Below are 55,553 nucleotides of genomic sequence, written 5' to 3'. Positions count from 1 at the left end.
CCTTGCTGGCCGAGTACGCCGCCGTCACGGCGTTGGAGGCAAGCGCCAGGATGGAGCCGATATTGATGATCTTGCCCTTGCCGCGCGCCCGCATGGTCGCGTGCACGGCCTGGCACATGTTGAAGCTGCCCTTCAGGTTGATGTCGATGATGCGGTCCCAGACGTCTTCCGCGTACAGCTCCGGCCGCATGCGGGTGTTGACCCCGGCGCAATTCACCAGCACGTCCACCCTGCCATAGGCGGCGACCGCGTCGGCCACCACGGCCTCGCAGGCGGCGCGGTCTTCCACTTGCAGCGCGTAGCTTCCGGTCTTGGCGCCGGATCCGCGCAGCTCGGACGCCAGCGCGTCCAGCCTTTCCCCCGCCAGGTCGGTCAGTACCAGCGTCGCGCCCGCGCGGGCATAGGCCCGGCTGAGCGCGGCGCCGATGCCGCCTGCTGCACCGGTGATCAAAACGACCTTGTCTCGGATATCGAAGTGTTCTTGTTGGGCCATGCTGCGTCCGTCGATGCTATTTTTGATATGTGATCACAAATTTGATTCTAGGAAGCGGATCGGCCAACGTCAACGACGACAGCATCGGGGTCTACCCGTAGACGGGGGAAATCCCCCACGCTGCGCAGGGCTTCGCCTGCTTGCTGCTCCCAGGCGCCGACGGCCCCGCGACAAAAAAAGGCGGGACGGGAACTCCCGTCCCACCATGGCGGATCGCGGCGGGCCGCCCGAGGCGGCCGGGGCCATCAGTACGTCATCCGCACGCCCAGCAGCACGCTGCGTCCGGGCAGCGGCGCCACCGAGGAAATGAAGGAAGCGTGGTTGTAGGCCAGCTTGTTCAACAGGTTGGTGCCGCGCAGGTAGACCTCGTAACCCGTGGCGCCGTACTGGCCCCGGTAGGCCACCACGGCATTCACCATGTTGTAGCCCGGCGTGGTGTCCTCATAATCGGCGATGTCCTTCTGCGCGAACACGCGCGCGTATTCCACGCCGCCCGACCACTGCTCCCACTTGAAATTGCCGCGCACGCCTGCCCGGGCGGCCGGGATGCGCGGCAGGTTGCCGTCGCCGCCGGTCAGCTTGCCCCGCACGTAGTCGCCGAACACGGCGGCCGAGAACACCGGCGTGAACTGGTGGCGCAACTCCCCTTCCACCCCGGTGAACTCCGCGTCGCGCTGCGCGTATTCGATCAGGCGGAAGTCTTCGTAGCGGTCCAGCGTATCGGCGTAGATGTAGTTCTTCACGCGGTTGTGGAACACGCTGGCCGAGAACGTGGTGTCGCCCGAGTGCTTGCGCAGCGTCAGGTCGATGTTGTGCGAGGTCTCGCGGCCCAGGTCCGCGTTGCCCAGCTCGTAGGTGTTGGTGGCCAGGTGCACCCCATCGGCGTAGAGCTCCTGCGCCGTCGGCAGGCGCTGCGACCGCGACAGCGACAGCGCCACGGAATACTGCGGCGCGAAGTCCCAGATGGCGGCGGCCGAGAACGACGTGCCCGACAGGCTGCTGCGCGGCGCCCCGCCGGACGGCGAGATGCGCTGCCAGTCCTGCCGCGCGCCCAGTTCGAACCGCCAGTCGTTCAGCTGGTATTCCTCCAGCACGAACAGGCCGTTGGAGCGCGTCTTGCTGCGCGGCAGGAAGGCTTCCTCGCCGTCGGCGCGGAAATCGCTGTAGGCGTTCTGCAGCCCCACCACGCCGCGCCAGCCCGCGATCGGCTTGTGCTGCAGCTCCAGGCGCAGGTCATAGCCCTTGTTCTTGAACCGGGTGCCGACCTCGCCGCCCTCGATCTCGTCGTGCTGGTAGTCGGTCAGGCCGCCGCGCAGCCGGATCTTCTCGAAACCCGCGAACGGATCCTGGTATTCGGCGCGCAGGTCCACCCGGTTGCTGCGCAGCTTCACGTAGGGCACGCCGCCATGTTCGTGCTCGTGGTCGTGCCCGGCTTCCTCGTCGCCATGGTCGTGATCGTGGCCGCCGCAGTGCAGGTGCGTGCCGTGGGGATGGCAGCCTTCGTATTCGTGGTTGTGTCCCGGCAGGCCGTACTCGCTTTCCAGATGGGTGAAAGCCAGGCCGACATAGCCGCGCGGCGTGATCCACGACATGCCCACGGAACCCTGCGTGGACTCGCTGTACGAGCCTTCCAGCTTGCCGCCCGGCCAGTCGGGCACGTCGTAGTCGCTGCTGCGGCGCTTCATGCCCTCCACGCGCACGGCGAACTGGCCTTCGCCGGCGGTGACGCCCACGGCGCCCGAGCGTTCCTTGGTGCCCGTCGCCCCGCGCAGTTCGGCCTCCGCCTCGACGCCCTTCTCCGGCACCGCGGTCGGCACCTTCTTGTCCACCACGTTGACCACCCCGCCGATCGCGCCGCCGCCGTACAGCAGCGTGGCCGGGCCGCGCAGCACCTCGATGCGCTCGGCCAGCAAGGGTTCCACCGTCACGGCGTGATCGGGAGAAATGCCGGAGGCATCCATGACTTCGGAGCCGTCGGACAGAACCTTCACCCGCGGCGCCGTCTGCCCCCGGATGACCGGGCGGCTGGCGCCGGCGCCGAAGGTATCGCTATTGACGCCGGGCAGGTTCTTCAGCGTCTCGCCCAGCGTTCCGGTGCGCTGCTCGATCAGCGCATCGCCTTCCAGCACCGACGCCGGCAGCGTGGTGCTGTTCAGGTCCAGCCCCAACGGATTGGCCGACACCGTGATGGGCGCCAGCACGCGGCCGCCGGCCGGCTCGGTTGCCGTCTGGGCCTGGACGGCCGGCGCCGCCAGCGCCAAGGCGCAAGCCCAGGGTTTCAATCCCCGCTTGCGCGATATCCGCCTGCCGCCCCTCGCGCCGCTTTCCCGCGACTGCCCCTGCTTCTTGCCACTCATCATCGCCCTCTTGAATGTTATATCATTACAGCCAAGTAGCAAATGATATAACATTTCAATTGCAGCGCAAGACCTCCCTGGGAAAATGCGCGGGCTCGCGGCCTGCCGGCAGTCCACGCTGCCGGCCAGGCAGCCGCGGGGCGGCCGCGAGCGCCGCCCCCCGGGCTCAACCCGCCTTGAATTCCTTGTTCCAGAATTCGAGGATGTCGGCCTTCTTCTCCGTCAGGCTCTTCAAGTCGTAGGCATGCAGGAGCTTGACCTCGGCTTCGGAGAAGCCCACCAACGGGGAAGGTTCAGGCCTCCAGCCCGCACAGCGCTTGCAGCACCGCGACGCGGCTTTGCCCCAGCACCATGCCCTGCCAGTCCTCCTGGCCGCAATAGAACGCGTCCAGCGTGGCTTGCAGGATTTCGCGCCGCTGCGCCGGGCCGGCCTCGGGATGGGCGCGCAGCCAATTGCGGCCGCGCAGCGCGAGGACCACGTCTTCCCACGGCAAGGTGCCGAACTCCAGCGCCATCAGCGTGGGCTCGGAATCGGGACAAGCCTCGTAGATCAGGCCGGCGAGATGGCCAGTGATGTCCACCGATGCCGAGCTTCCCTGGTATGGCACGGCGATGTCGCTGCCCCACCAGTTGCGCGCCCGCGCCACTTCGGCCTCGTTACGGCGACCGGCGTAGATCTTCTCGCCGTGGCCGCGCGGGCCCAGGCCGGTATGCACGTCGATCCAGCCGATGCGCGCATGGCGGCTGGCGTGGGCCTGCAGGATGCCGCGCAGGTTGACGAGCGAGGCGGCCGGACGGTCGCCGCCATAGAACAGGCCGTCGGCGTGCGTGTACTGCCCGCGCGACACGGCCTGCGTCACGGCGGGCAGGCCATGCTGCTCGATGTGGCGGGCGAGATCCTGCTGGTTCCGCGGCGTGGGCGGCCATTCCCGAGGCAGCAGCAGCTCATGCACCAGGCCGTAGCCGGGATTGGACGGCAGCGGGCGACCGTCGAACGGCTGCGCATTGCGGTTCAGGTCCACATTGCCTTCGTCCGTGCGCGCGATCCACGAAAAGCCGTAGGGATTCACGGCATGCACTAGCAACAGGGCTATGCCGGCGCGGCGCGCGCGCTCCAGCATCGGCGCATCGTCCAGCAAGGCCAGCTGGCAGCCCGATCCGCAGAAGCCTTCGACCCCGTGCGTGGCGGAGGTCATGATGAGCAGCCGCTCGGCGTTCGCGTCGCCGATCAGGGCCACGTCGGTGGCCAGCGGCTCGCCTTCGCTGCCCCGGGGTTCGATGGCGTAGGACTGCACGTGGGTGGCGACGGGGGACGCCGCCGCCAGGAAGCGGTCGCGCGCCTGCGCGTAGCTGGAGGAAAAATAGCGGGGGGTGGATTGCATCTCATGCCTCGCGAATATCGATTTCATGGCCGGTGCGGTCCTGGATCCAGAACAGCACCACGGTGGAAAGCGTCACGGTCACCATCAAGTACCAGGCGGGCGCCATCGGATTGCCGGTGACGTGCAGCAGCCAGGTCACGAAGAACTGCGCAAATCCGCCGAAAACGGAAATGCCCAATCCATATACCACCGACATGCCGGTCGTGCGCACCGACTTCGGAAACAGTTCCGGCAACATCGTGATCACCGGCGCGGTCTGCAAGGCCAGCAGCACCGCGAGCAAGGCGATCACCGTCATCAGGCGAGCGGTGCTGGGCGCCGACACGAGCCACTGGAAGCACGGCAGCAAGGCGGCCACGGTGGCCGCGCGTGACCAGAAGATCACCCGCTTGCGCCCCGCCCGGTCGGCCAGCGTGCCGACCAGCGGCGCGATCAGGAAGCCGATGGCGCCCAGCACGACGCTGGCGGACAGGGTCGACGTAGCCGGCAGGCCCAGTTTCTTGTTGGCGTAGGCCGGCATGTAGAAGCCGATGATCTGGGCGCACACCATGCCGCCGATCACCAGCAGGATGCCCTTGACGACCGGGACCTTGTGCTCGGCGAAGACCCGGCGCAGCGGCTGGTGGCCGGCGGACGCCTGCGGGTGCGACGCGGCGACGCGGGGCGGCTGCTCCAGCGTTTCCTCAAGATTGCGGCGGATGTAGGCGCCCACCGGCACGGTCAGGATGCCGATCACGAACGGCACGCGCCAACCCCAGGCCTGCATCTGCTCTTTGCTCAGCGCGGCCGTCAGCAACGCGACCGTGAGCGCGCCCAGCATCACCCCCAGCGACTGGCTGCCGAACTGCCAGCTCGAATAGAAGCCGCGCTTGCCCGGCGGCGCGTGCTCCACCAGCAAGGTGGTCGAGGCGCCCACCTCGCCGCCCGCCGCGAAACCCTGGATCAGGCGCGCCAGCACCATCAGCACCGGCCCCCACGCGCCCATCTGCGCGTAGGTCGGCGCGACGGCGATCAGCGCACAGCCCAGGCCCATCAGCCACAGCGTCAGCGTCATGGCCGCGCGCCGCCCATGGCGGTCGGCGTAGGACCCGATCAGCATGCCGCCCACCGGGCGCATCAGGAAGCCGACGCCGAAGGTCGCCGTGGTCAGCAGCAATTGCCCATAGCCCGAGGCGGCCGGAAAGAACAGCGGCCCGATGACCAGCATCAGGAACGTGAAGACGGTGAAGTCGAAGAACTCCAGCGCGTTGCCGATCGTGGTGCCGGCGATGACCCGGCGGCGCATCGCGGGCGTGTGGAGTTCCTGCCGGCCGGGCGCGGCAACGATGGCGATAGACATTTTTTCCCCTTGATGTCCGTTCCGGTGGCCGGACGCTATGCCTGCCCCGTGGCCATGAATATACGGATGGCAAACGATAAGGAAAAGACAGTATTTTTGTTCCAGTGAGTACTTTTTCTTATATGCTGCCGATGAGTCCTCCCTCGACCCGGACCGCGTCCATGAACCTGCGCCAACTGCGCGCCTTCGTATTGATCGCCGAGCACCGCAGCATCCGCGCCGCGGCGCGCGCGCTGTTCGTCACCCAGCCCGCGGCCACGCGCAGCCTGCGCGAGCTGGAGCTGAGCGTGGGCGCCGAACTGGTGCGGCGCAGCGCCCGAGGCGTGGAGCTGACCTCCTACGGCGAAGCCCTGTACAAGCGCGCCGTGCTGATCCTTCAGGAGGCGCGCAAGGCACAGGAGGAAATCGGGCAGATGCGAGACGGCGAAGGCGGCACGCTGAGCCTGGCGATCAGTTCGGCCGCGCTGACGGTGCTGCCTCCGGCGCTGGCGGCTTTCCGCGCGCGCATGCCGCGCGTGGCCGTGTCCTTCAACGAGGTGGCCCCGCCCTACAGCCATGAGCAGCTGGAATCGGGCCGCTACGATTTCCTGGTGCAGACGGAGTACGACGGCGACATCGACGACGGCTTCGCCCGCACCATGCTGTTCACGCTGCCGCTGGCGGTCGGCGCGCGCGCCGGCCACCCCTTGCGCCACGCCCGCAGCCTGGCCGAACTGCACGATGCCCTGTGGCTGCTGCCCGGCAATATCCAGGCGCCCGCCAACCTGTTGCGGCTGGCGTTCGACGCCCACAAGCTGCCCGCGCCCCGCGACGTGATTCCCTGCCAATCGATCGCCGTGGCGCTGGCCCTGATCGCCGAAAGCGACGCCCTGGGCATATTCGTGCGCAATCTGTTCGACCACAGTCTGCTGCCGCGCGGCCTGCGCATGCTGCCGCTGGCGCACGCGCTGCCGGCCGCGCGCGTCTCCATCCTGACCCGCGCCGACTCGCCGCCCACGCCGGCCGCGCAGTGCTTCATCGATTGCCTGCTGGAAGCGCGCGGGCCGACGGGCGCGCAGCCTTGAACCCGCGCGAATCCGGACGCCCGCGGGAACCGGGCGAGCGGGTACCGGTTATCATCGACGCTGCTTCCGCTGGCCGCCGCCCCGTCCTCTTTCATCCCTCATCCATGGCGTTTCCCCGACTTCCCTCTCCGCCCACGCTGACCGATACGGTCGCCAAGCGCCTGCGCGCCGAAATCGACGAAGGCCGCGTGCCGCCCGGCGCCAAGCTGCCGACCGAGACCGCGCTGGCGGAGCAATTCGGCGTCAGCCGCACCGTCATTCGCGAAGCCGTCTCCCGGCTGCGCCAGGACGGCGTGGTGGAAGCGCGGCAAGGCAGCGGCGTCTACGTCACCGACGCCACCGGCAACCGCGCCCTGCGCATCGACGCCGCCGAGCTTTCCTCGCTGGACGCGGTGCTGCACGTCGTGGACCTGCGCCGCGCGCTGGAAACCGAGATCGCCGCCCAGGCGGCGGCCGTGCGCAAGAAGCAGGACATGAGCGACATCGACGCGGCGCTGGCCGCCATTTCGCAGGCGGTGGAGAACGGCGGGGACGGCGTGAAGGAAGACGTGGCCTTCCATCGCAGCATCGCGCGCGCCACCGGGAACCCCTATTTCATGACGACGCTGGCCTTCGTCAGCCAGTTCCTGGAAGCCGCCACGCGCGTGACGCGCGGCAACGAGGCGCGCCACGCCAGCCTGATGCGCGACGTGCTGCAGGAACACATCGCCATCGTCGAGGCCATCCGCAGGAAAGACGTGGACGGCGCCCGGGAAGCCGCGCGCGTCCACATGGTCAACGCGGCCAAGCGCCTGCGGCAGGCGCACCGCTAGCCGCGCCCGCCGCGGACCGGGAAACCTCAGTCGGGGCGGAAGGCCTTGGTGAAGAAGTCCCGGGCACCGAAATTCCCCGACTTCAGCGCGATGCTGACCTCGCCCCCCGCCGCCGGCGCATGGCCGGCGCACCAGGGCACGCCCGGGTCGATCTGCTCGCCGATCTCGATCTGCTCCAACCCCAGCGCCTGCACGACCGCGCCCGAGGTCTCGCCGCCCGCCACGATCAGCTGGCGCACGCCGCGCTCGACCAGGCCGACCGAAATGCGCGCGATCGCGGCCTCGATCAGCGCGCCCGCGCGTTCCGCGCCCAGCGCGCCCTGGGCCTGCTTGACCTGGTCGGGCTGCGCGGTGGAATAGATCAGCACGGGGCCGTCCCGCAGGCGAGGCTCGGCCCAGGCCAGCGCTTCGCCCGCGACGTCCTCGCCGGCGGCCAGCCGCAGCGGATCCAGCGCCAGCGCCGGCCGCCCGCTTTCGATGAAGGCCGCCACCTGGCCGTTGGTGGCCGAAGAGCAGCTACCCGCCACCACCGCCTGCAGGCCGGGCACGCGCGGCAGGCGCGTCCTGTCGGCGGGCGACAGCCCCCAGTTGGCCGGCAGGCCGATGGCGACGCCCGAGCCCGCCGTCACCAGCGGCATGTCCTTCAGGGCCGGCCCCAGCGCGAGCAGGTCGTCGTTGGAAACCGCGTCCACGATGGCCACTCCGATGCCCTGCGAGGCCAGTTCCCGGATGCGGACGCGGATTGCGTCGCTGCCGCGCGCCACTACCGCGTAGTCGATCAGGCCGACCTTGCGCGAGGTCTGCGCGGACAGCACGCGGACGAGGTTGGGATCGGTCATGGGCGTGAGCGGATGATGCTGCATGCCCGATTCGTTCAGCAGGACGTCGCCGGCGAACAGGTAGCCCTTGAACACCGTGCGCTTGTTGTCCGGGAACGCCGGCGTGGCGATGGTGAAATCGGTGCCCAGCCGCGCCATCAGCGCGTCGGTGACGGGGCCGATATTGCCTTGCGGCGTGCTGTCGAACGTGGAGCAGTATTTGAAGTAGATCTGCTCGGCGCCCTGCGCCCGCAGCCAATCCAGCGCCGCCAGCGACTGCGCCACGGCCTCCTCGGCCGGCAGGGTGCGGGTCTTCAGCGCCACGACCACCGCGTCCGCGTCGCCGCGCAAGGGCGTCCCGGGCACGCCGATGGTCTGCACCGCGCGCATGCCCGCGCGCACCAGGTTGTTGGCCAGGTCGGTGGCGCCCGTGAAATCGTCGGCGATACAGCCCAGTTTGATGCTCATTTCTGCTCCGGCAGGGTAATCCCCGGAAAAATCTTGATCACGGCGCTGTCGTCCTCGCGCCCATGTCCGGCCGTGGAGGCCTGCATGAACATCTGGTGCGCGGTGGACGCCAGCGGCAAGGGGAATTTGCTGTGCCGGGCCGTATCCAGCACCAGGCCCAGGTCTTTCACGAAGATGTCCACCGCCGACAGCGGCGTGTAGTCGCCCGCCAGCACGTGGGCCATGCGGTTCTCGAACATCCAGCTGTTGCCCGCGCTGTGCGTGATCACCTCGTACAGCGCGTCGGCATCCACGCCTTCGCGCAGTCCCAGCGCCATGGCTTCCGCCGCGGCCGCGATATGCACGCCCGCCAGCAGCTGGTTGATGATCTTGACCTTGCTGCCCGCCCCTGCCCGGTCTCCCAGGCGGTAGACCTTGCCGGCCATCGATTCCAGCACGCCGCCACAGGCTTCGTAGGCGGCCGGACGGCCGGCGGTCATCATGGTCATCTGGCCAGCGGCGGCCTTGGCCGCGCCGCCGGATATCGGCGCGTCCACATAGAGGATGCCCTGTTCGGCCAACCGCGCCTCCAGCGCGATCGACCAGTTGGGGTCCACCGTCGAACACATCACGAAGACCGCCCCGGCGCGCAGCGCGGCGGCGATGCCGCCTGCGCCGTACAGGACGGCCTCGGTCTGTTCCGCGTTGACCACCACGCTGATCACGATGTCGCAGGCGGCCGCCATGTCGGCCAAGGCGGCGCATGCCACCCCACCCTCGGCCGCGAAAGCCGCGGCCACGCCCGGCCGGATGTCATAGGCATGCACCTCGTGGCCGGCGCGGCGCAGGCTTTGCGCGATGCCGGCGCCCATGGCGCCCAGGCCGATGACGCCGACGCGGCGGGAAAGGGTTTGCGGATGGCTCATGGTTTCAAGATCCTGAAAATCGAGTGGGCGGACTGCCGCAAGCTCAGCGCGGCAGGTCGTCGGCCATGTAGGCGCGGATGATGGCGGCGAAATCGCGGTCGCCTTCCAGGCCCAGCGCGCCGGCCCGCGCGGTGTCCCAGCGGCCCGGCCAGCTGCCCACGATGCGCTCGACGCGCTCATCGGCCCGCCACGTGATGCGGTTTGCGACCTCGTCGCCCGCCACCTCGCGCAGCGCCTGCTCCATCTCCGCCACCGTGACCGATACGCCCGGCAGGTTGATCGGCCGGCGGTCGGCCAGGGCCTGCGCGGGCAGCTCGCAACCGGCGATCAGCGCCTGGATGGCGCCGCGCGGCGACAGCAGCCACAGGCGCGTGTCCGCGCCGACCGGGCACACGGCGGCTTCGCCGTTGAGCGGCTCGCGGATGATGCCGCTGGCGAACGACGAGGCCGCCGCGTTGGGGCGGCCGGGGCGCACGCTGATGGTGGGCAGGCGCAGCACGCGGCCGTCGACGAAGCCGCGCCGCGTGTAATCCGCCAGCAGCAGTTCCGCGATCGCCTTCTGGGTGCCGTAGGAAGACTGAGGGTTGAGCGCGGTGTCGTCGCGCACGGTCTCGGGCAAGGCGCCGCCGTAGACCGCCACCGAGCTGGTGAAGATCACGCGCGGCTGATGGCCCAGGGCGCGGCAGGTTTCCAGCAGCGCGCGCGACGCATCGAGGTTGATGCGCATGCCCAGGTCGAAATCCGCCTCGGCCTGCCCGCTGACGATGGCGGCCAGGTGGAACACGACGCGGGTGTCCGTATCGATGGCCTGCCGCAGCACGGCGGGGTCGGCGATGTCGCCCACCAGCGAGCGCACGCGCGGATCCGTCAGCGCATCGGCGGAGACGACGTCCAGCAGGTCGATCTGCGTGATGGCTTGCGGCGCGCCGCCGTCCAGGGCCAGCGAACCTTGTTCGAGCAGTTTGCGGGCCAGCCTCTGGCCCAGGAATCCGGCGCCGCCGGTGATCAGAATTTTCATGATGGAGTGCTCAGGGTTTGGCGAGATAGGGGCGGGCCCAGCCCAGGCCCGCGGAAGTGCCGGCCTTGGGGCGGTACTCGCAGCCGATCCAGCCCGCATAGCCGAGCGCGTCGATGCGCTCGAACAGGTAGGGATAATTCAGTTCGCCCAGGTCGGGTTCGTGCCGGTCGGGCACGCCCGCGATCTGGATGTGGCCGATGCCGGCCATGTCGCGCTGCAGCTTCACGGCGATATCGCCCTCGACGATCTGGCAGTGGTAGATATCGAACTGCACCTTCAGGTTTGCGGCGCCGACCTCGGCGCAGACGGCCTGGGCTTCGTCCTGGCGATTAAGGAAGAAGCCGGGGATGTCGCGCGTGTTGATGGGCTCGATCACCACGGTGATGCCGGCCGAGGCGGCCGCGCGCGCCGCCGCGGCCAGGTTCTTCAGGTAGGCCTCGCGATGCGCGGCGCGGTCCTGCTCCGGCCGTATCAGCCCGGCCATCACATGCAGCGAGCGGTTGCCGAGCGCGGCGGCGTATTCCAGCGCCTGATCGAAGCCGCGCTCGAATTCGCCCTCGCGGCCCGGCAGGGACGCGATGCCGCGCTCGCCCGCCGCCCAATCTCCGGGCGGCGCGTTGAATAGGGCCTGCGTCAGCCCGTGCTCTTCCAGCCTCGACTTGAGCTCGGCGGCCGCGAACTCGTAGGGAAACAGGAACTCGACACCCGAGAATCCGTCCCGCGCCGCCGCCGCGTAGCGGTCCAGGAAGGGATGCTCGGTATACATCATGGTGAGGTTGGCGGCCAGGCGTGGCATTGCAATTCCTTCTTTAACGAAACGGCATCAACGGTTGACGAGCTTGGCCGGCGTGAACCAGACGGCGATGGCGCCCACCACCAGCACGCCCGCCAGCACGTACATGCCGGACGCGGTGGAGTTGGTGAGGTCTTTCAGGTAGCCGATCATGTAGGGGCTGGCGAAGCCCGCCAGGTTGCCCACCGAATTGACGATGGCGATGCCGGCCGCCGCCGCCGTGCCCGACAGGAACGCGGTCGGCAGCGACCAGAACAGGGGCGCGCAGGTCAGCACGCCGGCGGCCGCCATCGACAGGAAGACCAGGGACACGACGGTATTGTCGGCATACGAAGCCGCGACCGAGAACCCCACGGCGCCCAGCAATGCCGGCACGATCAGGTGCCAGCGGCGCTCGCGGCGCCGGTCGGCCGAATGGCCCAGCAGGTTCATCACGACGATGGCGCAAAGGAATGGGATGGCGCTGAGCAGGCCGATATTGAAGGCGCCCGTGACGCCGGTGGACTTGATCAGCGTCGGCATCCAGAACGTGAGGCCGTACTGGCCGGCGACGAACGCGAAATAGATCAGGCACATCCACCAGACGCGCTTGTCGGCGAACACGGCGCGCAACGAGTGCTTCTGCGAGCCGGTCTGTTTCTGGTCGAGCTCGATTTCGCGGGTCAGCAATTGCTTTTCATCGTCGCTCAGCCATTTCGCGCTGGCGATGCCGTTGTCCAGGTACATGATGGTCACGACGCCGATGACCAGGGCGGGAATGGCCTCGATCAGGAACATCCATTGCCAGCCCTGCAGACCGTGCGTGCCGTGGAATGCGTCCATGATCCAGCCGGACAGCGGATTGCCGAAGATGCCCGCCACGGGAATGGCGGACATGAACAGCGCGATGATCTTGGCGCGGCGGTGGGCCGGATACCAGTAGGTCAGGTACAGGATCACGCCGGGGTAGAAGCCGGCTTCGGCCAGGCCCAGCAGGAAGCGCAGGATGTAGAAGCCGGTGGGCGTCTCGACGAACATGAACATGCCGGACAGGATGCCCCACGTGATCATGATGCGGGCGATCCAGATGCGCGCGCCCAGCCGGTGCATGAGCAGGTTGCTGGGTACCTCGAAGAGGAAATAGCCGATGAAGAACACGCCCGCGCCCAGGCCGAACACCGTTTCGCTGAACCCCAGGTCCTGCGACATCTGCAGCTTGGCGAAGCCCACATTGACGCGGTCGAGATAGGCGATCACGTAGCAAAGCATCAGGAACGGCACGAGCCGCCAGAATACTTTGGCATAGGCGCGCGCGGTTTCGCGCGAATCTGCCGGCTTTGCCGCATCGGGCTGCGCGCCGAGCGTCGTTTCCATCGGGGGCATGCAAGTCTCCAGGAGGGGATGCGCCTTCCCGATCCGCGCGCCGGCGGCCGGGCGGCTTTCTAAAGGGATCAGTAGCGCGCGCCGAAGGTGGCGCGCAATTCTTCAATGGCCTCGGCGCCCAGCGGCTCCGGACGAGGGTTGCTCATCAGCCAGAGCCGGGCGGTTTCTTCCAGCTCTTCCAGCGCGTAGGACGCATGCGATACCGAGCGTTCCCACACCACGGGCCCCAACCGCTCGAACAGGGCGCCGCGGACCTGCGCCGCCACGGCGGCGACCTCGGCGGCCGCTTGCGCGTCGCCGGGGCGACGGTAGCCGATCAGCGGAATCCGCCCCACCTTCATGACCTGGTACGGGGTGATGGGCGGCAAGACTTCGTCGGGCCGCCAGACGCCTGCCAGCGTCAGCGCCACCAGGTGGGTGGAATGGGTATGGACCACGCCGCGCGACTCGGGGCTGGCGCGGTAGATGCCCTGGTGCAGCACCAGGGTCTTGGAAGGCTTGGCGCCCGACACCCAGTTGCCGGCCAGGTCGACCTTGGCCAGTTCCGCGGGATCCAGGCGGCCCAGGCAGGCGTCGGTGGGGGTGATCAGCCAGCCGTCGTCGAGGCGGGCGCTGATATTGCCTGCGGCGCCGACCGTGTAGCCGCGCTGGTAAAGGCTGGCGCCGACGATGCAGATTTCTTCGCGGATGCGGGATTCATCAGCCATGGAAAGCCCCCGGGGAGCAGGGGCGGACTAGCGGAAAAGAAGGCTGCGGGGCCTGCATGATGACGTGTCTCTCGCCTTAAGTTATCGGGTCATCATACAAATTTGGTGAAAACAAAAATACCGGGTAAACCCGGTATTCGTGTAACAAGGGGCGAACCGCTCAGGCCGTTTCGCCCCCTCCCCGCCCCGTCGCGGCCGAGCGCAGCCAGACCGTCATGGCCATCGCCAGCACACCCAGCAGCGTGGGGTACAGCATGCTCAGGTTGCGCGCCTCGCCCGCCGCGGCGAACAGCACGAAGAGCGGCACATTGATGGCAAGCGCCGCCCACGCGTGATGGCGGAAGGCGGCCGGCAAATGCTTCCAGCCGATGGCCGACACGCCGGCAATCATCAGCATCATGAAGGCGCTCAAGCCTTTGGGCAGCGTCACGCCGTAGGTGCCTTCAGTACGGAACCAATTCCCCGGATCGAGGAAATAGAACAGGTTCGCGCCGGGTTGGAAGCTGACGGTGCCGCCGGGGTTGCCCGCGAATCGCATCCTCAGGGCGAGGTAGACGCAGCCGCAGACGAACACCAGCACGCCCACCACGGCCGCGGCTCGCCAGCGCGGCAGGCCGGCTCGCAACAAGGGATACAGCGTCGCGACGAAGAAAAAGAACGCCTCCTTGTTCCAGGTCGCGGCCGCCGAGACCAGCGCCAGCAGGCCCAGCCGCGCCGCCGCGCGCGCAGGCGATTCCGGCGCGGCGCGCCAGGCCAGCAGAATGGCGCAGGCCATGAACAGGAGTTCGAAGAAGTCGTAGAAGAAGCCGCCCTCGGTGAGAAAGAACGGCATGAGCAGCGCGAGGGCCAGGGGCGCGATCGCCGCGGCTGGCGCGCTGGCGCCCAGGCGCAGGCAAAGCGCGCGCATCGCGAACAGCGCGCCCAGCAGGGCCAGATAGGTGAGGTAATACACGATGTGATAGCGCAGCGTGACCGCGGGCAGCATCGCCTCGGAGCTCGGATTGCGCATGGCCAGCCCCGAACGGCTGTTCACGCGGCGCGGCTCGGTCAAGCGTTCGGACAGGCGCTCCACCGTGTGGGCCGGCAGCAGCGCCTGGATGCCATTGGCGGCGGCGGGCACCAGCTGACGATAGACGTAGGGCCGATAGGCCGTGCCGTCCACCATCGACGCGAGCGACAACGGCGTGTGGCCGTCGTTGAGCCGCCATTTCGCGTAGAAGCCATTGAACGCGGCCGCGGCCACGATCACGTAGAGCAGGACCATCAGGAACCGGCGGTAGGCCGGCGCATGGAAAAAGCGCCTCATCGGGCGCGCTCCACGGCGGGCCGCCCCGCCTCGGGCTGGGGCTTCAGCCACAGGCCGAGCGCAAGCGCCGTCAGGCCCAGCAGCGTCGGATAGAGCATGCTCAGGTTGCGCATTTCTCCCGGCGAGCAGAACAGCACGAACAGCGGCAGGTTGATGGCCAGGGCCAGCTGCGCATGCTGGCGCCAGGCTTGCGGCAGGCGCGCCCACCCACAGACGGCGATCCCCGCGAAGGCCAGCATGCTGACCACGCCGAAGCCGCGCGGCAGCAGCACGCCATAGGTGCTTTCCGTGCGCAGCCAATTGCCCGGATCGACGTAGAAGCGCAGGTTATCCCACAGCTGGTAGTCCACCGTCGTGCCCGGATTCCCCGCATAGCGCATGCGCAGCGCCAGATATACGCAACCGCAGACGAAAAGCAGGGCCGCGGCCACCGCGGCCGCCTGTGCGCGCGGCAGGTTCCGTCGCAGCAGCGGATACAGGGCGGGCGTGAAAAAGAAGAAGGCTTCCTTGTTCCAGGTCGCGAAACCCGCCAGCGCCAGCAAGGCGATCAGGCGCAGCGGCTTGCCCGGCGACGCGCCCATCGCCAGCAGCGCGGCGCTCATCATGAAGAGCAATTCAAAGAAATCGTAGAAGTAGCCGCCCTCGGTCAGGAAGAAAGGCAGCAATAGCGCGAGGACCGCCGGCGCCATCGTCGCGGCCGCCGGATCCGCGCCCACCGCCAGGCCTACCCGCCGCATGACGAACAGCGCGGCCAGCAGCGCGAAGAACGTCAGGTAGAAGACGAGGTGATAACGCAAGGTGACGGCCGGCACCAGCGCCTCGGAACCCGGATAGCGCATCGCCAGCCCCGAGCGGCTGTTCAGCCTGCGAGGCTCCGCGAGACGTTCGGAAAGGCGCGCCACGGTCGCCTCGGGCAACAGGCCCTGGATACCGTTGACGACGGCCGGCACGAACTGCCGGTAGACGTAGGGACGATGGGCCGTTCCTTCCACCATCTGCGACAGGCCCAGCGCCGGGTGCCCGTCGTTCAGCCGCCACTTCGTGTAGAAGCCATTGATGACGGCCGCCGCAATCACGACATAGGCGCAGCACAGCAAGAACCAGCGGTAGGCCGGGCTATCGAAAAAACGTCTCATGGAATTCTTGTGCCTATTTCGACATCAGGAAGACGCCGACCGCGATGAAGGCGGCGCCCGCCATCCGCATGCCGGAAATGGACTCGGCGCCGGACAGCAGGCCATAGCCGAACACGCCCGCGATGGCGAAGGCGACCATCAGCGGATAGGCCAGCGTCAGGTCCAGCTGCCGCAGCGCCAGCGCGTAAAAACCAAAGCCCAGCCCATAGGCCCCGACAGCCGCCAGATAGGGCAGCGCCTGCGCCAGGAGCGGCGCCGGCGACGCCGTCGACGAGCCCGCCGCCTTGAGCGCCACGCTGGCGGCCACGCTGCAGGCCCCGCTGAGTATCAACCACAGGTATGCCATCGTCAGGTTCCCACGAGCAAGACCACCACCGCCACCCAGGCCAGCACCGCGATGCGTATCTGGTTGTCGGCCAGCAGGTCGCGGCCCGGCTCTTCGCCCGAGCCGCCCTTGTACAGCAGGTGCAGGTAGCGGAAGACGCCGAAGGTCACGATGGGAAGGGTCAGGACGAGATGTTCGGTGCCGTGCAAGGCCGCGGTCTCGGCATCCACCGTGTACAGGCCGTAGGTCAGCAGACTGGCGCTGGCCGTGATGGCCACCAGATTGTCCAGCAGCTGCGGGCTGTAGTGGCGCAGCACGACGCGCGTGCTGCCCTGCAGGGCGAGCGCCCCTTCCGGGATCGCCACGATTTCCGCGCGCCGCTTGGCGAAGCCCAGGAACAGGGTCAGCATGAAGCTGCACAACAGCATCCAGCGCGACGGCAAGATGCCCACCGCATAGGTGCCGCAAGCCAGCCGCAGCATGAAGCCGGCGGCGATGCAGAACACGTCGACCAGCACCTTGTGCTTCAGGCGCAGCGTATAGGCGATGTTCAGGAGCAGGTAGGCCGCCACCGCGAGCGCCACCGGCCATAGCCCGCTGGCCAGCGGCAAGCCCAGGGCGCCCCCGGCCAGCACCACGATCAGCGCGCGCGCCGTCGGCAGGCCGACCCGGCCGCTGGCGATGGGGCGATAGCGCTTCTTGGGATGGGCGGCGTCGGCGGCGCGGTCGTGATAGTCGTTCAGCACGTAGACCGCGCTGGATGCCAGGCAGAACGCCACGAACCCCACGGCCACGCCGAACACCAGCGCGGAATTCGTCCAGCCGTGGCTGAAGATCAGCCCGATCAGCACGAAGCCGTTCTTCAGCCATTGCTGCGGGCGCAGCAGCGCAATGATGGCGTTCATGGCTTGACCGCCTGGCCGCGATACCAGGCGTGCCGGGCGGCGGCGATCATCCATTGGTCGCCGCGGCTGTCGCCATATGCATACAGCTCGTACTGCTGCGGGGAGCCGAAACGCTCGGTCAGGCGCCGCATTTTTTCGGGCCCCCAGCAATTCGGCCCATCGAAATCGCCGGTGAGCCTGCCGCCGCCGTCCACCGCCATCCGGGTGCAGAGCAGGTCGTCGAATCCCAGGTGGCGCGCCACGGCGTCCAGGTAGATATCCGGCGATGCGCTCACCAGCACGCAGTGGTCGCCGCGCTGCTGGTGCCAGCGCAGCCGTTCCAGCAGCGCCGGCCGCAAGGGGATGGAAGGCACCCAGGCGCTCGCGATGCGGGCCAGGTCGGCGCGCGGGCGGCCTTTGAGCGCCGCCCGGCAGAGCGCCGCCTTGGCCTCTTCGTTGCTGAGCACGCGCAGGGCGAACCCGGCCAGCGAGGGAGCGGCGCGCAGCAACGCCCCAAGCAGCCTGGCCCATGAAAGATGGGCCAGGAAGGGAATGAATGTGTCACGGTGGGTCAGGGTGCCGTCGAAGTCGAAGGCCGCGATCACACGTGCGGGGACGGGGAACTGCGATTGTGAGGGCATACTGCTTTCGCTACGGAATCCGGTCCCGCTGGATTGAGCAGACAGACTATGCCAGGAATGAACCGGCATCCGGGACGTTGGTGCGCGTTATCAGACGCATGCTCATCCGGATGAGCCGCCGGGCCCGAACGTTATCCAATGCGTCAATTATTGCCGACTTGTAACATATATTACGAAGATGGGCAAATATGGCAGCAACCCTTTCCGCAGACGGGCTCATCCACCGATGCCGGCCCCGCCGCCATGGTTTGCGCCGGGCACGGTCGGCCCTGCGCCTCGCCATGGCGGCGCTGGCAACAAAAGGGGGAGGGAAAGCCGGCGCGGCCCCGCCGCGCCGGAAGCGGGGTCAGTCTTTGCGCTTGCCGAGTTCCACGCCGGCCAACTGCTCCGACAGGCGGGCGACGGCGGTGTGGTCCTGGCCCTGGCCGAGCGTCTTGCCGGCCGAGGCCCACAGTTCGCGACACAGCGAGGCGAACGGCGTGGGCGTGCCGGTGTCGGTGGCGATGCCCAGCGCGATGCCCAGGTCCTTGACCATCAGGTCCAGGCCGAAGCCGGAATTGAACTGGCGCGACAGCACGAACTGCTTGAACTTCTTCTGCGTGGAATTGTTCATGCCGGTGGAGGCGTTCAGCACGTCCACGATCACGTTCGGATCCAGGCCGAACTGCTGGCCGATCAGCATGGCTTCGACGCCGATCAGGAAGCCCCCGGCCGACACCAGGTTGTTCAGGGCCTTCATGGCGTGGGCGCTGCCCACCGCGCCCACGGGCGTGATCGAAGTGCCCATGCTGGACAAGGCGGGGCGCACCCGTTCCAGCGTTTCCGCCGGGCCGCCGAACATGATCGCCAGCTCTCCCGTGCGCGCGCGCGGGACGCCGCCGGAGACCGGCGCATCCACCATTTCGCCGCCCGCGGCGGCCACGGCCTGGGCCAGCCGCTGCGTGTGCGCCGGCACGCCGGAGCTCATGTCGACCACGACGCTGCCCGGGCGCAGGCCCGCCAGCACGCCCTGCTCTCCGCCCAGCACCTGCTCGACGATGGCGCTGGTGGGCAGCATGGTGAAGATGATGTCGGCTTGGCCCGCCAGCTCGGCGCAGGTGGCGGCGGCCTGCCCGCCCACCTCCTTGGCGAACTTCGCGGCCTGGCCCGGCACGGCGTCGAACACCGTTACCGCGAAGCCGGCCTGCACCAGCCTGGCGGCCATGGGCCAGCCCATGCTGCCGATGCCGATCAAGCCGACGCGTGCTTGCGATGTGTTCATGCTTGCGGCTCCTTGAAGGCGCCCTCTTCTTCCAGCACCTGGTTGGCCACCTTGAAGGCGTCCAGGCCCGCGGGGATGCCGCAGTACACCGTGGCCTGCAACAGGATTTCCTTGATTTCCTCGACCGACACGCCGTTGTTCAGCGCGCCCTTGACGTGCAGCTTGATCTCGGCCGGCCGGTTCAGCGCCGTCAGCATGGCCAGGTTCAGCATGCTGCGGGTCTTCTTTTCCAGGCCCGGGCGGCCCCAGGTATAGCCCCAGCACCACTCGGTGGTGATGTGCTGGAACGCCATCATGAATTCATTGGCGCGGGCGAGCGAGCCGTCCACGTATTCGGTGCCCAGCACTTCGCGGCGCAGGTTCAGGCCTTGGTCGAACAGGGCCTGGGTTTCGGATTTGATGTCTGCCATGGTTGCTCCTCTCCTACTGTGACGGTGGCTGGCGAGGGTTGGCCTCGCCGTCGATTTTGTCTGATTGTCAGTCAAAATAGATTCCAGCGTCAATAGTCCGATTGTCTGACAATATTCTTGACCGAATGAAAGACAGGAACAATAATTGGCCCAGAGCGCCGGGCTGGCTGCCGAGCGCCATCCTCGAAAAAAGCCAGGAGACAAACCATGAAGACACCCCATCAGGCCGTCCGCCGCGGGCGCCGGGATTTCGTCACCGGCCTCGGCGCCGCCGCCTTGGCAGCTAGCCTGCCCGGCCGCGCGCTGGCCGCCCCCGCCGAAATCAACGTCGGCGTGATCCTGCCCTTGTCGGGCGCCAACGCCCAGTTCGGCATCAACTCGCGCCAGGGGCTGGAACTGGCCGCCGACGAAATCAACGCGGCCGGCGGCATCAAGGCCCTGGGCGGCGCGAAGCTCAAGCTCATCATCGCGGACGCCACCTCTCAGCCCACCACGGCGGCCACCGTGGCGCAGCGGCTGATCACGCAGAACCGCTGCGTCGCCATCATCGGCGCGTACGCATCGTCGCTGACGCTCGCCGTCTCGGAAGTGACCGAGCGCCGCGGCATCCCGCTGCTGACCATGTCGTTCTCGGACGTGCTCACCGAACGCGGCTTCAAGCACATCTTCCAGGTGGTTTCCAAGGGCTCCGTGCTGGGCCGCGCGCAATACGACTACGCCGCGTCGGTCGTGGCCGGCGCCTCGGAAATCAAGAAGATCGCGCTGCTGTACGAAGACACGGCCTACGGCACTTCGCAGGCGGTGGGGGTGCGCAACGCGGCCAAGGCGGCGGGCGCGCAGATCGTGCTGGACGAGGCCTATCCCCTGGGCATCACCGACGTCACGCCGCTGATCAGCAAGCTGCGGGGTTCGGACGCCCAGATCGTCTTCCCCATTTCCTATCTCAACGACAGCCTGCTCATCATCCGCGTCATGCGCCAGCAGCGGCTGACCGTGCCGGTGGTGGGCGGCGCGGCCGGCTACGTCATCCCCGACTTCGCGAAAGCGCTGGGCCAGTATTCGCAGGCCGTGCTGTCGATCGCGCCCGCCAACTACGACCAGGCTCCCGAGTACACCGAGCGCTACCGCAAGCGGTTCGGCACCTTCATGCCGCACGAGGCGCTGGAGCACGCCGTGTGCGCCGGCGTGCTGGCGCAGGCCCTGGAAGTGGCGGCGTCGGACAAGCCCGAAGCGGTGTCCAAGGCCCTGCGCGCGCAAAAGTACGACCAGGGCTGGGCCGGCGTGATGTCGGGCGGCGGCGTGCATTTCGACGCCAGCGGCCTGAACACCATGGCGCAGCCCATCATGGTCCAGTGGCAGGACAACGAACTGGTCTCGGTCTGGCCCCAGGCCCTGGCCAAGGGCCGCGTCATCAACGCGGGCTGAGCGCGGCGCGCGCGGCGCACGGAGAGCGATCATGCAATTCTTGCAGGCCCTGGTGGACGGCATCCTGCTGGGCGGCGTCTACGCGGTCATATCGATCGGGCTGACACTCGTCTTCGGCGTGGTGTCCATCGTCAACTTCGCCCAGGCCGAGTTCCTGATGGTGGGCATGTTCGTGGCGTACTTCGCCTGGAAACTGCTGGGGCTGGATCCGCTGCTGGGATCCCCGCTCTCGTTCGCCGTCGCCTTCGTCCTGGGCGTGCTGACGCAGAAGTACCTGATCAACCGGGTGCTTAAGGCGCCGGCGGTCGCGCAGATCTTCCTGACGGTGGGCCTGCTCATCGTCATGGAGAACCTGGCGCTGATCCTGTTCGGATCGGAGTTCCGGTCGGTGCAGACGCCCTACCAGATGACGGCGCTGGCGATCGGCCCCATCCTGCTCAGCGCGCCTTACCTGCTGGCCTTCGCCGTGGCGTCGGTCGCCGGGCTGGTCCTGTGGTGGGTCTTGAAGAAGACCTGGTGGGGCATGGCCGTGCGCGCCACCGCCCAGGATCCCATGGCCGCCCGGCTGTCCGGCATCTCCACGCACCGCGTGCATCAGCTGGCGTTCGGGCTGGGCGTGGGCATGACCGCATTGGGCGGCGGGATCATCCTGCCCTACCTGACCGCCTCGACCACCGTCGGCGCCCAGTTCAGCGTGCTGATGTTCACCGCCGTGGTGCTGGGCGGCCTGGGCAGCGTGATCGGGGCCGTGGTGGGCGGCGTGGCGGTCGGCGTCATCCAGTCGCTGTCGTCGCTGGTGCTGCCCATGCAGCTGCAGAACCTGGTGCTCTTCGCGATCTTCATCCTGGTCCTGGCCGTGCGTCCGGAAGGTCTACTGAAAAAGGCGGGCTGATGACTCTGAACCGACAACTCCTGCAGTGGGCGCTGGTGCTGGCGGCCGCGCTCGGCCTGCCCTGGCTGATGGAAGACCAGGGCTACGGCATCCGCGTCATGACGCTGGTGCTGCTGTTCGCCGCCATGGGCCAATCCTGGAACATCGTGGGCGGGCTGGCCAACCAGATCTCCCTGGGGCACGCGGCCTTCTTCGGCCTGGGCGCCTATACCTCCACCCTGCTGCTCATGCGCTACGGCATTTCCCCCTGGCTGGGCATTGTCGCCGCCATGGCGGTGGCGGCGCTGGCGGGCGCCCTGCTCAGCCTGCCCACCATGCGCCTGCGCGGCCACTATTTCGCGCTGGCCACGCTGGCGTTCGGCGAAGTGCTTCGGGCCATCGCCAATACCTGGGCCTCGGTCACGGGCGGCCCCGTGGGCGTCTCGATTCCGTTCTCGGAAGGGCTGTCCCAGATGCAGTTCAAGTCCAGCATTCCCTACTATTACCTGATGCTGGGCGCCGCGCTGATCACTTCCATCGTGTTCGCGCTCATCAGCCATTCGCGCCTGGGCTATCGCCTGCGCGCGGTGAAGGCCAACCCGCAGGCCGCCGAGGTCATCGGCGTGAACACCGCGCGCACCCGCATCCTGGCGGCGGTGATCTCCGCCGCCCTCATGGGCGCCTGCGGCACGCTATATGCGCAATTCATCTACTTCTTCGATCCGGACACCGTGTTCTCGCTGGTCGGCATCTCGGTCCGCGTCGCGCTCATCTGCATCATCGGCGGCGTGGGCACCGTGGCCGGCCCGCTCATCGGCGCGGCGGTGATCATTCCGCTGGAAGAGGTGTTCAACGACTGGCTGTCGGGCCACACGGCGGGCGTGTCGCAGCTCGCCTTCGGCCTGATCCTCATCGCGATCATCCTGGTCGAACCCCGGGGCCTGTCGGCGTTGTGGGCCCGGCTGCGCAACCTGACGGGGAGGCAGCATGCCTGACATCCTCAAGGTCGCCCATATCCAGCGCCGCTTCGGCGGCCTGAAAGCCGTGGACGACGTGTCGTTCAACGTCGCCAAGGGAGACATCCTGGGGCTGATCGGCCCCAACGGCGCGGGCAAGACGACGCTGTTCAACCTGCTGGTCGGCCTGTACCGCGGCAACGGCGGGCGCATCGAACTGGACGGCCACGATATCGGCGGCATGCGCCCGCACCAGATCGCGGCGCTGGGCATGACCAAGACGTTCCAGAACGTCGCGCTGTTTCCCGAAATGACGGTGCTGGACAACGTGCTGGTCGGCGGCCTGCTGCGCCACGGCGTGGACCGCGCCCGCCAGGTCGCGCTCGCCAACCTCGACCGGGTCGGCCTGTCCGCCATCGCGCGCAAGCCGGCGGGCGAGCTGTCGTTCCCCGAACAGGCGCGGGTCGAACTCGCCCGCGCCCTGTGCACCGATCCCAAGGTATTCCTGCTGGACGAGGTCATGGCGGCGCTGAACGAAGCCGAAATGGACGCCATGCTGGACCTGATCCGCACCCTGCGCGACGAATCCGGCATCACCTTCATCGTGGTGGAACACCATATGCGCGCCATCATGCGGCTCTGCAACCGGATCCTGGTGCTGTCGTTCGGCCAGAAAATCGCCGAAGGCAGCCCCGCCGAGATCGCCTCCGATCCGACCGTGATCGAAGTCTATCTGGGCAAATCGCTGGAGCAGGTGGAGGTGCCGGTATGAGCCCGCCGAACCTGCTGCAGATCGACGCCCTGACCGCCTCCTACGACCGCAGCCCGGTCTTGCGCGACGTGTCGCTGACCGTGCCCGAAGGCAGCTTCATCGCCGTCGTCGGCGCCAATACGGCCGGCAAGAGCACCTTGCTGCGCTGCATCTCCGGCCTGCTCGACAAGACCCGCGGCAGCGTGAAGTTCGACGGGCAGGAGATCCTGCGCCTTGCGCCGCACCGCATTCCCGAACTGGGCATCGCCCACGTCCCCGAAGGCCGCCACGTCTTCCCCGAGATGACCGTGGAAGAAAACCTGTACCTGGGCGGCTACACCCGCCGCCGCGACACGGCGGAGGTCAAGCGGGATTGCGACGGGATCTACGCCCTGTTTCCGCGCCTGCGCGAGCGCCGCCGGCAGCTGGCCGGCACGCTGTCGGGCGGGGAACAGCAGATGGTCGCCTTCGGCCGGGCGCTGATGCTCAAGCCCCGGCTGCTGTTGCTGGACGAGCCCAGCCATGGGCTGGCGCCCAAGGTCGTCGAGGAAATGCACCAGGCCATGGTGGACATCCACCGCAGCGGCCTGACCATCCTGCTGGTGGAGCAGAACACCCGGCTGGCGCTGTCGGTCGCCGAATACGCCTACGTGCTGCAATCCGGCTCCATGGTGCTGTCCGGCCCCAGCAACGCGCTCCTGGAAGACAGCCGGGTGCGCGCCGCCTATCTGGGACTGTAACCATGAGCGGCCGACGGGATATATTGCGTCTTTACGTCGATACGGCGGTTCGCCGAGGCATGGCCCAGGGCCCGTGCCGGCGCTGGAACCCGCCGCCTGGATAAACGAGAGATTGCTATGGCCACCCCCACAGGCGCGATATTCGAAAAGCCCGCCACCCTGCGCACCCGCGTGGAGGAATTCCTGCGCGCGTCCATCATGGATGGGCGAATCAAAGGCGGGGAACGCCTGCGCGAACTCGAACTGTGCGAACAGCTCGGCATCAGCCGCAGCACCCTGCGCGAAGCGCTGCGCACGCTGGAAGCCGAGCGCCTGATTTCCATCGAGCCGCACCGCGGCCCCACCGTCGTGCGCATCACCGAGAAGGCGGCGCGCGACCTCTACGCCCTGCGCGCCCTGCTGGAAGGCTATGCCGCCCACGAGTTCGCCCGACTGGCCGACGACGCGGACATCGAACGCCTGCGCAAGGCGGTGGACGCCCTGCACCGCCAGTCCAAGGGCAGCAACAAGGCGGCCCTGCTGGCGGCCAAGCGCGATTTCTACGACGTGCTGCTCAGCGGCTGCGACAACGACCTGGTCAAGGACATGCTGCCCGGGCTGCTATCGCGCATCAACCTGCTGCGCGCCACCTCGTTCGCGCGCTCGGACCGCCTGCCGGAAAGCCTGGCCGAAATCGATCATCTGTTCGAGCGCATCCGCGCCCGAGACCCGCAAGGGGCGCAAGAGGCCGCCCGCAGCCATATCGTGAACGCCGAGCGCACCGCGCTCGAAGTGCTGCGGCGCCAACAAGAGGAGACCCAGGGAAGTGAAGGCGATCGTCCAAGAACTGAAGGCCGCGGTAGCGCTGGCCCAGCAGGATAAGGAATTCCTCGGCGCCGCCCGGGGCCTGCCCTGCGCCATCTGGCTGCAGGCGGGCGCCGAAGCCGGCGAAAAAATCGTGGCCTGGGCCGGCCAGCCCGCCGGCCCCTCGCAGTGCATCGTCATCAGCGCCCCGCCGGACGCCTGGCAGAAAATGCTCTGTGCCACGCCCCCTCCGGGCTACCACTCCTTCACCGCCGCGCGCCGCCATGCGCCGGGCTTGCGCATCAAGGGCGACGCCCTCGCCGTCGCCCAGGCCCTGCATCCGCTGGAGCGGCTGTTCGAGATCCTCCGCGGGCAAAGCGAGGCCGTCCCCGCCCCGCTGGACCGCAGCCCGATCTCCGGACACTACGCCTCGATAGGCATCGGCGCGGAAACAGCGAGCATCTACTACGAAGCCAGCGGGATCGAGTCCGGCCCGCCGCTGGTGATGCTGCATACGGCCGGCGCCGATTCCCGCCAGTTCCATGCGCTCATGGCCGACCCCGCCCTGCGGCGGCAATGGCGCATGATCGCCTTCGACATGCCCGGCCACGGCCGCAGCATGCCCCTGCCCGGGCAATCCTGGACCGAAGACGGCCTGACCCTCGACACCTATCTGCAAACCTGCCTCGCGACGATCCGCTGCGTGGCGGGCGCGCCCGCGGTGCTGCTGGGTTGCTCCATGGGCGCGGCGATGGCCCTGGTCGCCGCCACCCGTAGCCCCGCCGACGTGGCCGGCGTCGTCGCCCTGGAGGCGCCCTGGAAAGCCAGCGGGCGGCGCACGCCCCTGCTTTGCCATCCGCAGGTGAACCAGGCCGCCCACAACCCCGCCTACGTGCGCGGCCTGATGGCGCCGGCCTCCCCGCTGGCCGCGCGGCGTGACGCGGCATGGATTTATTCGCAGGGCGGCTTCAATGTGTACGCCAACGATCTCTGGTTCTACAGCGAGGATTTCGACGCCGCCCGGGACGTGGCGGGGCTGGACACCGCCGCCTTCGGCGTCTCGCTGCTGACCGGCGCCTACGACTACTCGGCCAGCCCCGAGGACTCGCGCCGGGTCGCCGCGCTGATCCCCGGCGCGCGCTTCGGCGTCATGCCCGACCTCGGCCACTTTCCCATGGTCGAGAACCCACAGCGGCTCCTGGACTACCTGCGACCCGAACTGGACCACATCCGCGCATCGAGGGGAATCGCATGACACTGCCGAACCACGAAGTCTATGCCTTGCGCTACGCGACGGTCGCGCGCAACCGGACCCAGAACTTCATCACGCCTCCCGATCCGCACGACGGCCCCATGCCAATGGATTATTTCGTCTGGGTCATCCGCAACGGCAGCCGAGTCTACCTCGTGGACACCGGCTTCAACGCGGCCGCCGCCCAGGCCCGGGGCCGCGAGTTCCTGCGCTGCCCGATCGAATCGCTGCGGAAGCTGGGCATCTCGCCCGCCGACGTCCAGGACGTCATCGTCACCCACCTGCACTACGACCACGCGGGCAATATCCGCAAGCTCCCCAACGCCCGCCTGCATCTGCAGGAAAGCGAACTGCACTATGCCTGCGGCTGCAACATGCGCTTCGACATGCTGCGCCATGCCTACGCGGTGGAAGACGTGGTCGACGTGGTGCGCGGCGTCTATGACAAGCGCGTGGCCTTCTATCACGGCCATGACGAAATCGCGCCGGGCCTGCAATTGCTGCATATCGGCGGACACACGCAAGGGCTGCAGGCCGTGCGGGTGCACACCGCGCGCGGCTGGCTGGTGCTGGCGTCCGATGCCAGCCATTACTACGACAACATGGGCTTGCAGGCGCCGTTTCCCATCGTCCACAACGTGGCCGACATGCTGGCGGGCTACGACACGCTGTTGAAATACGCGGAATCGCCCGAGCACATCGTCCCCGGGCACGATCCGCTGGTCAGGACCCGCTACCCGGGCCTGGACGGCACCGATACCGAAGTGGTGGCGCTGCACCTGGGCGGCCAGGCCTGAGGGGCTACAGGCCCAGCGGCCGCACCAGTTCCTGCGCTTCCTCCGCGGACAAGTCCTGCACGATCAGGACCAGGCCCGCCCGCCGCGCCGCGTCGTCGGCCACCGCCACGGTTTCGGGCACGGAGAAGACGTGCCGCACCCCGTGCACGGCGCGCAGCGTCCCGTCGGACCATCGCAGCAGCCCCTTGGCGCGCAACAGGCGCTCGCCGATCTGGCGCTGCATGTGCCGGGTCCAGCGCGCATAGTCGTCCCAACCCACCGGCTCCCGTTGCCGGAATGCATACGAGGCGATGCCGTAGCGCAGCACGTGCGCCAGCGGGGCAAGGGCGATCGATGGGCCGGAAGCCGGGTCCGCGGCATCCAGGTGTTCGGGACGCAAGCCGTCGAACAGCGCCGGCGCATCCTCGTCCACGGTGTCGGGCGACACTGCGCGGATGGGCGCGCTGGCGTTGTATCCGCCGAGCGCGGATCGCAGCGCGGCGATGTCCGCCGCGCCGGCCAGGTCGGTCTTGGTCAGCGCGATGCGGTCGGCGATCGCAACCTGGGTACTGGCTTCGCGATAGGCTTCCAGCGTCGCCAGGCCATGAAGCGCGTCGACCGTGGCCACCACGCCGCCGAAACGGTAGTGGCGCGCAATCGACGGATCGGCGGCCAGCGTATTGATCACGGGGCACGGATCGGCCAGGCCGGAGGTCTCGACCACCACCCGCGCGAAAGCGGGCACCTCGCCGCGCAGACGCCGGTAGTACAGCGATTCCAGCGTGTCCTGCAGCGAACTCGTGGCCGCGCAGCACAGGCAGCCAGAATCGAGCAGCACCACGTCGGTGTCGTCGGCCTTGCCCACCAGCATGTGGTCCAGGCCGATCTCGCCGAACTCGTTGATGACCACGGCGGTGTCCGCGAAGCGCGGGCTGCGAACCAGACGGGACAACAGCGTGGTCTTGCCGCTGCCCAGGAATCCGGTCAGCAGATAGACGGGGATCGGTCCGGCGACGGCCTCGGACATGGGATGCGCGTCCAGTGGTGGATCAACCTTGCGCGGCGTCGGCCGCGCCGGGCAGGTTGCGCAGATAGTCCTGCACTTCGCGCGACGGAATCACATCGGCGTATTTGCAGTTCAGGTCGAACAGGCTCATGGCGTGGCTGGCCTGGAAGCGGTCGAACGCCGCTTCCTCGGGAATGATGACCTTGAAATTATAGGAATAGGCGTCCACCGTCGTGGCGCGCAGGCATCCGGACGAGGTGCAGCCCACCAGGATCAGGGTGTCCACGTCCAGGAAATTCAGGTGGCTCATGAAGATGGTGCCGAAGAAGCACGAAGGCTTCTGCTTGGTGATGCGGATGTCCTGCGGACGCGGCGCAAGCGGCTCCACCGTCTGCGTGGCATGGGTGTTGGCCAGGACGGTCTTCTCTCCGCCGCGATGGTTCTTTCCTACCTGCACGCCGCTGTCCAGGAGGTCCGCCCGGCGGCCGCTCTCGGTATAGAAGACGGGAATGTTCTTCTCGCGGGCCAGTTCCAGCAAGGGCACGATATGGGCGACGGCCTCCCAGGCCTCGCGGCCGCAGTGCGTGCGGTATTGCTTCAGCCCTTCGAGGATGTCCTCGGGCGTGTCGCCGCAAAAGTTGTACTGCACGTCGATGATGAACAGGGCGGGCCGCTTGCCGAAGCCGCCGCGCTTGCCGTAACCGGCCTGCGCCAGTACCTGCTTGTCGCGTTCGGTGAGGAAGTCGTCCCAGATTCGCTTGGTTTCGCTCATGATGGTGCCTGCAAGAAAAGTGATGGAGTCAGCTCAAAGGCGCTTGAGATAGCGGCCGCCGGGGTTCGCGCGCGCCGCCTCGGTGATGCGGCCGTCCAGCGCCACGGTGCGCCCGCGCACCAGCGTGCGCACGGGCCAGCCCTTCAGGGTCATGCCCTCGTAGGGCGAGTAGTCGGAGTTCGATTCCAGCGTGGCGGGATCGACGGTGCGCTCCAGGTCGGGGTCGACCAGCACCAGGTCGGCATCCTTGCCGATCTCGATGCTGCCCTTGGTCGGCATGCGATAGATGCGGGCGGAATTCCCGGCGCTGACCTGCATCAGCGTCTCCAGCGGCACGCCGCGGCGGTGATAGCCTTCGTGCAGCAGGATGGGCAGCATGAGGCCCGTTCCCGGGAAGCCGTTGCTCGCGGCCCAGATGTCGGTGTCCTTGGTGGCGCGCTTGCGCGGCACGTGATCGGTGCCGATGGTGGTGATGGACCCGTCCAGCACGCCTTCCCACATGGCGTCCACGTCGTCCTGCCCCCGCACCGGCGGGTTCACTTTGGCGTAGGTGCCGGCCGGCGATTCGTCGTTCAGGAACAGGTAGTGCGGGCAGGTCTCGACATAGATGGGCGGCGCGTCGGGCGTGCGCCGATGGCGCCGCGCTTCGTTCAGCGCTTCGCGGCTGCTCAGGTGCACGATATTGACCGCGGCGCCGGTCTTGGCCGCGAAGTAGCACACGCGATGCACGTTCTCCGCTTCCAGGAAATCCGGGCTCTGCTCGTTCCAGGCTTTCAGGTCGTCGCGTCCGGCCGCGCGCAGGGGATCGCGCAGCACGGGAATCACTTCCACGTTCTCGCAATGCACGCCCATGATCGCGCCCGGAATCGCGGCGGTGGCGCGCAGCGCCGAATACAGCAGCCCGTCGTCGATATCCGTGAAACCCTTGGACAGCCCGGCGGCGCCCTTGTACATCATGTAGAGCTTGTAGGACGACACGCCGAACCGACGCGATATCTCGTCCAGCGTTTCCACGTGCAGGTTGCTGGTGATGCCGAAATGGAAGCCGAAGTCCACGCAGCTTTGCGACAGCGCGCGGTCGCGCAGCTTGTCGAACGATTCGCGGATATCCGCGGAACGGTGGAACGACAGCACGGTGGTGGTGCCGCCCAAGGCGGCGAAGCGCGACTCCGTCTCGAAATCGGTTTCCGGCGAACCAAAGCCGAAATGCACGTGCGGATCGATCAGGCCGGGCAGCACCCACAGTCCCTGGCAATCGATGGTCTCCCGGGCTTCCAGCGGTGTGCCGGGCTCGGCGATGATGGCGATGCGGCCGTCGATGACGCCCAGCACGCCTTCGGTCAGGCCCTGCTGCGGCAGCAGCAGCCTTGCGTTGGTCAATAGCAGATCCAGCATGATTTCGTCTTTCCCGAGAGATGCGCGTTGTCAGCAATGCGCCGCGTTCGCGGCCGCCGTTTCGTTCAAAAAGGAATTGAGGACACTGGACGGAATCCCGCCCTCCGCCATGAGCTTGCGTTCGGCCTGCGTGAGCACCTGGGCATGGACCTGGAAGCGCATGCGGCGCTCGCCGTCCTCGGCCTCCACCTCGATGGGCTCGCCCTTCAGCACGCCGTTCTCCACGTTGGCGAAGCGCAGGAGCTCGGCGCCGGTCAGGCCCAGCTGGCGCCAACCCTGTCCCGCAGCGAACGCCAGCGGCAATACGCCCATCCCCACCAGGTTGGCGCGATGGATGCGCTCGAAGGATTCCGCGATCACCGCGCGCACGCCCAGGAGCGCCGATCCCTTGGCGGCCCAGTCGCGGCTGCTGCCCATGCCGTAATCCCTGCCCGCCAGGATGACGCTGGCCTCGCCGGCATCGCGATAGGCGCGCGCGGCATCGACCACCGCCATGCGCTCGCCATCCGGATAATGGACCGTCACTCCCCCCTCCACACCTGAGACCAGGGCATTCTTGATGCGGATGTTGGCGAAGGTCGCGCGCGTCATGACGTGATGGTTGCAGCGGCGCGCGACGTAGGTATTGAAGTCGCGCGGCGCCACGCCCTGCTCCAGCAGGTATTGGCCGGCGGGGGTGTCGACCGGGATTTCGCCGCTGGGCGAAATGTGATCCGTGGTCAGGGAGTCGCCGAATGCGGCGAGCACGCGTCCGCGCCCCAGGCTGGCGGCCAGGTCGGCGAGGGCATCGCGTCCCGGCCGCGCCTTGAAGAACGGGGGCTCCACCAGATACTGCGAGTCCGGGTCCCACGGAAAGCGCAACCCCGAGGGGGCTTCCAGGTCGCGCCAGATCGCGCTATCGAGGCTGGCGGGATCGTAGACTTCCGCGAACAGCGCCGGATCCGAGGCCAAGGGCAACAAGGCGGCTATCTCATCCTGGCTGGGCCAGACGTCGCGCAGATAGACCGGCGCGCCGTCCGTGCCCGGGCCCAGCGGCTCGCGCTCGAAATCGATGTCGATGCGCCCCGCCAGCGCGTACAGCACCACCATCGCGGGCGAGCCGATGTAGTTGGCGCGCAGCAGCTTGTGGATGCGTCCTTCGAAATTTCGGTTGCCCGACAGCACCGCCGCCGCCACCAGGCCGCCCTCGGCGATGGCATCGGCCATCGCCGGTTCCAGCGGACCCGATTTGCCGCCGCAGGTGGTGCAGCCGTAGCCGATTACGTGGAAGCCCTGCGCCTGCAGCGGCGCCAGCAGGCCCGCGGACTCCAGGTAGCGGGTCACGGCGCGCGAGCCCGGCGCGAGCGAGCGCTTGATCCAGGCCGGCGGCGTCAGGCCGAGCGCCAGCGCCTTCCGCGCCACCAGCCCGGCGGCCAGCATCACGCCCGGATTGGAGGTGTTGGTGCAAGAGGTGATGGCCGCCAGCGCCACCGAACCGTGGCCTGCGGCGTCGCGGCGAGGCGGATGCGCGGCCACGGCGGCCGCGTCCACGCCGAAGCCGCCCTCCGCGACGGGCTCGGCCAGGCGGCGGCGGAAGTCCGCCGGGACGTCGCCGGCGTCCATGCGGTCTTGCGGACGGCGCGGACCGGCCACGCTGGGGCGAGCTGCCGACAGGTCGATCTCGATCACGCGGCTGTAGGCCGGCGCCGCATCGCCGGCGTCGCGCCACAGCTGGTTGGCGCGCGCGTAGGCGTCGATCAGCGCCAACTGCTCCTCATCGCGCCCGGTGATGCGGGCGTAGTCCAGCGTGCGCGCATCGATCGGAAAGAAGCCGCAGGTGGCGCCGTATTCCGGCGCCATGTTGGCGATGGTGGCGCGCTCGGGCACGCTGAGCGCCGCCACCGCGGGCCCGAAGAATTCGACCATGCTGCCCACCACGCCCGCGGCGCGCAATTGCTGCGTGATCAGCAAGGCCGCGTCCGTCGTCAGCGCGGGCGCCTCGATGGCGCCATGCAGCCGCACCCCGACCACTTCCGGGACGGGAAAGGTGTACGCCTGCCCGAGCAGGGCCGCTTCGGCGTCGATGCCGCCCACGCCCCAGCCCAGCACGCCCAGCGCGTTGACCATGGGCGTGTGCGAATCGCCGCCGATCACGAAATCGGGATAGGCCCATTCGCCGTCCGGCCGCACCTGCCGCGCCACGATCGGCGCCAGGTACTCCAGATTCACCTGATGGATGATGCCGATGCCCGGCGTGATGACGCGCAAGCCCTTGTAGGCCTGCTGCGCCCATTTCAGGAAGCGGTAGCGTTCGTCGTTGCGTTCGAACTCGCGGCGCAGGTTGCGTTGCACCGCGCTGGCATCGCCCCAATGATCGACCTGCAGCGAATGGTCGACGATCAGGTCGACAGGAATGCGGGTATCGACCTGCGCCGCATCGCCGCCGGCAAGGGCCACGGCATCGCGCAGTGCCGCGAGGTCCTGCAATACGGGCAATCCGCTGGAGTCGGGGAGGATCACGCGGGCCACGTGCAGCGGCAGGTCCGCCCCCAGATGTTCGCGCCAGTCCCACAGCCTGCCGATCTCTTCTTCCGTGACGGCCGCCCCCCACGCGCGGTGCCGCAGGAGGTTCTCCAGCAGCACGCGGATGACATAGGGATAACGGCGGAGGTCACGGCCGGCGGCGCGGGCGGATTCGGACAGGTCCGCGTAGCGCAGCGCCCTGCCGCGACAGGAGAAAGACTGGATCATGGCAGCGGTAATCGGGAAAATCTCAACTGGTTCCATCTTACGGCTTTCAAAATCATAGTGTCAACACTATTGGAATTTGACCGACATCAAGAATAGGAACTCGCAATGCAGATTCCCGCCCCGCCCATCAAGTGTAGATAGATGACAGGACTCTCCCTCCTAGGGAAAACCCCCGCGGAACGTCGGTAAAATAGCCCTCTCACCCTAGACGCACGGCCCTGGCAGGCCAATTTGGCAAAACGACTCAACTCCAAAAGAGTTGACACTTTTAAGATCCCTTTGATAGGCTGTCAACACTATGAACACCTCCACGCCCTCCATCGCCACCAAGGAAGACGCCTCCGGCCCGCTGGCCGACGTGGTGTTCGGCCAGGTGCTGGACGCGATCTACCAGGGGCGGCTGGCTCCGGGCAGCGTCATCAATGAAGTGGCGCTGGCACAGGAATTCGGCGTCAGCCGCGGCCCCGTGCGCGAAGCCGTGCGCCGCCTGCAAGGCATTCAGCTGGTCACCCGCGAGCCCTACATCAAGGCACGCGTGGTGACGCTGTCGGCGGAGTCCGCGCTGGAACTTTTCCAGATGCGCATGGCGCTGGAAGGCGTGGCCTGCAACCTGGCCACGCGCCGCATGAGCGACGAGGAAATCGCGCAATTGCTGGTCGAGCTGGAGCAGGATCGCCAACGCCGGCTCGAAGCCGCCAATGGCGGCGCGCCCGCTCCGCGGGTGTTCGACTTCCATGAACGCATCGTGCGGGCCAGCGGCAATACCCGCATCGTCAACGCCCTTTGCGGCGATCTCTATCATCTGTTGCGCGTCTACCGCCGGCATTCCGGCACCGTGCTCGAACGCAAGGACGATGCCTACGCCGAACACTGGCAGATCCTGCGCGCCATCCGCGCGCGCGACGCCGAGCTGGCGGAGTCGCTCATGCGATCGCACATCGAACGCGCGGCGCAACACCTGTTTGAACATCTGGCGGAAGGGGCGTCCGGCATCGCCGGGCACCCCGTCTCGGCCGCCTAACGCCCTTTGGAGCAGCACGACATGAACAACCCGCGCAACCAGTTCCGGCAATTGCTGAAGAACGAACCCTTCATCGTCTCCCCTGGTGTCTACGATGGATACAGCATCCGCCTGGTCGAGGCCGCGGGATTCAAGACCGCCTGCACCAGCGGCGCGGCCGTGTCGAACGCGCTGCTGGGTATCGCCGACATCGGCGTGATGGGGTTGGCGGAGAACGTCACGCATTGCCGCCACCTGGCGCGGTCCGTCTCCATCCCGCTCACCGCCGACGCGGATACCGGCTACGGCAATCCGGTGAACGTCTACCATACGGTGCAGATGTTCGAGGAAGCCGGCGTCGCGGGCATCAATCTGGAAGACCAGGTCAGCCCGAAGCGCTGCGGCCACATGCCCGGCAAGGATGTCGTCAGCGAAGCCGAGATGGTCAAGAAGATCGAGGCTGCCTGCCTGGCGCGGCGCGACGACGATTTCGTCATCATCGCCCGCACCGACTCGCTCGCCCTCGAAGGCATCGAAGGCGCGGTCAAACGCGCGCGCGCCTACGCCCGGGCCGGCGCCGACATGCTGTTCCCCGACGCGGTGCGCTCCGAGGACGACATCAAGCGCCTGGTGGACGCGGCGGGCATCCCGGTCAGCATCAACATGGGCTTCGGGATCCGCAACCGGCCCACCACGCCGCTGATTCCGCTGCCGCGCCTGAAGGAAATCGGCGTCAAGCGCATCAGCCTGCCGCGCATGTTGCCGGCGGCCGCCATCCACGGCATGCGCCAGGCCCTGCAGGTCATGCAAGGCGTGGTTGCCACCGGCGTGCCCGCGGACCGCCCCGACCTGCTCGTGGGCATCGAAGACATCATGGAACTGATGGGCTACGAGCAAATGCGAGCCATGGAAAAGCGCCTCACCACGCTGGACGCCTGAGTCCGACGCCATGACCGAGCGTAATGCTGCGGCGCATTGCGTCCTGACGGGCGCGGCGTCCGGAATCGGCCTGGCATTGGCCAGGCGGCTGCTGGCGGACGGCTGGCGGGTGACGGGCATAGACATCGCGCCCGCCGCCATCGAGTCCGAAGATCGCTACGCGCACCTGCGGTGCGACCTGTCCGATGCCGCCGCCCTGCAAAGCCTGTGCGCCGGCCTGTCCGGCTGCGCGCCGACCGCGCTGGTGCATTGCGCCGGCCTGGTGCGCACCGGCGGCGCGCGGGATACGCGTATGGAAGACGCGGATCTGCTCTGGCGCCTGCATGGCGCCGCGCCGATCGCGCTGGCCGGGGCGCTGGTTCCGCAGCTGCCCGACGGGCGCGGCCGGATCGTGCTGGTTTCCAGCCGCGCCGTGCTGGGCCGCTCGCAACGCCTGGCCTATGCCTCGACCAAATCCGCGCAGATCGGCCTGGCGCGCAGCCTGGCAGCCGAGCTGATCGGCCGCGGCATCACGGTCAACGTCGTCGCGCCGGGCGCGGTCGACACGCCCATGCTGACGGATCCGAAGCGCGGCGCGCCGCCCGGGATCGCGCTGCCGCTTGGCCGCCTGATCGCCGCCGATGAAGTCGCCGCGACGATCGCTTTTTTCCTGGGCGCGGAAGCCGGCGCCATCACCGGGCAGACACTCTACGTCTGCGGCGGCGCCTCGCTCGGAGCCATGGCCTTATGACCGCCACGCCCCTTCCCACCCTGCACGGCAAGACGGTGATCGTCACCGGCGCGGCCGGCGACCTCGGCCAGGCGATCGCCGCTTCCTGCCTGCTCGCGGGCGCGCAAGTGGCCCTGCTGGATCGCGACGCCGATATGCTGCAGCGCAGCCGGCAGTCACTGCCCGACGCGGACTCGCGCGCGCTGGCGCTCGCATGCGACGTCGCCGACGAAGCCGCCACCCGCACGGCCGTGGAGCAGATCGCCGCGCACTGGGGCGGCATCTACGCGCTGGTGAACAACGCCGCGGCCGTCACGCCGGGCTGCAAAGTCGCGGATCTGGCGCCCGAACAATGGCGCCAGGCGCTGGACGTGAACCTGACCGGCGCGTGGCTGATGAGCAAATGGGCCATTCCCCACATGGCGCGCGCCGGCGCGGGCGTGGTGCTGAACATCGCGTCCCAGCTCGGCAGCGTGGCCGCGCCCGGCCGCGGCGCCTATGGCGCGAGCAAGGCGGGGCTCATCGCGCTGGCCCGCGCCATCGCCGTGGACCATGCGGCCGACGGCATCCGCGCCCTGAGCCTGTCGCCCGGCGCCGTGGCGACCAGCCGCCTGGCCGCCCGCTACGGCAGCGCGCAGGCCGCAAGCGACGCGCTCGCCGTCAAGTATCCCGCCGGCCGCCTGGGCACCGCCGAAGAAGTCGCCCAGACCGCAGTTTTCCTGATCAGCGAGGCAGCCTCGTTCATCACGGGCACGGACATTCGTGCCGACGGGGGATACACCGCGATCTAGCGGAGCCGCCGTTTCCTCACGCAGTGCTTACATCACACACATTACCAGGGGGTTTAGATATGACTGACTCGTTCACCCACGCCGCCGGCGCCGGGGCGCCGCTGCGCCGCAAGGTGCTGGCGCTGCTGGCCTGCGCCGCCGGCATCGCCGCCGCTCCCGCTTTCGCGCAGAGCGCCGACACATTCCCCACCCGCCCGGTGACCATCGTGGTTCCGTTCCCGGCCGGCGGCGCCACCGACATCACCGCCCGTCTCGTGGCGGAAGGCCTGTCCAAGAAGTGGGGCCAGGCGGTCGTCGTCGAAAACAAGCCGGGCGCGGGCGGCAACGTCGGTTCCGAGTACGTGGCGCGCGCCGCGCCGGACGGCTACACGCTGGTGCTGGGCGTCACCGGCTCGCACGGCATCAATACCTCGCTCTACAAGAACATGCGCTACGACCCGGTCAAGGACTTCGAGGCCGTCACGCAAGCCACGCTCTACCCCAACGCCATCATCGTCAACAATGACGTGCCGGCCAACAATCTGCAAGAACTCATCGCCCTGCTGAAAAAGCCCGACGCGCACTATTCGTATGGCTCGGACGGCAATGGCACTGCCTCGCACCTGGGCATGGAACTGATCAAGAACCAAGGCAAGTTCGAGATCTCCCACATTCCCTACCGCGGCAGCTCGCCCATGGTGACCGACCTGCTGGGCGGCCAGATCCAGGTGGGCATTACCGGCTTGCCCGCCGTGCAGGCCTACGCGAAGAGCGGCAAGCTGAAGATCGTTGCGCTGACCACCGCCGACCGCTTCGCCAGCGCGCCCGACTATCCCACGGTTGCCGAACAGGGGTTCGCCGGGTACGCCGCGCCGCCCTGGTCGGGCTTCTTCGCCCCCAAGGGAACGCCCAAGGCGTTGGTGGAGAAGATCTCCGCGGACATGCGGGAGGTGATGTCCGACCCGAAGGCGAAGGAAAAAATGATCGCCGCAGGCAGCGAGTTCACGCCCTCCACGCCCGCGGAGTTCCAGGCCTTCGTGCAGAAAGAGATCGCGAAATGGGCCGAAGCCGTCAAGATCTCCGGCGCCCGCATCGACTGATCCCGGGCGGCCCGCCCCACTGACGCGGGGCGGGCGATGAACGTCAGCTGGTTGCCGCTGAAGTCGGTGCCGCCGCTCTGGCGGCGGGCGACCTTGGTAAAGGACCGGCTGGCCTATAGCGAATACCGGTACTCGCAGTTCAGGGTGGCCTTCAGCGGCGCCCGGCTCTGGATGCCGGACACGGAGTCCGGCCGAGGCGCCGTCAGCTTGGCCTGGAACCGGCCGGCGAGGTCGCCGTTTTCGCGTTTCTTCACGTCCACGCTGGCCGGCAAGGCATAGAGCGTCAAATGCGCGCGCTCGGCGGGCACGACCAGGGTGAATACCGACTGCGGGAAGTCCGTCACCGCGACACCGGGGCTCGTGTCCGAATCGAAGCTCAGGCTGCCGTCCGCGTAGGTCAGCGTGACCTTCAACTCGTCCGACGAGGACGAGGGGATCACGCCTTTCAGGGCGACCTTGCCGCTGTCGGAAATGCAGTCCAGCTCGGCGGGCGCCGATCCCGCGTGAGCAACGCCCGCCAGCAGCAGGCAAGTAAGTAGCCAGGTCCCGCGCACCGCCATGTAGATCTCCTTGGCCAGACTCGAACGCGAGCCGGTGCGCAATAGTAGAACGTCCGCGGCGCGGCGGGCGCCGCATCGGCTAGGATTGGGGAATCGCCGACGCGCAAGAAGGAGTCTTCCATGCCCGCTATCCGTCATTTCCTCCGCGCCGCCGCCCTGGCGGCGCTCCTGCCCTGCGCAGCGCAGGCCGAAACGGTCGTCCTGCATGCGGAGCGCGCAACGGCCAGCGCCGATCCGACGACCTCGGCCAGGGTGGTGGAGATCGAACTGAAGCCCGAGAGCCGCAAGGCGCTTGCCGACTTCACCCGCGAACGCGTCGGCAAGCGCATCCAGCTGCGCTCGGAAGGCGTGCTGCTGTCTTCGGCCACGGTCATGGGCCCCCTGGAAGGCGACAGCTTCCGCATTACCGCGGGGGTGCACGGTTTCGAAGGCAAGTCCGCCGAAGAGATCGCCCAGCGCATCATGAAGTCCGGCGGGCTGACCGTGGACGACGAGAACACGGCGAAATAGGCGCGCCCCGCCTCAGCCCTGGGGCGGACGAAGCTCCAGCCGGGCGGCCAGCACGGTCTGCCCCGGCCGCGACGCCACGTCCAGCTTGCCGCCCACCCGGGCGATGCGGGTGTGCATGCTGCGCATGCCCACGCTGACGCCCGCCCGCAGCACCGCCGCCACGTCGAAGCCCACGCCGTTGTCCTCGATGCTCAGCTCCAGCAGGCCCGGCTCGGGCTGGCGCAGCTCCAGCTCCACGCGTCGCGCGCGGCTGTGCTTGAGCACGTTCACCAGCGATTCTTCGACCAGGCGGGTCAGCGCCAGGCATTGCAGGGCGCTGGGCGGCGTGCGCCATTGCTCGGGAAAGCGCCAGGCGGCGTGGATGTCCAGTTCGTCGAACAGCTGCATGAACCGGTGCCGCAGGGGCGCGATCCATTCGCGCGGCGAGGCCGGCACCTTGATGCCGGCGCTGGAGCCGCTGTCGATGGTCTGGCGCAGGTCGTCGCGCAAGAGCTTGAGCATGGAAAGGAACTGCGGGCGCTGCACCGGCACGTTGTCCTGCTCCACCATGGCCATCATGCGCACCAGCGAACCGCCCAGTCCGTCGTGCAGGTCATGGGCGATTTGCAGCCTGTCTTGCAGTCGGGCGTTGGCGAGCGCCAGCGTGTGCTCCCGCTCCAGGGTCGTGGCCAGTTCGGTGCGCGCCTGTTCGATGCCGTCGGCCAGCTCCTGATTGAAGCTCTCGATGCGCCGCACGCTGTGGGCGTGGCGCAGGCCCAGCACCGCGGACATGCACAGCGTGACCACCACGCTGGTGAACGGGGTGTAGGAGGAGTCGCTGTCGATGAGCTTCAATATGCGCAGCAGGTCATGGGCGCTGGCGGCGAAGAACACCAGCAGGCAGGCCGCCAGCATGCCGTGCTCCGGCCGGCGCGTGCGCCAGGCGTGGAAGGGAAACTGCAGGCAGTTCGCGAAAAAAATGGCGGACACGACCAGCACCGCCGCCAGCTGCGCGTCGGCCTGGTACGGCCGCGGCACGAAGGCGATCAGCGCCAGCAGCGCCGCCGTCAGCACCCACAGCGCCTTTTCCGTACGCGGCAGGCACTGTTCGCCGAAGCGCCACGTGAAAATGCAGAAGCAAGCCACGTACAGCACCAGCGCCATGATGTTGGCCCGGGCCGAAGTCGCGCTGTCGGCGAAGGGCCAGGGGGTGACGACCAGCACGTTGGCGATGAACAGCACCCAGAACAGGGCCATGAGCGCATACCAGCCGTAGGTGCGCTGCTCGCGGCGCATCAGCCAGATGCAGAAACACAGCCCGCCCAGGACGGCCGACACGATCAGGTTGAGCGTGAACAGGGTGCGGTGGCTCCACCACAGGTTCTCGTATCGCTGCAGGCTCGACAGCGGATCGCCGAGGTAGACCGGGCCCAGCCCGGGCGATTGCCCCGCCACGCCGACCACTCTCACCCACAGCGTGTTCACGCCATCTCGCACCAGCGAGTCGGGGATGAGCCAGTAGCGCGGCATGTTCCAGCTGCGCGACAACGGCTCGGTCAGATGCCGGTCGCGCCAGATCCGCTCATCGTTGACGTATACCTCGCCCGCCATGACCACCGATTCGAGCACCAGCGCCACTTGCCCGGCCCGCCCCTCGGGGCAGTCCTTGCGCCAATCGATCCGGTACCAGGCCGTGCCGCCGTAGCCCGGCCAGCGGGCGCTCCAGTCGTCGGGCAGCGTAACCGCCTGCCACGGCCCCGCCTGGGGCCGCGCGCCGTCGGCATCGCCCTTGGCCACGTGCAGGGAGAGCACCCGCGCCGTGCAGACGGGCTCGGCCTGCTGCGCCCATGCGGGCGCCAGCCAGAAGGCCAGCCACAGAACCGCCAGCCACCTCAATCGAGCAGGCCCCGCGTGCGCGCGGCGTGTATCGCGCGGGTGCGCGAAGAAACGGCGAGCTTGCGATAGATGTGCTTGACGTGGCATTCGACGGTGTAGCGCGACAGGTGGAGTTCCTCGGCGATCTCGCGGTTGCCCAGCCCTTCGGACACCAGGCGCAGGATCTGGCTTTCGCGCGGGCTGAGGGTTTCGCCGGTGGCGCCTTCGGCCGGCCCCGCCGGCCTGGGGCGCAGTTCTTCGATGATGCGCCGGGCGACGAAGGGGTCGATGGGCGCCCCGCCCCGCAGCACGCTGCGGATGGACAGCGAAACCTCCAGGTCGTCGCGCTCCTTGAGCACGTATCCGGTCGCGCCCGCCCGCAGCGCGGCGAGGATCGCGTCCTCGGTGCTCCAGGCGGAAATGACCAGGATCGCCAGGCCCGGATCGGCGGCGTGCATTTCGGCGATCAGGTCCGTGCCGTTGCCGTCGGGCAGGCCCAGGTCGACCAGCGCCAGCGCGATCGGCTCGGTGGCCAGACAGGCGCGCGCCTGCGCCAGCGTGGCGGCGAACACCAGGGCCTCGGGCGCATATCCCAGCTGGAGCAGCAAGCCTTCCAGCCGGCGGCAGATCAGGGGTTCGTCCTCCACCAGCAGCACCGGTGCAGGCAGGGTCGACTCGGAAGCAAGCATGTTGACGGTCATAGGAAAAGAGCGAGCGGCATTGCCCAGGCTGAACTGTGAATCAGTCCGAGAAAGCCGGATATCCCTGGAAGTTGGTATTTTCACAGGAATTGAAGGAATCCGGCTGAAATCCCCCACCGAACACCGAAAACCACGCCTGATCGGGACGGTTCTCATGCTTTGCCCGTGCCGCGGGCTGGACCCGGTTCAAGTTCGCAGCTGCCCGCCCGCTGCTGCACGATTCACGGATGCGGCGAGCTCCCGTTCATCCGCCCGGCAACGCAGGCTGAAGGTGACGGCGGCACAGACAGCTCGGCGGCAGCAGCCTTGACATCTCGAATTCCCGGTTAGTATATTTATGAATGTCGTTCATTATTATGAACAGCACTAACGAAAGCGGCCGAAGGTCGCCGGGCAACCCCAGCCACATGAGGCCTTATGAGTTCCACCGCATTCACAGAGGCAAGCCGCTTCGTCAACCGCAGTCCATTGAACCGCTGGCTGGGCATGTCAGTGCTTCAGGCCGATGACGACGGCATCGTGCTCGGCATCCGATGGCGCGAGGAACTCATCTCGAATCCGGACGTCCGTTCGACGCATGGTGGCATTCTGGCCACGCTGATTGATGCTGCCGGCGACTACGCGGTCGCTCTCAAGGTCGGCGTCCCCGTCCCCACGATAGACATGCACGTGGACTTCCACCGCATGGCCAAGCCGGGCGACTTGCGCGCCGAGGGCCAGGTCATACACCTGGGCAAGCGTTTCGCAACCGCGCATGCGCGCGTGCTGGATATGGAGGGCAATCTCATCGCCAGCGGCCGCGCGCTCTACCTCGTCCCGGCGCCTGCCAACCCGGTGCCCGCCGCCGGGGCGGCTCCCGCCAACCAGGGAGAAGCGTGATGGGTCCGCTCCAGGGCATCAAGATCATCGAATTCGCGGGCATAGGCCCTTGCCCGATGGCCGCCATGCTGCTGGCGGACCTGGGCGCCACCGTGCTGCGCATAGACCGGCCGGAACCTCCCTCGCTGGGCATAGAACGCCCGCTGAAGTTCAACCTGCTGCTGCGCAACCGGAAGGCCATCGCCCTGGACCTCAAGAACGCGACAGCGCGGGATCTGGTCCTGCGCCTCGTCGAGGGCGCCGACGCCTTGATCGAAGGCTTCCGCCCCGGCGTGATGGAACGCCTGGGACTCGGTCCGGAGCCCTGCCTGGAGCGCAATCCGCGCCTGGTCTATGGCCGGATGACCGGCTGGGGCCAGACCGGGCCACTGGCCCAGGTCGCGGGCCACGATCTCAATTACATCGGCCTCACCGGCGCGCTGCATGCCATGGGCCGCGAAGGCCAGCCGCCAACGCCGCCGCTGAATCTGGTCGGAGATTTCGGCGGCGGCGCGCTGTACCTGGCGTTGGGCGTGCTGGCGGCCATCATTGAAGCCGCCCGGTCGGGAGACGGCCAGGTCGTCGATGCCGCCATCGTGGACGGCACCGCCTCGCTCGCGACATCCCTGTTCGGCCTGCATGCGGCCGGCCTCTGGGATGACAGGCGGGGCCACAACCTGCTGGATTCGGGCGCCTATTTTTACGACGTGTACGAATGCGCGGATGGAAAGTGGATTTCGGTCGCGCCGCTGGAACGGAAGTTCCACGACAAGCTGCTTGACCTCATGGGCCTGGACCGTGCGTCCCTGGGCCGCCAGGCCGATCGAGACGGCTGGCCACGGGCCAGGACCATCCTGGCTGAATCCTTCAGGAAGAAAACTCAGGCGCAATGGTGCGAATTGCTGGGCACGACGGATGTATGCGTGGCGCCGGTGCTATCCCTGGATCAGGCCGCGGAGCATCCGCACATGCGGGAACGGGAAGTTCTGATCGAGGTGGATGGCGTCATGCAGCCGGCGCCCGCCCCTCGCTTCTCGCGCACGGCGCCGGAAAAGCCGACGCCGCCCGAGGCTGCCAGCGCCGGCACGATGGAATCCTCGCTGGCACAATGGTTATCGCCCGCCGAACATGCGCAATGGTGCCTGCGGCTATCGGACCCGTCAGTTTCCGGGCATGTGCCGTAAGGTTGCGGAAGCGTCGGCGGCCACTTCCTGCAACAGCTCACGCAAGGCAGGCAAGGACTGCACGAAACGGTCGCTAGGTGCCGCGATCATCAGCGCGTAGCTGGCCGTGCCGTCGGCCTTGACAATCGGCGCGGCGATGCCGGACGCTCCAGCCACCGCCTCGCCCATGCTCACGGCGATGCCGGAAGCGCGTATTTCCTGCAACTGCGCCTCGAAAGACTCCTTGTCCGGCAGGGGCTTGCCGGTAAGGGGCTTGAGTTTTGCGGTCTTGAGGTACTTTTTTTGCCAAGCCAGGTCCTGAAACGCGAACAACAGCTTGCCCGCAGCCGACACGTGCAGCGGCCGCTTCGTGCCGATCGGCACCGAGTACCGGACCGGTTGCTTGCTGTCGATGCCATCGATATAGGTAACCGTCTTTGCTTCCTTGTCGATCAATGCCAGGAAAACGCTTTCCTCGCAACGCGCCGCCAGTTCCTCGACATAAGGCCGCAGGATCTTGGTGACGCCCGCGCTGGCCAGGACCTCGGCCGACAGCTGGAAGATGGACGGCCCCAGTTCATAGCGCCCCGAAGCATGCGTCAGATACTTGTGCGCCACCAGCGGCCTGAGCAACAGCAACAGGCTGCTCTTGGGAGCTTCGAGTTCGCTGCTCAGCTCGGCGAGCGTGGCGCCGCCGGCGCCTCGCGCCAGCACTTCAAAGATGCCGAGGATCCGCAGCAAGGAGCGAGGCTCGGAAGTGGCGGAATTCGTTTCGGATCGGGTTTTCATGAATGGGGAGATTCGCCTGTAGCAGCGCATCTGCACTGCGTTCATATTCTCGAATGATACCTGCAAACCCTCTGGGGCTTGAACCCACGCAACGATGAAATACAACAACAGCAAGGAGAACGTCATGCAATTGGCACCCAAGGGCGGCACCCCCGGCAACCGCGCATTCAGGGCCTTCCAGATCCGGCGCGACGGCCCCATGACCTCGGGCGTTACACGCCTGACCCTGGACGCGCTTTCGCCAGGCGATGTGGTCGTACGCACGGCGTATGCCGGGATCAACTACAAGGATGCGCTGGCCACGACCGAACATGGCAAAGTCATCCGGAAGTTTCCCCGCGTCGCGGGCAGCGACGCCTCCGGATGGGTCGTGGCGTCCAGCGACAACCGATTCCGGGAAGGCGACGAAGTCGCCGTGCTGGGGCGCGGATTCGGCGTGGACCACGACGGCGGATTCTCGGAGTATCTGCGCGTGCCCGCCGACTGGGTCATCAAGCTGCCCGGTGGACTCGCATTGCGGGACGCCGCCACGCTCGGAATCGCCGGCTATACAGCCGCGCTCGCCGTTCACCTGCTGCAGGAGGCCGGCTGCCGCCCCGGCCATGGGGAGGTCCTCGCCAACGGGGCGACGGGCGCGGTCTCCAGCATGGCCATCGAAATGTTGTCGCGCCTGCAATACCGGGTCTCCGCGGTCAGTTCCAAACCCGGCCAGGCGGCTTATCTGCAAGCCCTGGGAGCCCACGCCGTCCTGGGCGTCGCGGACCTGACCGACCAGGGCAAACCGCTGGAGCCGGCCCGGTGGGCTGCCGGACTGGATACACTCGGCGGCCGGCATCTCGACCTGATGCTGCGATCCACGATGCCACGGGGATGCGTGGCCAGCTTCGGCAACGTGGCGGGCAACGACCTGTCCACCAACGTGCTGCCGTTCATCCTGCGCGGCGTGCGTCTCATCGGCGTGAACCTTACCTATTACCTGGATCTGGAGGCCGAGCTGTGGGGACGGCTTGCCGGCGACCTCAAGCCGCAGCACACGCTGGAGCAGGTCAAGACCATATCGCTCGACGGGCTGGCCGGGCAGCTGCAACGCATGCTTGACGGCCAGTCCTGGGGCAGGACCATCGTGGAAATGCCGGCCTGAAATCCGGAGGAAAAAAAGGCGGCAATGCTCCATGCATTGCCGCCCGCTCTCGCTACGTCCGGCCCGGATTCAATCGAGCGTCACGCCCGCCTTCTTGATGACCTTGGCCAATGCGTCTATCTCCCTGCCGAGGAACGCGCCATATTCCTCGGGCGTGGACGACGACGCCTGGGCGCTCTGGTTGGCGAAGTACGCCTGCACTTCCTTGTCGCCCAACGCCTTTTCGACCGCGCCATTGAGCTTGGCGACGATGGCCGGCGACGTTCCCGCGGGCGCCATCATCCCCGACCACGCCGACATCTCCAGCCCCTTGGCCACTGTCGCATCCAGCGTGGGCACGCCGGGCAGGGTATCCAGCGGCTTTTTCGTGGCAACCGCCAGGGCCCTCAGGCGTCCCGACTTGACAGCCGGGATCGCCCCCGCCGAAGTCGCGAAGTAATAGTCGACCATCCCGGCCATCAGATCGACGAGCGCGGGCGCCTCGCCCTTATAGGGAATGTGCATGCCCTTGATGCCGACGGCATCCTCGAACGACAGCGAAGCCAGGTGCGTCACGTTGCCGTTTCCCGCCGACGCGTAGTTGAGCTTGCCGGGATTCGCCTTGGCATAGGCCACCAGTTCTTCCACGGTCTTGAAGGGCGACTTGGCCGGCACCACAAGCACGATCGGCAAGCTTGCCGTCAGCGCGACCGGCGTCAAATCCTTGGTCACGTCGTAGGACAGGCGCTTGCTGTACAGCGCGGGACTCGACGCAATGGACGACGTGTTGTACAGCAGGGTGTAGCCATCGCCGGGCGCCCGGCTGACTTCCTCGGCGGCGATGTTTCCATTGGCGCCGGGCTTGTTATCGATCAGCACGTTCGCGCCCAGCGTGCCAGCCATGTGCTTTGCCAGCGCGCGCGCGATCGCGTCGGTCCCGCCGCCGGCGGAGAATCCCAGGACGATCTTGACGGGTTTGGATGGATAGATTTCCTGGGCCATGGCGGCCGGCGATGTTACGCCGGCTACGACCGCCAGGGCGGCCGCGCCCGCGACGCGGGCCAGCCTCGCGAATCCGCGATGGCCGCCATCGGCCGTGCGCGAACCGCTCGCAATGCGGGATTGCTTGCAGTGAATCATGCTTGTCTCCTGTCTGCCTTTGGACAACGGGCGCGGCGCGCCCTGTTCTACTGGCGGGATCTAGCCCGCCATGGTCAACCCGCCCGACACAGAGACGACCTGGCCGGTAATGAATGCGGCATCGTCCGATGCCAGGAAGCACACCGCGCCGACGACGTCGCCAGGCTGGCCCAGGCGGCCGAACGGAATAGCCTTTTCCAACGCGTTGCGCAGCTTGGCGCCGCTCTCGCCTTCGCCGGCAAAATCGCGAAACAGCGGCGTATCGGTCGGACCGGGGCAAACCACGTTCACGTTGATCTGCTTGCGGGCGACCTCGCGTGCCATGGTCTTGGTAAAGGCGATGATTCCGCCCTTGCAGGCCGAGTACACCGATTCCCCGGACGAACCGACGCGACCGGCGTCGGAAGCGATGTTGACCACGCGTCCCCTGCCCCGCGCGACCATGCCCTTGAGCACCGCATGGTGCAGGTTGATCGGACCTTTCAGATTGATGTTGATGATCTTGTCCCACAGCGCCGGCTCGGTATCGAGGAAGCGCGCGGCATGGTCCCAGCCCGCATTGTTGACCAGCACGTCGACCGGTCCCTGTTCACCCTCCACCTGCGTGACCGCCGCGGCAATCCCGGCGTAGTCGGTAATGTCGACGCGATACGCGGTCGCCTGCCCGCCCTTTTCCTGGATGCGCGCAGCGACCTGCCCCGCGCCTTCCGCGTTCAGGTCGAAGATGGCGACCTTCGCGCCTTCCTCGGCAAAACGCTCACACAGCGCCGCGCCGATGCCGCCGCTGCCGCCCGTAACGATCACAACCTTGTCTTGCAGTCCCTTCATGATTTTTCTCCTGGTTAGGCTTGGTTGCGGCACTTGATCATGCGAAGCGGGGTGTAGGTCATCACGACCGTGCCATCCTGCTTGACCACCTTGTTGAAGGTGCGCACAAGGCCGCGGCCCGGGCGGCTGTTGGACAAGCGCGCCTCTATCACTTCGCACTCGACGTGGATGGTGTCGCCGACAAATGCCGGTCCCTTGATGTCCAGCTCCATGTTCAGAAAGGCGTAGCCGGTCTTCTGCATGGTCGACTGCGTCAGCAGTCCTTCCGAAATGCCGTACACGAACGATCCCGGCGCGAAGCGGCCCTTGATATCCGATTCGTTCTTGACGAATTCCATGTCCGTGAACAGCACCTCGGTCATGTGTATGCAATTGATGAAGGCGCAGACATCCGCATCCTGGATGGTGCGGCCCAGCGTCTTGAACTTCCGTCCGATAGGCAGGTCTTCGAAGTACATGCCCACGCCTACGGTTTCGATTTCTTCGCGGTTCATCGCGGTCTCCTTGTGTGTGTTTTCACTTCCGGCTCGGACGGCCCAACAGGCTGTTCGAAATGATGTTGCGCTGGATCTGGTTGGTGCCCTCGATGATCTGCAACACCTTGGCATCCCTGAAATAGCGATTGATTGGATACTCCGACGAAATTCCCGCCGCGCCGAACAACTGCACGGCATCGGTCGCGACCTTCATGGCGGTGTCGCTGGCGAAGCATTTCGCCATCGCCGCCACCGGGGCCAGGGCCGCGGCGGGCGCACCGCTGTCCACCAGCGACGCCGCCCGATAAACCAATTGGCGCGCCGCCTCGGTCTGCATCGCCATGTCGGCCAGCATCCAGCGCACGCCCTGGAACTCACTGACTTGCTGCCCGAAGGCCGTGCGGTTGGAGACAAACTCGATTGCGTGGTCCAACGCGCCCTGCGCCAAGCCGACGCCGCGCGCCCCGATCAGCGGGCGGCTGGCGTTGAAGGCCTCCATCACGGCCCTGAATCCGCCGCCCAGCATGTTCGAGTCAGGCACGAATACATTGTCGAGAAACAGCGGGCAAGACGGCACGCCGCGCGCGCCCATCTTTTCTTCCTTGCGTCCGACCTGCAGGCCCGGCGTACCTTTCTCGACGATGAACAGGCTGATGCCGTCCTTGTCCTGCTCGCGGTACTTTGCCGCCACCAATATGAAATCCGCGATATCCGAATTGGTGCACCAGATCTTCGCGCCGTTCAGGACGAAGCCGCCCGCTGTCTTCTCGGCGCGGGTCTTGATGCCGCTGACGTCCGAGCCGCTCTGGGCCTCGGTGGTGGAGAAGGCGCCGCGCAGGTCGCCGCTGGCCAGCCCCGGTAGAAGCCGCGCCTTCTGCTCCTCGGTGCCGCCGTGCAGGATCGCGCCGAACGGCACCCACTGCACCAGCAGCAGGTACGCGGTGTTGTAGCAAACGCGCCCGAACTCCTCGATCGCCAGGCAGGCCGACAGCATGCTGCCAGCGCCGCCATATTGTTCGGGGAAAGGAAGGGTGAACAGCCCCAATTCCTTGAGCAGCGCATACATGTCATGGGGATACTCGGCCGTGCCGTCGATCTCGTTGGCCCGGGGCGCGACCTTCTCGCGCGCCACTCGCCTGATGAGATCCTGTATCTGCAGCTGGTCTTCGTTCAAAGCGTATTGGCTGTCGCGCATGGGATTTTCCTGATCTCGATGATTCGTGTTGCTTCCAACGCTTTGATGTCGGCGTCGGACTTGTTGAGCAATGACGCGAGCACCTCGGCGGTGTGTTGTCCACGCAACGGGGGCGGGTATCGGTACGCCACCGGCGTGCCCGACAGGCGAATGGGATTGGCCACCATGCCGACCGTCGCGCCCCCTGGGTGCGGCATGTCCACGCGCAGGCCGCGATGTATCACCTGCGGATGCTCGAACACCTGCGCATAGTTGTTGATCGAGCCGTTCGGAACTTCTGAATCGACCAGCAGATCTAGCCAATGCCGGGACGGTTGCGTCCGGAACATCCCTTCCAGCGCGCCAACCAGGGCGGCGCGGTTGACGTTTCGGCCGGGCATGTCCAGGAAACGCGGATCCCGGGACAGTTCAGGCAGGCCGATCAGCTCGCACAATCTGCGGAACTGGCCATCGTTGCCGCAGCCGATGATGATGTGTCCGTCGGCGGTGGGAAATGTCTGATACGGCGCGAGGTTGGGATGTTCATTGCCCCAGCGGCGGGGAATCGCGCCGCTGGCGAAGTAGCTGGCGATCTGGTTGGCGCCGAAGTTGACGACCGTATCCAGCAGGGCGACGTCGATGTGCTGGCCTGCCCCAGTGGCGTGCCGGCTCTCGATGGCTGAAAGTATGCCGATGGTGGCGTTCAGTCCGGTCAGCACGTCCGCGACCGCTATGGCTGATTTCATCGGACCGCCGCCAGGCTTGTCGTCGCGTTCGCCGGTGATGCTCATGAGCCCGCCTTCGCCCTGGAAGATGAAGTCGTAGCCGGGCAGGTGCGCACATGGACCGTCCTGCCCGTAGCCGGTGATGGAGCAATAGACCAGGCGTGGATTCAGCGCCCCCAAATCTGCGTAGGAAAGACCATAGCGGGCCAAGTCGCCGACCTTGTAGTTCTCCACCAGCACGTCGCACTGACTCGCGAGCTCGCGCACCAGCTCCTGTCCTCGCGGTGTCGCAATATCGATGGCGACAGACCGCTTGTTGCGGTTGGCTGACGTGAAGTAGGCGGAATCGCCCACGCGCTCGCCGTTGTCATTCTCGATCCAGGGCGGCCCCCAATGCCGGGTATCGTCCCCCAGCACCGGACGCTCCACCTTGATGACGTCGGCTCCCAGGTCGGCCAGCATTTGCGTGCACCAGGGCCCTGCCAGCACACGGGTCAGGTCCAGGACGCGCAAGTGGGAAAGAGATCCAGCCATATGCGTTGCCTCAAGGTTGATTTCGTTCATATTTATGAATGTCGTTTATTATTTTATATATCGAGATGTCGGCGCACAATTTAAATTTGGTTCTTTATTGCTCAAATACATCAATATCATGATGTATTTGAGCGAACTTATGGGTTGAGGACGGAGGAATCAGGTGTTTTCCCCTGCGCCGCCGACGCGCTCGGAACGCTAGTCCAGCTTGATGCCTGAGGTTTGCACCACCCCTTTCCAGCGCGCGATTTCGGCCTGCAGGAAATCCCGGAACTCTTGCGGCGACGTCGCCTTGGGCACCGCTCCCTGTGCTGCCAGCTGGGCAGCCACCTTGGGGTCGTTCAACGCCTTCACATAGGCCTGATTCAACCGGGCGATGATCTCCGGCGGCGTTCCCGCAGGCGCCATCAAGGCTTGCCAGGCGCCCATCTGGAATCCGGGCAGAATCGCCTCCGAAGCGGTGGGAACGTCGGGCAGCAGATGCGAACGGTCCTTGCCGGTCACCACCAGTGCCTTGACCCGTCCGTCGCGGACATAGGGATAGGCCGAGTTAATGGGATCCGCAAACAGGTCGAGACGGCCGGCGATGAAGTCGGGAAAGGCTCCCGCGCCTCCCTTGTAGGGAATGTGCGTCGCCTCTATTCCCGCAGCCTGCAGCAGCACGAACATGGCCAGATGCGTCAGGTTGCCAGTGCCGGACGAGCCGTAGTTCAGCTTGCCGGGATTCTTGCGGGCATATGCCTTCAGCTCCTGCACGTCCGCCACTTCCAGCGGATTGCTCGCCATCACCAGCAAAGGCTGATCGATCAGCAGGGAAACAGGGGCCAGGTTCTTGTCCAGGCTGTACGAGACCTTCTGGCCGAATGCGGCCGTGAAGCCCAGCGCGGACGTGCTGTGCAGGAGCGTGTAGCCGTCGGGCGCCGCCTGCGCAACGGCCTCCGCGCCGATGTTGCCATTGGCGCCCGGACGATTCTCCACCACCACGGGCACGCCCAGCTCGCCGGACACCTGCGCCGCCAACAAGCGCGCGACCTGGTCGGTGGCGCCGCCCGGCGCGAACGGCACAATGACCCGGACGGGCTTGGCGGGAAAGGCTGGCTGGGCGGCGGCCGCCGGACCCAGGATCAGACTGCTGGCGAGCGCGGCCGCCAATGTGCGCAATAGCTTCATGGTTGTCTCCTCTGTATGCGGGCGCTTCAGGCCGGACGCACCCTTTGTCCGGCGCCATCCGCCCCTCCGCTTTTCGTTCATATTTGTGAACGATGTTCATAATTATATGTGAGTGACCATCATGAGAGCAAATTTTTCCTTTACAAGCGCTCCGAATTTGAATCATGATGTTGATATAAATTCAGAAACGGAGACAAGCATGACTGTAGCGATGACGTTCCGCGACCAAGTGGCCGTGATCGAGTTGAACCGCCCCCAGGCGCTCAATGCGCTGAACGATCAGATGCTTGCCGACCTGCGCGCGGCGCTGGACGAGGCCGAAGCTTCCGGCTCCCGCGCCATGGTGTTCACGGGGGCAGGAGACAAGGCGCTGTGCGCCGGCGCGGACATTGCGCAACTCCAGGCCCGCGAGCCCGCCGCGCACCGCGGCAATGTCGCCCAGGCCCAGGCCCTCTTCGTCCGCATCCAGCAATCAGCCCTGCCCAGCGTGGCGGTCATACACGGCGTTGCATTCGGCGGCGGACTGGAACTGGCGCTCGCCTGTACTTTCCGCATCGCCACCGCCAAGGCCAGAATGGCTCTGCCCGAGGTCAAGCTGGGCCTCATTCCCGGCTATGGCGGCACCCAGCGCCTGCCGCGCCTGATCGGCGAGGCCCGCGCGGCGGAGTTGATTCTCTCGGGCAGGGCCGCCGGCGCCGAGGAAGCGCTGCAAATCGGGCTGGTGAACCGCATCGTGGCGGACGGCGATCCCGCGGACCTGGGGTGCGCATTCCTGGCGCCCATGATCGGACACAGCAAAGTGGCAATTACCATGGCGCGCGAGGCCATGCGGCGCGGCTTCGACGGCACGCTGGCGCCAGGCCTGGCCATCGAAGCCGACATGTTCGCGCTGTGCGCGCAATCGTGCGACGCAGCCGAGGGTATCGCGGCCTTCCTGGAAAAGCGGCCCGCCGCGTTCACCGGCAGTTGATCCGCGCCCTCCCATCCGTCCCCAGCCTATCCCCGGGTGAACCATGCACACATACCCCAACCTGCTTGAGCCCTACGACTTTGGCTTCCTCACGCTGCGCAACCGCATGGTCATGGGCGCCATGCACACCCGCATCGAGACCCTGGACCAGCCATTGGCACGGCAGGTGCAGTTCTTCCGCGAACGCGCGCGCGGCGAAGTCGGCCTGATCCTCACCGGGGGATACGCGCCGAACCTGGCGGGCCGCATGGAGGAAGACGCGCCCGTGCTGGAGCATCCCGAACAGTTGGCGCCCCACCAGGCCATCACGCGGGCCGTGCACGAGGAAGGCGGCAGGATCGTGCTGCAGATCCTGCACGCGGGACGCTACGCCAAGCACCCCCTGTGCGTCGGCCCCACGGAACAGCGCGCGCCCATCAATCGCCACACCCCCCGCGCCCTGACGCCCGAAGGCATCGCGCAGACCGTGCTGGCGATCGCCCGCAGCGCCAGGCTTGCGCAGGAAGCGAACTACGACGGCGTGGAGATCATGGGCTCCGAGGGCTATCTGCTCAACGAGTTCATCAGCCCGTGCACCAACACCCGCAGCGACGCCTACGGCGGCAGCTTCGAAAATCGCATCCGCCTGCCCTTGGAGACTGTCGCCGCCGTGCGCGCTGCCGTCGGCGCCCGGTTCCTGCTCATTTATCGGATCTCCGCTATAGACCTGGTGGAAAACGGTCTGACGGGCGCGGAGACCGCGCAGCTGGCGCTGCGCCTGCAGCAAGCCGGCGTCGACATGCTCAATACCGGTGTCGGCTGGCACGAGTCGGCCATCCCCACCATCGCCGCGTCCGTGCCGCGGGCCGCGTGGGATTTCGCCGTCAGCAACATCAAGCGCGCGGTCGCCATTCCTGTCATCGCCTCCAACCGCATCAGCACCCCTGAGGTCGGCGAACGCCTGCTGGCAAGCGGCGACGCCGACTTCGTGTCGATGGCGAGACCGCTGCTAGCCGACCCCGAATTCGCGGTCAAGACACGCAAGGGCCGCCCCGACCTGATCAACAGCTGCGTCGCCTGCAACCAGGCGTGCCTGGACCATATCTTCACCGAACGCGCGGCATCGTGCCTAGTCAACCCCCGCGCTGGCCGCGAACTGGACTACCCGCCGGGCCGGGCGGCGACACCGCGCCGCATCGCGGTCGCGGGCGGCGGCGCCGCCGGCATGGCGTTCGCCGTCTATGCGGCCGAACGCGGCCACGACGTCGCGCTGTACGAGGCCGGGCAGGTCTTGGGCGGCTTGCTCAACCTGGCCCGCCGCATCCCGGGAAAGAGCGAGTTCAACGAAACGCTGCGGTACTTTCAGGCCCGGCTCTCTGAACTGCGCGTACCCGTCACGCTGGGCCGCCGGATCAAGGCGGCGGAACTTCGGGCGGCAGGATATGACACCGTCGTCGTGGCCACCGGCGTGACCCCGCGCCTGCCCGACATAGAGGGCATCGACCACCCGAAAGTCGCCCTTTACGACGAAGTCCTGTCGGGACGCCGCAGCGTTGGCGCGCGCGTGGCCATCATCGGTGGCGGAGGCATCGCTTTCGATACCGCCGAGTTCCTCCTGGGCGACACCGAGGAATCGCTATCGCCCGAGCGGTTCCGGCGGCACTGGGGCATCGACCCGTCCTTGCAAAGCCCCGGCGGCGTGAAGGACATCGCGGAACGTGCGCCGCGGCGCGTCATCCACATGTTGCAGCGTAGCCGCGACAAGCCGGGCGCGCGTCTTGGCAAGAGCACCGGCTGGATCCTCAAGACCCGCCTGCGGCGCGGCGGCGTCCGGATGATTCCTGGCGCCACCTATCACCGCATCGACGACGCGGGCCTCACATACTCCTGCGATGGCGTCACGGAGGTGTTGCCAGTGGACGACATCATCGTCTGTGCGGGCCAGATCGCGCAGGACGAACTGAGCCTGGCCCTGGCCGGGTCCGGCATGCGCATCGAAACCATAGGCGGCGCACGGTTTGCCACCGAACTCGATGCCGCGCGCGCCATCGCGGAAGCGCTGCAACTGGCCCATGCCTTCTGAACGACCTATCGCTTTTCGCGGGGAACACTCCCGTCACGATTTCGCCGCAGGCTCATCGCGGCAGCTCATCACCTCACTACAGGAATCGCAAACCATGAACGACCGTTACGCCTCTTATACCCGGCTCAAGTTCGACCGGCCGCACCCTCGCGTACTGCGCATCACGTTGGCCTCGCCGCTCAAGATGGGCGCCATGGACGCAGCCATGCACCGCGAAGTCTCGCAAATCTGGAAAGACGTGGACGCCGACCCGACGGTCTCGGCGATTCTGCTGACCGGCGAAGGCCGGACCTTCTCGGCCGGCGGCGACCTCAACCATGAACGCCATGGCGCCGACGACTATGACACCCGCATGCAGACGATGAAGGAAGCGCGCGACATCGTCTACGGCATGATCAATTGTTCCAAGCCCATCGTGAGCGCGGCGCGCGGGTGGGCGGTCGGCGCCGGCCTCGCTTGCGTGGTCCTCGCCGACATCTCGATCGCATCCAAGGACGCCCGCTTTTCCGACGGGCACATGAAGATCGGCGTGGCCGCCGGCGACCACGCCACCATCATCTGGCCCCTGCTGTGCGGCATGGCCAAGGCGAAGTACTACCTGCTGACCGCCGACAGCTTCACGGGCGAAGAAGCCGAACGCATGAACCTCATCTCCCTGGCGCTGGACGACTCGGAAGTCGAGGCCAAGGCCGTCGAACTGGCATCCCGCCTGGCCGACGGCGCGCCGGGCGCGATCCGCTGGACCAAGCACGCGCTCAACAACTGGTTGCGCCAGGCCGGCCCGATCTTCGACGCCTCGCTGGCAATGGAATTCATCGGCATGGCCAGCCCCGAAGGCAAGGAAGGCATGGATGCCTTCCTGCAGAAGCGGCCTGCCCAGTTCCCCGTCGAAACGCCCTTTTGAGAGGTTTTCCGGCAAGGCCATGAGTTAATCTCGCTACCATTCATCTGTTGCAAGGGCGACAACATCGTGGCAAACAAATCAGGCGCCGAGATCCACAATCGGTTGTTCTTCCGCTTGTTCCAACTGGGCAATTCGCTGCAGCGCCAGGCGAGCAACGAACTCGGCATCAGCACGGTGCAGTGGGCCGTGCTGGGCGCGCTGACGCGGCCGCAAGCGGCTGAGGGTATGACATTCGGCGAACTTGCCGACTATCTCGTCGTCAGCCGGCAAAGCCTGGACGGCGTGCTCAAGCGCCTGGAACGCGAGGGCCACGTGCGCCGGGTACCCGACAAGAACGACCGGCGCGCGCGCGTCGTCATTCTGCTGCCGGCCGGCCAGCGCTTCTGGGATGAGATTCAACCCAGCATCTACGAGTTCTACAGGCAAGCGATGAAGAGCTTTCACTTCGACGACAGCGTGACCTTCCTGCATTTCCTCAACCGGCTGCAGCACGACATCTCCGAAGTGCGGCTCTGACGCCTGCCCACCGTATAGGAAACCCATGAAAATACTTGTACCC

General features: G+C 67.2%; 54 protein-coding genes (1 of these 54 running past the window's edge). 23 read left to right on the top strand and 31 right to left on the bottom strand.

The window, feature by feature from the left end:
* From ADE01S_RS21140 to ADE01S_RS21125, 4 genes are all read right to left on the bottom strand, one after another.
* Positions 1-493, bottom strand: partial view of an SDR family NAD(P)-dependent oxidoreductase gene (locus ADE01S_RS21140; protein WP_075873213.1) — the 5' portion only. It extends 281 nt beyond the left edge of the window; only the first 493 of its 774 coding nucleotides appear in the window; it begins with the start codon at positions 491-493; its stop codon lies beyond the left edge, outside the window.
* Between the two features lie 245 nt (positions 494-738).
* Positions 739-2,850 (bottom strand): TonB-dependent receptor domain-containing protein, encoded by a 2,112-nt coding sequence (locus ADE01S_RS21135; RefSeq protein WP_075873218.1) that lies wholly within the window; start codon positions 2,848-2,850, stop codon positions 739-741.
* Between the two features lie 293 nt (positions 2,851-3,143).
* Positions 3,144-4,232 (bottom strand): M14 family metallopeptidase, encoded by a 1,089-nt coding sequence (locus ADE01S_RS21130; RefSeq protein ID WP_062683716.1) that lies wholly within the window; start codon positions 4,230-4,232, stop codon positions 3,144-3,146.
* A 1-nt stretch (position 4,233) separates the two neighbouring features.
* Positions 4,234-5,571 carry an MFS transporter gene (locus tag ADE01S_RS21125; RefSeq protein WP_062683715.1) on the bottom strand — a complete coding sequence of 446 codons (1,338 nt, stop codon included), beginning with the start codon at positions 5,569-5,571 and terminating at the stop codon, positions 4,234-4,236.
* A gap of 161 nt (positions 5,572-5,732) precedes the next feature.
* Here ADE01S_RS21125 and ADE01S_RS21120 point away from each other — a divergent pair, with 161 nt between their 5' ends.
* On the top strand, positions 5,733-6,635 hold the full coding sequence (locus ADE01S_RS21120) for a LysR substrate-binding domain-containing protein (protein WP_062683714.1): 903 nt from the start codon (positions 5,733-5,735) through the stop codon (positions 6,633-6,635).
* Between the two features lie 104 nt (positions 6,636-6,739).
* Positions 6,740-7,447 (top strand): FadR/GntR family transcriptional regulator, encoded by a 708-nt coding sequence (locus tag ADE01S_RS21115; protein WP_062683713.1) that lies wholly within the window; start codon positions 6,740-6,742, stop codon positions 7,445-7,447.
* A gap of 26 nt (positions 7,448-7,473) precedes the next feature.
* Here the strand turns inward: ADE01S_RS21115 and otnK are convergent, their stop codons facing one another.
* From otnK to ADE01S_RS21050, 13 genes are all read right to left on the bottom strand, one after another.
* Entirely contained in the window at positions 7,474-8,733 is a 1,260-nt protein-coding gene (gene otnK / locus ADE01S_RS21110; protein WP_062683712.1) for a 3-oxo-tetronate kinase, read from the bottom strand.
* Positions 8,730-9,638 carry an L-threonate dehydrogenase gene (ltnD, locus tag ADE01S_RS21105; RefSeq protein WP_062683711.1) on the bottom strand — a complete coding sequence of 303 codons (909 nt, stop codon included), beginning with the start codon at positions 9,636-9,638 and terminating at the stop codon, positions 8,730-8,732. Before ltnD ends, otnK begins: the two co-directional genes overlap by 4 nt.
* Before the next feature lie 43 nt (positions 9,639-9,681).
* The gene (denD, locus tag ADE01S_RS21100; protein WP_062683710.1) at positions 9,682-10,656 is read right to left on the bottom strand and encodes a D-erythronate dehydrogenase; all 975 of its coding nucleotides are present in this window, start codon (positions 10,654-10,656) and stop codon (positions 9,682-9,684) included.
* Positions 10,657-10,666: 10 nt separating this feature from the next.
* Positions 10,667-11,452: a 2-oxo-tetronate isomerase gene (gene otnI / locus ADE01S_RS21095; RefSeq protein WP_062683709.1), complete on the bottom strand. Its 786-nt coding sequence runs from the start codon at positions 11,450-11,452 to the stop codon at positions 10,667-10,669.
* A 27-nt stretch (positions 11,453-11,479) separates the two neighbouring features.
* Entirely contained in the window at positions 11,480-12,811 is a 1,332-nt protein-coding gene (locus tag ADE01S_RS21090) for an MFS transporter (RefSeq protein ID WP_062683708.1), read from the bottom strand.
* A gap of 68 nt (positions 12,812-12,879) precedes the next feature.
* Entirely contained in the window at positions 12,880-13,518 is a 639-nt protein-coding gene (otnC, locus tag ADE01S_RS21085; RefSeq protein ID WP_062683707.1) for a 3-oxo-tetronate 4-phosphate decarboxylase, read from the bottom strand.
* 160 nt (positions 13,519-13,678) lie between these two features.
* Positions 13,679-14,824: a hypothetical protein gene (locus tag ADE01S_RS21080; protein ID WP_062683706.1), complete on the bottom strand. Its 1,146-nt coding sequence runs from the start codon at positions 14,822-14,824 to the stop codon at positions 13,679-13,681.
* Positions 14,821-15,960, bottom strand: coding sequence for a hypothetical protein (locus ADE01S_RS21075; RefSeq protein ID WP_075873214.1), 1,140 nt, complete (start codon positions 15,958-15,960; stop codon positions 14,821-14,823). The genes ADE01S_RS21080 and ADE01S_RS21075 overlap by 4 nt, the downstream gene beginning before the upstream one ends.
* 13 nt (positions 15,961-15,973) lie before the next feature.
* Entirely contained in the window at positions 15,974-16,306 is a 333-nt protein-coding gene (locus ADE01S_RS21070; protein ID WP_062683704.1) for a DMT family transporter, read from the bottom strand.
* Between the two features lie 2 nt (positions 16,307-16,308).
* Positions 16,309-17,190: a decaprenyl-phosphate phosphoribosyltransferase gene (locus ADE01S_RS21065; RefSeq protein WP_232482079.1), complete on the bottom strand. Its 882-nt coding sequence runs from the start codon at positions 17,188-17,190 to the stop codon at positions 16,309-16,311.
* Positions 17,187-17,810 (bottom strand): HAD-IB family hydrolase, encoded by a 624-nt coding sequence (locus tag ADE01S_RS21060; RefSeq protein ID WP_062683703.1) that lies wholly within the window; start codon positions 17,808-17,810, stop codon positions 17,187-17,189. Before ADE01S_RS21060 ends, ADE01S_RS21065 begins: the two co-directional genes overlap by 4 nt.
* Before the next feature lie 346 nt (positions 17,811-18,156).
* Positions 18,157-19,071, bottom strand: a complete 915-nt coding sequence (locus ADE01S_RS21055; protein WP_062683702.1) for an NAD(P)-dependent oxidoreductase — start codon at positions 19,069-19,071, stop codon at positions 18,157-18,159.
* Positions 19,068-19,481 carry a carboxymuconolactone decarboxylase family protein gene (locus tag ADE01S_RS21050; protein WP_062683701.1) on the bottom strand — a complete coding sequence of 138 codons (414 nt, stop codon included), beginning with the start codon at positions 19,479-19,481 and terminating at the stop codon, positions 19,068-19,070. Before ADE01S_RS21050 ends, ADE01S_RS21055 begins: the two co-directional genes overlap by 4 nt.
* 207 nt (positions 19,482-19,688) lie before the next feature.
* Here ADE01S_RS21050 and ADE01S_RS21045 point away from each other — a divergent pair, with 207 nt between their 5' ends.
* The 8 genes from ADE01S_RS21045 to ADE01S_RS21010 all read left to right on the top strand — a co-directional run bounded on the left by ADE01S_RS21045 (position 19,689) and on the right by ADE01S_RS21010 (position 27,056).
* A complete protein-coding gene (locus tag ADE01S_RS21045) occupies positions 19,689-20,906 on the top strand; it encodes an ABC transporter substrate-binding protein (protein WP_062683700.1) in 1,218 nt (405 codons plus the stop codon).
* 31 nt (positions 20,907-20,937) lie between these two features.
* Positions 20,938-21,798, top strand: coding sequence for a branched-chain amino acid ABC transporter permease (locus tag ADE01S_RS21040; protein ID WP_062683699.1), 861 nt, complete (start codon positions 20,938-20,940; stop codon positions 21,796-21,798).
* Entirely contained in the window at positions 21,798-22,772 is a 975-nt protein-coding gene (locus tag ADE01S_RS21035) for a branched-chain amino acid ABC transporter permease (protein WP_062683698.1), read from the top strand. Before ADE01S_RS21040 ends, ADE01S_RS21035 begins: the two co-directional genes overlap by 1 nt.
* Complete coding sequence (locus ADE01S_RS21030) at positions 22,765-23,505, top strand: ABC transporter ATP-binding protein (protein ID WP_062683697.1); 741 nt, start codon at positions 22,765-22,767, stop codon at positions 23,503-23,505. The genes ADE01S_RS21035 and ADE01S_RS21030 overlap by 8 nt, the downstream gene beginning before the upstream one ends.
* On the top strand, positions 23,502-24,224 hold the full coding sequence (locus tag ADE01S_RS21025; protein ID WP_082775865.1) for an ABC transporter ATP-binding protein: 723 nt from the start codon (positions 23,502-23,504) through the stop codon (positions 24,222-24,224). The genes ADE01S_RS21030 and ADE01S_RS21025 overlap by 4 nt, the downstream gene beginning before the upstream one ends.
* A 117-nt stretch (positions 24,225-24,341) precedes the next feature.
* Positions 24,342-25,085 (top strand): GntR family transcriptional regulator, encoded by a 744-nt coding sequence (locus ADE01S_RS21020; RefSeq protein WP_062683696.1) that lies wholly within the window; start codon positions 24,342-24,344, stop codon positions 25,083-25,085.
* On the top strand, positions 25,030-26,262 hold the full coding sequence (locus tag ADE01S_RS21015; protein ID WP_062683695.1) for an alpha/beta fold hydrolase: 1,233 nt from the start codon (positions 25,030-25,032) through the stop codon (positions 26,260-26,262). Before ADE01S_RS21020 ends, ADE01S_RS21015 begins: the two co-directional genes overlap by 56 nt.
* Positions 26,259-27,056: an N-acyl homoserine lactonase family protein gene (locus ADE01S_RS21010; protein ID WP_062683694.1), complete on the top strand. Its 798-nt coding sequence runs from the start codon at positions 26,259-26,261 to the stop codon at positions 27,054-27,056. The genes ADE01S_RS21015 and ADE01S_RS21010 overlap by 4 nt, the downstream gene beginning before the upstream one ends.
* Before the next feature lie 4 nt (positions 27,057-27,060).
* Here the strand turns inward: ADE01S_RS21010 and ADE01S_RS21005 are convergent, their stop codons facing one another.
* Genes ADE01S_RS21005 through acnA form a run of 4 tightly spaced genes read right to left on the bottom strand, consistent with a single transcriptional unit; the run spans position 27,061 to position 32,938 of the window.
* A complete protein-coding gene (locus tag ADE01S_RS21005; RefSeq protein ID WP_062683693.1) occupies positions 27,061-28,062 on the bottom strand; it encodes a CobW family GTP-binding protein in 1,002 nt (333 codons plus the stop codon).
* Between the two features lie 22 nt (positions 28,063-28,084).
* Positions 28,085-28,813, bottom strand: a complete 729-nt coding sequence (locus ADE01S_RS21000; protein WP_062683692.1) for an isochorismatase family protein — start codon at positions 28,811-28,813, stop codon at positions 28,085-28,087.
* A 33-nt stretch (positions 28,814-28,846) separates the two neighbouring features.
* A complete protein-coding gene (locus ADE01S_RS20995; RefSeq protein ID WP_062683691.1) occupies positions 28,847-30,208 on the bottom strand; it encodes a dihydroorotase in 1,362 nt (453 codons plus the stop codon).
* A 30-nt stretch (positions 30,209-30,238) separates the two neighbouring features.
* On the bottom strand, positions 30,239-32,938 hold the full coding sequence (acnA, locus tag ADE01S_RS20990) for an aconitate hydratase AcnA (protein ID WP_062683690.1): 2,700 nt from the start codon (positions 32,936-32,938) through the stop codon (positions 30,239-30,241).
* A 298-nt stretch (positions 32,939-33,236) separates the two neighbouring features.
* Here acnA and ADE01S_RS20985 point away from each other — a divergent pair, with 298 nt between their 5' ends.
* Genes ADE01S_RS20985 through ADE01S_RS20965 form a run of 5 tightly spaced genes read left to right on the top strand, consistent with a single transcriptional unit; the run spans position 33,237 to position 37,456 of the window.
* Complete coding sequence (locus ADE01S_RS20985) at positions 33,237-33,959, top strand: GntR family transcriptional regulator (RefSeq protein ID WP_062683689.1); 723 nt, start codon at positions 33,237-33,239, stop codon at positions 33,957-33,959.
* A 21-nt stretch (positions 33,960-33,980) separates the two neighbouring features.
* Positions 33,981-34,877: an isocitrate lyase/PEP mutase family protein gene (locus ADE01S_RS20980; protein ID WP_062683688.1), complete on the top strand. Its 897-nt coding sequence runs from the start codon at positions 33,981-33,983 to the stop codon at positions 34,875-34,877.
* A gap of 10 nt (positions 34,878-34,887) precedes the next feature.
* Positions 34,888-35,607 (top strand): SDR family NAD(P)-dependent oxidoreductase, encoded by a 720-nt coding sequence (locus ADE01S_RS20975; RefSeq protein ID WP_062683687.1) that lies wholly within the window; start codon positions 34,888-34,890, stop codon positions 35,605-35,607.
* Entirely contained in the window at positions 35,604-36,377 is a 774-nt protein-coding gene (locus ADE01S_RS20970; RefSeq protein WP_075873216.1) for an SDR family NAD(P)-dependent oxidoreductase, read from the top strand. The genes ADE01S_RS20975 and ADE01S_RS20970 overlap by 4 nt, the downstream gene beginning before the upstream one ends.
* A gap of 59 nt (positions 36,378-36,436) precedes the next feature.
* Positions 36,437-37,456 (top strand): Bug family tripartite tricarboxylate transporter substrate binding protein, encoded by a 1,020-nt coding sequence (locus tag ADE01S_RS20965; RefSeq protein ID WP_062683686.1) that lies wholly within the window; start codon positions 36,437-36,439, stop codon positions 37,454-37,456.
* A 113-nt stretch (positions 37,457-37,569) separates the two neighbouring features.
* Here the strand turns inward: ADE01S_RS20965 and ADE01S_RS20960 are convergent, their stop codons facing one another.
* The gene (locus ADE01S_RS20960) at positions 37,570-38,016 is read right to left on the bottom strand and encodes a hypothetical protein (RefSeq protein WP_062683685.1); all 447 of its coding nucleotides are present in this window, start codon (positions 38,014-38,016) and stop codon (positions 37,570-37,572) included.
* A 120-nt stretch (positions 38,017-38,136) separates the two neighbouring features.
* Here ADE01S_RS20960 and ADE01S_RS20955 point away from each other — a divergent pair, with 120 nt between their 5' ends.
* The gene (locus ADE01S_RS20955; RefSeq protein WP_062683684.1) at positions 38,137-38,526 is read left to right on the top strand and encodes a SecDF P1 head subdomain-containing protein; all 390 of its coding nucleotides are present in this window, start codon (positions 38,137-38,139) and stop codon (positions 38,524-38,526) included.
* A gap of 12 nt (positions 38,527-38,538) precedes the next feature.
* Here the strand turns inward: ADE01S_RS20955 and ADE01S_RS20950 are convergent, their stop codons facing one another.
* Entirely contained in the window at positions 38,539-40,401 is a 1,863-nt protein-coding gene (locus tag ADE01S_RS20950; RefSeq protein WP_062683683.1) for a sensor histidine kinase, read from the bottom strand.
* Positions 40,398-41,081, bottom strand: coding sequence for a LuxR C-terminal-related transcriptional regulator (locus tag ADE01S_RS20945; protein WP_062683682.1), 684 nt, complete (start codon positions 41,079-41,081; stop codon positions 40,398-40,400). The genes ADE01S_RS20950 and ADE01S_RS20945 overlap by 4 nt, the downstream gene beginning before the upstream one ends.
* Before the next feature lie 417 nt (positions 41,082-41,498).
* On the opposite strand from ADE01S_RS20945, the gene ADE01S_RS20940 reads away from it, so the two are divergent.
* Together ADE01S_RS20940 and ADE01S_RS20935 are read left to right on the top strand one after the other, a co-directional pair.
* Positions 41,499-41,960, top strand: a complete 462-nt coding sequence (locus tag ADE01S_RS20940) for a PaaI family thioesterase (RefSeq protein ID WP_062683681.1) — start codon at positions 41,499-41,501, stop codon at positions 41,958-41,960.
* Positions 41,960-43,123, top strand: a complete 1,164-nt coding sequence (locus tag ADE01S_RS20935; RefSeq protein WP_062683680.1) for a CaiB/BaiF CoA transferase family protein — start codon at positions 41,960-41,962, stop codon at positions 43,121-43,123. The genes ADE01S_RS20940 and ADE01S_RS20935 overlap by 1 nt, the downstream gene beginning before the upstream one ends.
* On the opposite strand, the gene ADE01S_RS20930 is transcribed toward ADE01S_RS20935, so the two are convergent.
* Positions 43,100-44,017 (bottom strand): IclR family transcriptional regulator, encoded by a 918-nt coding sequence (locus ADE01S_RS20930; RefSeq protein ID WP_242663369.1) that lies wholly within the window; start codon positions 44,015-44,017, stop codon positions 43,100-43,102. The two genes, ADE01S_RS20935 and ADE01S_RS20930, sit on opposite strands and share 24 nt — an antisense overlap.
* Here ADE01S_RS20930 and ADE01S_RS20925 point away from each other — a divergent pair.
* Entirely contained in the window at positions 44,016-45,032 is a 1,017-nt protein-coding gene (locus ADE01S_RS20925; protein WP_062683743.1) for an acrylyl-CoA reductase family protein, read from the top strand. The two genes, ADE01S_RS20930 and ADE01S_RS20925, sit on opposite strands and share 2 nt — an antisense overlap.
* Before the next feature lie 69 nt (positions 45,033-45,101).
* On the opposite strand, the gene ADE01S_RS20920 is transcribed toward ADE01S_RS20925, so the two are convergent.
* From ADE01S_RS20920 to ADE01S_RS20895, 6 genes are all read right to left on the bottom strand, one after another.
* Positions 45,102-46,151 carry a Bug family tripartite tricarboxylate transporter substrate binding protein gene (locus ADE01S_RS20920; RefSeq protein ID WP_062683678.1) on the bottom strand — a complete coding sequence of 350 codons (1,050 nt, stop codon included), beginning with the start codon at positions 46,149-46,151 and terminating at the stop codon, positions 45,102-45,104.
* Between the two features lie 60 nt (positions 46,152-46,211).
* Positions 46,212-46,979, bottom strand: coding sequence for a glucose 1-dehydrogenase (locus ADE01S_RS20915; protein ID WP_062683677.1), 768 nt, complete (start codon positions 46,977-46,979; stop codon positions 46,212-46,214).
* A 14-nt stretch (positions 46,980-46,993) separates the two neighbouring features.
* Positions 46,994-47,473 (bottom strand): MaoC family dehydratase, encoded by a 480-nt coding sequence (locus tag ADE01S_RS20910; RefSeq protein ID WP_082775863.1) that lies wholly within the window; start codon positions 47,471-47,473, stop codon positions 46,994-46,996.
* A 22-nt stretch (positions 47,474-47,495) separates the two neighbouring features.
* Entirely contained in the window at positions 47,496-48,650 is a 1,155-nt protein-coding gene (locus ADE01S_RS20905; RefSeq protein WP_062683676.1) for an acyl-CoA dehydrogenase family protein, read from the bottom strand.
* Positions 48,626-49,888: a CaiB/BaiF CoA transferase family protein gene (locus tag ADE01S_RS20900; RefSeq protein WP_062683675.1), complete on the bottom strand. Its 1,263-nt coding sequence runs from the start codon at positions 49,886-49,888 to the stop codon at positions 48,626-48,628. Before ADE01S_RS20900 ends, ADE01S_RS20905 begins: the two co-directional genes overlap by 25 nt.
* A gap of 198 nt (positions 49,889-50,086) precedes the next feature.
* Positions 50,087-51,058: a Bug family tripartite tricarboxylate transporter substrate binding protein gene (locus ADE01S_RS20895; protein WP_062683674.1), complete on the bottom strand. Its 972-nt coding sequence runs from the start codon at positions 51,056-51,058 to the stop codon at positions 50,087-50,089.
* 199 nt (positions 51,059-51,257) lie between these two features.
* Here ADE01S_RS20895 and ADE01S_RS20890 point away from each other — a divergent pair, with 199 nt between their 5' ends.
* The 4 genes from ADE01S_RS20890 to ADE01S_RS20875 all read left to right on the top strand — a co-directional run bounded on the left by ADE01S_RS20890 (position 51,258) and on the right by ADE01S_RS20875 (position 55,510).
* Positions 51,258-52,028 carry an enoyl-CoA hydratase/isomerase family protein gene (locus tag ADE01S_RS20890; RefSeq protein ID WP_062683673.1) on the top strand — a complete coding sequence of 257 codons (771 nt, stop codon included), beginning with the start codon at positions 51,258-51,260 and terminating at the stop codon, positions 52,026-52,028.
* A 43-nt stretch (positions 52,029-52,071) separates the two neighbouring features.
* Entirely contained in the window at positions 52,072-54,090 is a 2,019-nt protein-coding gene (locus ADE01S_RS20885) for an NADPH-dependent 2,4-dienoyl-CoA reductase (RefSeq protein ID WP_062683672.1), read from the top strand.
* Positions 54,091-54,184: 94 nt separating this feature from the next.
* Positions 54,185-54,994 carry an enoyl-CoA hydratase/isomerase family protein gene (locus tag ADE01S_RS20880; RefSeq protein ID WP_062683671.1) on the top strand — a complete coding sequence of 270 codons (810 nt, stop codon included), beginning with the start codon at positions 54,185-54,187 and terminating at the stop codon, positions 54,992-54,994.
* Positions 54,995-55,060: 66 nt separating this feature from the next.
* On the top strand, positions 55,061-55,510 hold the full coding sequence (locus tag ADE01S_RS20875) for a MarR family winged helix-turn-helix transcriptional regulator (protein WP_062683670.1): 450 nt from the start codon (positions 55,061-55,063) through the stop codon (positions 55,508-55,510).
* The last annotated feature ends 43 nt before the right edge of the window (positions 55,511-55,553 follow it).

It is taken from the genome of Achromobacter denitrificans NBRC 15125 (assembly GCF_001571365.1).
In the GTDB taxonomy this organism is placed as follows: Bacteria; Pseudomonadota; Gammaproteobacteria; order Burkholderiales; family Burkholderiaceae_B; genus Achromobacter; species Achromobacter denitrificans.
The sequence above is the reverse complement of the archived record's forward strand: the minus strand, read 5'-3'. Positions and strand labels throughout refer to the sequence as shown.

Excerpts from the sequence above, each read along its gene's own strand:
- acnA (WP_062683690.1), bottom strand. The coding sequence starts at position 32,938 with ATGATCCAGTCTTTCTCCTGTCGCGGCAGGGCGCTGCGCTACGCGGAC.
- ADE01S_RS20900 (WP_062683675.1), bottom strand. The coding sequence starts at position 49,888 with ATGGCTGGATCTCTTTCCCACTTGCGCGTCCTGGACCTGACCCGTGTG.
- ADE01S_RS21045 (WP_062683700.1), top strand. The coding sequence starts at position 19,689 with ATGAAGACACCCCATCAGGCCGTCCGCCGCGGGCGCCGGGATTTCGTC.
- ADE01S_RS21025 (WP_082775865.1), top strand. The coding sequence starts at position 23,502 with ATGAGCCCGCCGAACCTGCTGCAGATCGACGCCCTGACCGCCTCCTAC.
- ADE01S_RS21020 (WP_062683696.1), top strand. The coding sequence starts at position 24,342 with ATGGCCACCCCCACAGGCGCGATATTCGAAAAGCCCGCCACCCTGCGC.
- ADE01S_RS21000 (WP_062683692.1), bottom strand. The coding sequence starts at position 28,813 with ATGAGCGAAACCAAGCGAATCTGGGACGACTTCCTCACCGAACGCGAC.
- ADE01S_RS21080 (WP_062683706.1), bottom strand. The coding sequence starts at position 14,824 with ATGAGGCGCTTTTTCCATGCGCCGGCCTACCGCCGGTTCCTGATGGTC.
- ADE01S_RS20890 (WP_062683673.1), top strand. The coding sequence starts at position 51,258 with ATGACTGTAGCGATGACGTTCCGCGACCAAGTGGCCGTGATCGAGTTG.
- ADE01S_RS21030 (WP_062683697.1), top strand. The coding sequence starts at position 22,765 with ATGCCTGACATCCTCAAGGTCGCCCATATCCAGCGCCGCTTCGGCGGC.
- ADE01S_RS21010 (WP_062683694.1), top strand. The coding sequence starts at position 26,259 with ATGACACTGCCGAACCACGAAGTCTATGCCTTGCGCTACGCGACGGTC.
- ADE01S_RS21115 (WP_062683713.1), top strand. The coding sequence starts at position 6,740 with ATGGCGTTTCCCCGACTTCCCTCTCCGCCCACGCTGACCGATACGGTC.
- ADE01S_RS20935 (WP_062683680.1), top strand. The coding sequence starts at position 41,960 with ATGGGTCCGCTCCAGGGCATCAAGATCATCGAATTCGCGGGCATAGGC.
- ADE01S_RS20945 (WP_062683682.1), bottom strand. The coding sequence starts at position 41,081 with ATGACCGTCAACATGCTTGCTTCCGAGTCGACCCTGCCTGCACCGGTG.
- ADE01S_RS20995 (WP_062683691.1), bottom strand. The coding sequence starts at position 30,208 with ATGCTGGATCTGCTATTGACCAACGCAAGGCTGCTGCTGCCGCAGCAG.
- otnK (WP_062683712.1), bottom strand. The coding sequence starts at position 8,733 with ATGAGCATCAAACTGGGCTGTATCGCCGACGATTTCACGGGCGCCACC.
- ADE01S_RS21065 (WP_232482079.1), bottom strand. The coding sequence starts at position 17,190 with ATGAACGCCATCATTGCGCTGCTGCGCCCGCAGCAATGGCTGAAGAAC.
- ADE01S_RS20930 (WP_242663369.1), bottom strand. The coding sequence starts at position 44,017 with ATGACGTTCTCCTTGCTGTTGTTGTATTTCATCGTTGCGTGGGTTCAA.
- ADE01S_RS20920 (WP_062683678.1), bottom strand. The coding sequence starts at position 46,151 with ATGATTCACTGCAAGCAATCCCGCATTGCGAGCGGTTCGCGCACGGCC.
- ADE01S_RS20885 (WP_062683672.1), top strand. The coding sequence starts at position 52,072 with ATGCACACATACCCCAACCTGCTTGAGCCCTACGACTTTGGCTTCCTC.
- ADE01S_RS21135 (WP_075873218.1), bottom strand. The coding sequence starts at position 2,850 with ATGAGTGGCAAGAAGCAGGGGCAGTCGCGGGAAAGCGGCGCGAGGGGC.
- ADE01S_RS21075 (WP_075873214.1), bottom strand. The coding sequence starts at position 15,960 with ATGAGACGTTTTTTCGATAGCCCGGCCTACCGCTGGTTCTTGCTGTGC.
- ADE01S_RS21055 (WP_062683702.1), bottom strand. The coding sequence starts at position 19,071 with ATGAACACATCGCAAGCACGCGTCGGCTTGATCGGCATCGGCAGCATG.
- ADE01S_RS20925 (WP_062683743.1), top strand. The coding sequence starts at position 44,016 with ATGCAATTGGCACCCAAGGGCGGCACCCCCGGCAACCGCGCATTCAGG.
- ADE01S_RS21130 (WP_062683716.1), bottom strand. The coding sequence starts at position 4,232 with ATGCAATCCACCCCCCGCTATTTTTCCTCCAGCTACGCGCAGGCGCGC.
- ADE01S_RS21005 (WP_062683693.1), bottom strand. The coding sequence starts at position 28,062 with ATGTCCGAGGCCGTCGCCGGACCGATCCCCGTCTATCTGCTGACCGGA.
- ADE01S_RS20965 (WP_062683686.1), top strand. The coding sequence starts at position 36,437 with ATGACTGACTCGTTCACCCACGCCGCCGGCGCCGGGGCGCCGCTGCGC.
- otnI (WP_062683709.1), bottom strand. The coding sequence starts at position 11,452 with ATGCCACGCCTGGCCGCCAACCTCACCATGATGTATACCGAGCATCCC.
- ADE01S_RS20975 (WP_062683687.1), top strand. The coding sequence starts at position 34,888 with ATGACCGAGCGTAATGCTGCGGCGCATTGCGTCCTGACGGGCGCGGCG.
- ADE01S_RS21040 (WP_062683699.1), top strand. The coding sequence starts at position 20,938 with ATGCAATTCTTGCAGGCCCTGGTGGACGGCATCCTGCTGGGCGGCGTC.
- ADE01S_RS21090 (WP_062683708.1), bottom strand. The coding sequence starts at position 12,811 with ATGCCCCCGATGGAAACGACGCTCGGCGCGCAGCCCGATGCGGCAAAG.
- ADE01S_RS21125 (WP_062683715.1), bottom strand. The coding sequence starts at position 5,571 with ATGTCTATCGCCATCGTTGCCGCGCCCGGCCGGCAGGAACTCCACACG.
- ADE01S_RS20955 (WP_062683684.1), top strand. The coding sequence starts at position 38,137 with ATGCCCGCTATCCGTCATTTCCTCCGCGCCGCCGCCCTGGCGGCGCTC.
- ADE01S_RS20970 (WP_075873216.1), top strand. The coding sequence starts at position 35,604 with ATGACCGCCACGCCCCTTCCCACCCTGCACGGCAAGACGGTGATCGTC.
- ADE01S_RS21050 (WP_062683701.1), bottom strand. The coding sequence starts at position 19,481 with ATGGCAGACATCAAATCCGAAACCCAGGCCCTGTTCGACCAAGGCCTG.
- ADE01S_RS20915 (WP_062683677.1), bottom strand. The coding sequence starts at position 46,979 with ATGAAGGGACTGCAAGACAAGGTTGTGATCGTTACGGGCGGCAGCGGC.
- ADE01S_RS20985 (WP_062683689.1), top strand. The coding sequence starts at position 33,237 with ATGAACACCTCCACGCCCTCCATCGCCACCAAGGAAGACGCCTCCGGC.
- ADE01S_RS20880 (WP_062683671.1), top strand. The coding sequence starts at position 54,185 with ATGAACGACCGTTACGCCTCTTATACCCGGCTCAAGTTCGACCGGCCG.
- ADE01S_RS20980 (WP_062683688.1), top strand. The coding sequence starts at position 33,981 with ATGAACAACCCGCGCAACCAGTTCCGGCAATTGCTGAAGAACGAACCC.
- ADE01S_RS21120 (WP_062683714.1), top strand. The coding sequence starts at position 5,733 with ATGAACCTGCGCCAACTGCGCGCCTTCGTATTGATCGCCGAGCACCGC.
- ADE01S_RS20905 (WP_062683676.1), bottom strand. The coding sequence starts at position 48,650 with ATGCGCGACAGCCAATACGCTTTGAACGAAGACCAGCTGCAGATACAG.
- ADE01S_RS21070 (WP_062683704.1), bottom strand. The coding sequence starts at position 16,306 with ATGGCATACCTGTGGTTGATACTCAGCGGGGCCTGCAGCGTGGCCGCC.
- ADE01S_RS21060 (WP_062683703.1), bottom strand. The coding sequence starts at position 17,810 with ATGCCCTCACAATCGCAGTTCCCCGTCCCCGCACGTGTGATCGCGGCC.
- ADE01S_RS21035 (WP_062683698.1), top strand. The coding sequence starts at position 21,798 with ATGACTCTGAACCGACAACTCCTGCAGTGGGCGCTGGTGCTGGCGGCC.
- ADE01S_RS20960 (WP_062683685.1), bottom strand. The coding sequence starts at position 38,016 with ATGGCGGTGCGCGGGACCTGGCTACTTACTTGCCTGCTGCTGGCGGGC.
- ltnD (WP_062683711.1), bottom strand. The coding sequence starts at position 9,638 with ATGAGCCATCCGCAAACCCTTTCCCGCCGCGTCGGCGTCATCGGCCTG.
- denD (WP_062683710.1), bottom strand. The coding sequence starts at position 10,656 with ATGAAAATTCTGATCACCGGCGGCGCCGGATTCCTGGGCCAGAGGCTG.
- ADE01S_RS20910 (WP_082775863.1), bottom strand. The coding sequence starts at position 47,473 with ATGAACCGCGAAGAAATCGAAACCGTAGGCGTGGGCATGTACTTCGAA.
- ADE01S_RS20940 (WP_062683681.1), top strand. The coding sequence starts at position 41,499 with ATGAGTTCCACCGCATTCACAGAGGCAAGCCGCTTCGTCAACCGCAGT.
- otnC (WP_062683707.1), bottom strand. The coding sequence starts at position 13,518 with ATGGCTGATGAATCCCGCATCCGCGAAGAAATCTGCATCGTCGGCGCC.
- ADE01S_RS20895 (WP_062683674.1), bottom strand. The coding sequence starts at position 51,058 with ATGAAGCTATTGCGCACATTGGCGGCCGCGCTCGCCAGCAGTCTGATC.